A 56,161-nucleotide genomic window follows, 5' to 3' on the forward strand; every position below is an offset into this window, starting at 1 on the left:
CTCCACTACGCCCCGGCCCATCGTCCGGGATTCCAGGAGCTCCAGCGGCGCCGTCGGACCGGCGAGGGGCAGCAGCGGTTTGCCCCGGCCCAGGACCACCGGGATGACGGAGAGAATCAGCTCGCCCAGGAGCCCGGCGTCGGCGAACTGTGCGGCGAGCACTCCCCCGCCCACCACCCAGACGTTCCGGCCCTTTGCGGCGGAGCTGAGGTCGTCGGCGAATTCGGTAACGGGACCCCGCACGAAGGTGATGTCCGCCCCGGGCACGGGCCCGAGTTCGTGGTGGGTGAAGACCCAGCACGGGATGCCGGGGTACGGCCAGCCCTCGGACAGGTGGTCCAGCAGCCACGCGTAGGTCCGGCCGCCCATGACGACGCACCCGACGCCGGCGAAGAACGCATCGTAGCTCTCGGCGCCGCCGTCGAACCCGTCGAACTGCAGCAGCCAGTCGAGACCGTCCGCGTCCGTGGCGATGTAACCGTCCAGGGATGCCGCGACAAAGTACTGGAATTCAGCCATGGGCCCAGCGTAGCCAAGCGCCCGCCGGGTTCCCAGTCCCGCGGGGGCCCGGACCCCGCCGCTACTTGGAGCCGCTACTTGGAGAAGTAGGGAATGATCAGGTACAGCCCGGCCAGGACGGCGAGGCCGCAGAGGCCGAAGCAGGCGTAGGACAGCGGCCGGACCCAGCCGGGCTGCTCGGTCCTGCTGTCGCCGGCGATGGCCGTGAGCCGCACCCCGAGTGAGTACAAAACGGTGATGAGCACCGCGGCGACGAGGGTCGCGCCGGCCACCTGGAAGAGTTCAAGCCACTTCATTTACTTACGGCCACCTTTGGACTTGTTGCCGCGGCTGACCGCTGCTGCCTTCTTCTTCGCGAACCGGATGGCCTGGCCGGCCTCTTCGACCTCGACGGCGTTGTGGCTGCCGACGTGGGACTTCCGGGAGGCGACGAACATGTAGACCACCGCGGCCGTGCCGGCGACGGCGGCGATGATGAACCCGACCGTTCCGGTGTGCACGAGCAGGGCGGTGAGGGCGCCGACGATGCCGGCGGCGGGGAGGGTGAAGAGCCAGCCAATGACGATCTTGCCGGCGGTGCCCCAGCGCACGGTGGTGCCGCGGCGGCCCATGCCGGAGCCGATGACGGAACCGGAGGCCACGTGCGTGGTGGAGAGCGCAAAGCCCAGGTGCGAGGAGGCCAGGATGGCGGCGGCGGTGCTGGTCTCGGCGGCGAAGCCCTGGGCGGGCTTGACCTCGGTCAGGCCAGAGCCCATGGTGCGGATGATCCGCCAGCCGCCGGAGTAGGTGCCGATGGCGATGGCGAGGGCGCAGGCCGCGATCACCCAGAGCTGGGGTCCGGTGCCCGGCGCCTGGCTGCCGGCGGCGATGAGGACCAGGGTGATGATGCCCATGGTCTTCTGGGCGTCGTTTGTGCCGTGGGCCAGGGCCACCAGGCTGGAGGTGAAGATCTGGCCGGTGCGGAAGCCGCCGCGCTTCTGGGTCAGCTTGTTCCCGGTCTCGGGATCGTGCCGGGCGGTCAGGGCGTAGGCCAGCCGGGTGCAGATGTAGGCGACGAGAGCGGCAATCACCGGCGCGAACACGGCGGGCAGGAGCACCTTCTGCAGGACGGAAGTGAAGTTCACCGAGTGCAGCCCGATGCCGGCAATCGCCGCGCCGATGAGGCCGCCGAACAGCGCGTGAGAGGAGCTCGAGGGCAGGCCCTTGAGCCAGGTGATCATGTTCCAGAGGATCGCGCCCATCAAGCCGGCGAAGATGATGTCCGGGGTGATCTGGATGCCGTCCGAGCCCTCACGGATGATGCCGCCGGAGACGGTCTTGGCCACCTCGGTGGACAGGAACGCGCCCACGAGGTTCAGCACCGCGGCGAGTGCGACGGCGGTGCGGGGCTTGATGGCACCGGTGGCGATGGGCGTGGCCATCGCATTGGCGGTGTCATGGAACCCGTTTGTGAAGTCGAAGAACAGCGCCAGTGCTATGACTAGCGCCACCATTACGGTGATTTCCACCTGTTGCCCAATCTGCAGAGTCGACGGTCAGCAGTTTCATTCCCCGTGGCGGCCTTGTCATTCACTGTTCACCCGCCGGTTGGCAGGTGCCACTTGCGCGGTTCACCAAAGCTGTCCTGAAACCCTATAGATCGTACGTGCCAACGGGGGCACGGCAAAACAGCGGGGAAGCCTGCCCCGGCGCCCGGGGGCGGCCGAAGCGGCGGCGCCAGCTCAGGGGCGGGGAAGGTCTTCGCTCGTCCCGGCGTCGAGCGCGACGGCGATCCTGGCCTCCAGGGCCGCCGTCGTCGCGTCCGGAAGCACGATCAGCCCGTCCAGTTCCCGCCGCGCCCGCTTGTACGCCGTCTGCCGTTCGGCCGGGGTGGACCCGGCGTCGGAGGCGATCCGGAGCAGTTTCCGGGCGGTGGCGAGCCGGTCGCGTTCCGGGCCGGTGAACTTGCTGTCGCGGATCCGCCTGGCCTCGCGTTCGGCGACGTCGAAGGCCACCTCGAAGGCGTTGACGGCGTTCCGGTACTCGGCGAGCCGGGCGGCGGCCGGCGGCTCCGTTCCCGCCGGGCGGAGGCCGTCCGCGTCCCGCTTGGCGCGCAGGAACCCCACCGTGAGGGGTTCCCGGACGTCCGTCATGGCGGGGAAGTCGATGAGTTTGCCGACGTCGAGCTCATAGTCCAGCCAGCGGCGGTTGACGGCGTCATGGGCGTCCAGGACCTGCTGCACCTCCGCCCGGCTGCTCTGCTCCGCCTCGGCCTGCCGGTTCTTCAGCTGGTACAGCTCCACCCGGCGCCGGTGCCGCCGTTCGGCGGCCTTCCGCCAGGCGCCGGCCCAGCTGCCGCCCAGGGCGCTGAGCGGGAACACGAGCCACCAGTAATGGCCCACGAAGGTCAGTATCGAATCCACCGCCCCATCCTCGCACCGGCCCGGACACGGGAAAAGCCCCCTCCGTGGAGGGGGCTTCCCGTCGGCAGGACCGCTCAGTCGCCGTGCTTGACCTTGTGGACCCGTGTCACGACGGTGGGACACGGGACATTCAGGAGCACCGCGTGTGCGGTCGAGCCGAGCACCAGCCGGGAGAAGCCGCCGCGTCCGCGGCTTCCGATCACCAGCAGGCGCGCCTCCCCCGCCAGGTCCGAGAGGGCCTTCGCGGGGTCGGTGTCTGTTTCCAGGCGCTGATGGACCACCAGGTCCGGGTACTTGTCGTGCAGCCCGGCGACGGATTCGGCCAGCACCACCCGGTCCTCCTCGACGATCGTCTCGGCCAGTCCGCTCTCGGGCAGTTGCCGTTCCACCCAGCGGGCCGGGTTCCGGAACGCGAGGACCGCGGTCAGTTCGTCGCCGCCGCGGTCCGCCTCGGCGGCGGCGTACGCCACGGCCTGCAGGGATTCCTCGGAGCCGTCGACGCCGACCACCACGCCCCGGTTGCCGGTGCCGCGCTGGGTGGGGATGACCGCCACCGGGCATTCGGAGGCGGACGCCACCTGCAGCGCGCGGTCCGTCATGGGGCCGCCGTCGAGCCAGTGCTTGTCGTGGCCGCCCACCACCACGAGGGCGGCAGACTGGGACGCCTCGCGCAGCGCCGCGCCCGGGCTGCCGTGCCGCAGTTCGGTGTCGACCGTGACGTCCGGGGCCTGCTTGGCGGCGGCGGCCTTGGCCTTCTCCAGCAGCTCCATCCCGGACTGGCGGATCAGCTCGTGGTACTGGAAGTCCGGGGACATCCAGCGGTCGTCCACGGCGTGGACGCAGAGGACCGGGGCGTTGTCCGCGGCGGCCCGTTCCAGCGCCCAGGCCAGCGCGGCTTCGCTGCCCGCGGACCCGTTGACGCCGACGACGATTGGTTTACTCATGCTGATCGCTCTTTTCCGTCGTAGGCCAGGCTGGCCGCCCCGCCGCGGCGGTCCCGGCAGCGCACCCTTCTGTGACCGCTGCGCCCGGACGCCGCACGAGCCGCTGCCGTGGCCGCTGCTGTCTGGCATGACGCGCCGGCCGCCCCTGGGAGCCGCCGACACCTCAGTGTGTCCCGGGTCCGCGGGGCGGGTTAGGGCCTTAAGCCCCGCACCTTTTCGGGGCAGGCACGCCGCTGCGGCAGGGGCTAAAAGCCGCTGGGCTCGGTCTCGAATTCGGGTTCGCGCGGCGGTCCCTCGTGGTGGACCGGCCGGACGGCGGAGGTCTCCTCGAGCCAGATCAGGGCGTCGTAGCGGTCCCCCATCCGTGTGGGCACGTAATTGCCGCGCTCGCGCTCCGGGTTGTAGACGACGCCGATCGCCCGGTGCCCCAGCCAGGTGCCCAGCCACGGGCCGGTGCGGTCCTCGCCGAAGTCCAGCACCGCGGGCACACCCAGCGCCTCGTGCAGGAACGCCTCGTGGCTGTCCGGCCGGGCGACCGGGACTTCCAGGATCCGTTCCGGGGTCCCCCAGGCCCCGGCGGCCAGCACGGTGCCGCGGTGGCCGGCGAAGCCCACTAGCGCCACCCCGTCGGCGGCGTGCCGCTCCCGCAGCAGTTGCCCCACATTGACCAGCCCGTCCACCGCCATGTCCGTGGCCCGCGCGTCGCCCACGTGCGTGTTGTGGGCCCAGACGATGCCGCGGGACTCTGGCCCCAGGTGGTGGCTCAGCCGGTCGATGCTGTCCGCCATGTGATGGTCCCGGACATTCCAGGACTGCCGGTCGCCGCGGACCATGATCCGGTAGTAGTGCTCGGCGTTGGCGGCGACCTCCGCGTTCTGGACGGCGTCGAACGCGTCGTCGTCCTCGTGCTCCGCGGCGTCGAAGGCCCGGGCGCGGATCTCCCGGAGAAGTGCGACAACGTCGGCCTCGCAGGACTGCGGGACCAGGCGTGTGCTCCACGCGAACTGGTGCGGGTCCTCGTGGTGGGGCAGGAAGCACTGCCAGGCGCGCATCGCCGCGGGGACGGCGTCGGGCTGGTGGGCCTGGAGCCAGGCGATGATCTCCCGCAGCGAGTCCCAGAGCGAGTACACGTCCAAGCCGTAGAAGCCCACGCGCCGGGACAACGGCCGGTGCAGGTTCCAGGTCCGCAGCCAGTCCAGGAACGCCGCCACCTCCTCGTTCGCCCACATCCAGGTGGGCCAGCGCTGGAACCCCGCCAGCAGCGAATGCACGCCCTGTTCCGCCCCCGTGATGCCGCGCACCCACTGGTTGATCCGCCAACAGTCCGGCCAGTCCCCCTCCACCCCGATCCAGGTGTAGCCCTGCTCCTCGATCAGCCGGCGGCTCAACGTGGCCCGCCAGGTGTAGAAGTCGTGGGTGCCGTGGGAGGCCTCCCCGATGGCGGTGAACCGGCAGTCCGCCGCGCGCCGGACGACGGCGTCGAGGTCCCGGTCGCTGCGCAAGGGCCGGGCCAGGGCGTGGATCTCACTCAACACCGCCGAGCGGGTGACCTGCGCGATCACCGCGGGTTCCCCAGGTCGACGCGTTCCAGGTACTCCGGAACCCGGGCGCGCCAGCCCAGCTCCCGTTTGATCCGCAGCCGCAGGGCGTCTGCGGCGTCCGGCTCGCCGTGGGTGACGTAGGCGATGCGCGGGGCCCGCGGCGCGGCCTTCATCCAGGCGATCAGCCCGTCGGTGTCCGCGTGGGCGGAGAGGTTCTCCATCTGGATGACCTCGGCCCGGATGGTCAGGTCCTCGCCGTAGACCCGCACGTTGCGCTCGCCGGCGGCGAGCGCCGCTCCCCGGGTCCCGCCGGCCTGGTAGCCGCTGAGGACGACGGCGTTCTTCGGGTCCGTCCCGTACGCCGCGAGGTGGTGCAGCACCCGGCCGCCGGTGAGCATGCCGCTGGCGGAGATGATGATCATCGGTCCGCCGCGCAGGTTCAGCAGCTTTGAGTCGTCCACGCTGCGGGTGAAGGTGGCCACGGTGTACATGCCCCGGTACTCCTCGGGCCGGAGCCGGTGTTCCTCCGGGTGGCGCTGGTACATGTCCGAGGCGTCGATGGCCATGGGGCTGTTGAGGTAGATGGGGATGTCCGGGATGGCGTTTTTCCGCCGCAGCCTGGAGAGGTAGAGCATCAGGGTTTCGGCGCGGCCGACGGCGAACGCGGCGAACAGGACCACGCCCCCGCGTTTGGCCACCCGCCGGACGATCTCCCCCAGCTGCTCTTCCGGGTCCGCCTCCGCGTGTTTCCGGTTCCCGTAGGTGGATTCGGTGACCAGGACGTCCACCTCTCCCAGCGGCCGGGGCGGATACATGAACGGATCATCGCTCCGGCCCAGGTCCCCGGTGAAATGGAGCGACTGCGAGCCGAACCGGACGTGCACCTGGGCGGCGCCGAGGATGTGGCCCGCCGGCACGAACGTCAGCTCCATGCCGCCGCCGAGGTCCAGCGGGTCATCGAACTCCCTGACCTTGAAGCTGTTCAGCGACCTGACCGCGTCTGCCGCCGTATAAAGCGGGAGGGCCGGCGAGTGGCTGGCCGACCCCCGGTGGGTCGCGTACTTGGCCTCCTCCTCCTGGAGGTAGCCGCTGTCGGGCAGGATCAGCTTGCACAGTTCGGTGGTGCCGTCCGTGGCGTAGACGGGCCCCTTGAAGCCGTCCCGGACCAGGGCCGGGACGTAGCCCGTGTGGTCCAGGTGGGCGTGGGTGAGGACGACCGCGTCGATGGAGTGCGGCGGGACGGGAAACGGGGTCCGGTTGCGTTCCCTGCTCCGCTTGTAGCCCTGGAACAGCCCGCAGTCCACCAGGACGCGGCGGCCGCCGGATTCGAGCAGGTACCGGGAACCGGTCACGGTGTCTGTCGCACCGAGGAACCGCAGGGAAGGCCGGTCGTGTGTCATGGTGCGTTCCGTTCCCGAGTCCGTCACCCTCACCTTCCGCGCAATCGCTCACGCTCCCTAGGGCCGAAAGTCACGGCGCCGCGGCGCCCCTCGCCACCGTGCGGACAGCCCGCCGTGACCGCCCACTGGGAGCGCCCATCGGGCACGGCTGTCTCCGGGACCCGGTACCGGGCAGTAGGCTTTTTCGGGGCGGCCGACTTGTCCCGCAGCCTCCGCGAACCACTGCCCCGACCCGTCAGCGGCCGGACCCCCTCCCCACGGCAAGGACCAGGCATGAAGCAGAAGAATCTCCCGGAACCACAGGTGCCGGGCCTCCCGTGGGCGGACCGCCCCTGGACCGCCCACTACAGCGACGGCGTTCCGGCCGACCTGGTGCTGCCCACCGGGTCGCTGGTGGACATGGTGGAGGCGTCCGTTCGGCGCTACGGCAGCCGGACGGCGCTGGAGTTCTTCGGGGCGCGGACCAGCTACCGGGAGCTCGGCGCGCAGATCAACCGTGTGGCCGCCGGGTTGCAGAAGCTGGGGGTGGCCGCCGGGGACCGGGTGGCCCTGGTCCTGCCCAACTGCCCGCAGCACGTCGTTGCTTTCTACGCGGTGCTGCGCCTGGGCGCCGTCGTCGTCGAACACAACCCCCTGTACACGGACCGCGAGCTGCGCCATCAGTTCGAGGACCACGGCGCCACCGTCGCGATCGTCTGGGACAAGGCCGTGGACCGGGTGCTGCGGCTGCCGGCGGACATCGGCGTCCGCACCGTGGTGTCGGTCGAGCTGATCCCGGCCATGCCGCTGGGCAAACGGCTGGCGCTGCGGCTTCCACTGCCCTCCGCACGGAAGGCACGCGCCGCCCTGGCCGCCGGGAAGCCCGCGCGCGGAACCCGGGCCGCCGTCGTTCAACGGCAGGTGCTGCCATGGCGCCGGCTGCTGGACGCCGGGCGGCTCAAGCGGCGCCACCAGCGGCCCGCGCCCGGGGACCTGGCGGTCCTGCAATACACCAGCGGCACTACCGGCGCACCGAAGGGTGCCATGCTCACGCACGCGAACCTGCAGGCCAACGCCGCGCAGGGCCGCGCCTGGGTACCCGGCCTCCAGGACGGCAAGGAAACCGTCTACGCCGTCCTGCCGATGTTCCATGCCTACGGGCTCACGCTCTGCATGACCTTTTCGCTGAGCATCGGGGCGCGGCTGGTGCTCTTCCCGAAGTTCGACGCCGGCCTGGTCCTGAAGGCGCACCGGCGCTCGCCGGCGACGTTCCTGCCCGCCGTCCCGCCGATCTATGACCGGCTCGCCGCGGAGGCCGAGCGCCGGGGCGTGAGTCTGCGCGGCATCCGGTACTCCATCTCCGGGGCCATGAACCTCCCGGTGGCCACGGTGGAGACCTGGGAAAAGGCCACCGGCGGGTACCTGATCGAAGGCTACGGCCTGACCGAGACCTCGCCGATCTCCGTGGGCAACCCCTTCGGCCCGAGCCGCAAACCCGGCACCGTGGGGGTCCCCTTCCCGCTCACCGACGTCCGCGTGGTCGATCCCCGGAACGTCCTCGTCAACCGGGCGCCCGGCGACCAAGGCGAACTGCTGATCCGCGGCCCGCAGGTCTTCGCCGGCTACTGGAACCGCCCGCAGGACACCGAGGAGGCCCTGCTGGAGGGCGGCTGGTTCCGGACCGGTGACATCGTCTCCGTCGACAAGGACCACTTCGTGACCATCAGGGACCGGATCAAGGAGCTGATTATCACCGGCGGCTTCAACGTCTCGCCCACCGAGGTCGAGGACGTCCTGGCCAGGTTCCCCGGCGTCGCGGAGGTCTCCGTGGTGGGCGTCCCCCGGCCCGGCGGCGGCGAGGACGTGGTGGCCGCCGTCGTGCCCGACGCCGGCGGCACCGTGGACCCCGGAGCCCTGCGGGACTTCGCGCGGGAACACCTGGCCGCGTACAAGGTGCCGCGGCAGGTGGTGGTCATGGAGCGGCTCCCGCGCTCGCTGATCGGCAAGGTCCTGCGCCGGGAGATCCAGGCAACGCTCGCCGAACGCGCGGCCGAATAGGCCGCCCCCGCCGATTCCCCGCGGCGCTCCGGTCCGGCTGGGAGTCGTGTCTCACGTAGGCGGGTAGGGTGCGTAGAGGAGTTGTGCCCGCCGCCGGGCTAACGGCGGCGTCTGCAGAAGGGAAGTTGTCGTGGCTCGCAAGACACCTGAGGTACAGGAACCGAACGAAAAGGACCTGGAGGTCGGCGACCGGCCCAAGCACTGGGCGGCCGGAGTTCCCGGCGTCTACCACTCCATGGAGCCGGCGATCAAGCAGATGGGTCCCAACCGGACCCGCAAAACGGTCCTCAAGATGAACCAGAAGGACGGCTTCGACTGCCCCAGTTGCGCCTGGCCGGACCCGCACCACCGCAAGGCGTTCGAGTTCTGCGAGAACGGCGCCAAGGCCGTCACCTGGGAGGCGACGCCGCTGGTGATTCCGTCGTCGTTCTGGTCCGAGCACTCGGTCAGCGAACTGCGCGACCGGTCCGACTACTGGCTCGGCATGCAGGGCCGCCTCACCGAACCGGTGTTCAAGGCCGCCGGCGAAGACCACTACAGCCCCGTCTCCTGGGATGAGGCAATCCGGATCGTCACGGACAAGCTCCACGGCCTGGGTTCCCCGGACGAGGCGTCCTTCTACACCAGCGGTCGCACCTCCAACGAGGCGGCCTTCCTCTACCAGCTGCTGGTGCGCGGCTACGGCACCAACAACCTGCCGGACTGCTCCAACATGTGCCACGAGTCCTCCGGCTGGGCGATGGGCCAGACCATAGGCATCGGCAAGGCGACCGTGAACTTCGACGACTACGCCGACGCCGACCTGATCATCATCATGGGCCAGAACCCGGGTACCAACCACCCGCGCATGCTGACCGAGCTGGAGAACTGCAAGCACAACGGCGGCGAGATCGTGGCCGTGAACCCGCTCCCCGAGGCCGGGCTGCACCGCTACAAGAACCCGCAGAAAGTCCGCGGCGTGATCGGCCACGGGACCTCCATCGCGGACCAGTTCATGCACATCCGGATCGGCGGGGACATGGCCCTGCTGCAGGCCGTCTCCAAGCGCGTCCTCGACGCTGAGACCCGCAACCCCGGGACGGTCCTGGACCACGCGTTCCTGGCCGAGCACTGCGAGGGTCTGGACGAACTGAAGGAACACCTCGCGCAGCTGGACGAGCGGGAGGTCCTGGAGGCCACCGGGCTGCGTTCCGAGGAGATCGACGAGCTGGCCGCCCGGTACCTGAAGGCGGACAAGGTCATCATCACCTGGGCCATGGGCGTCACGCAGCAGAAGAAGGGCGTGGCCACCATCAAGGAGATCATCAACCTCCTGCTGCTGCGCGGCAACATGGGCAAGCCCGGGGCCGGCGCCTCGCCAATCCGCGGCCATAGCAACGTCCAGGGTGACCGGACCATGGGCATCTGGGAGCAGATGCCGCAGTCCTTCATGGAGGCCCTCGGCAAGGAATTCGACTTCGAGCCGCCGCGCGAACACGGCGTGGACGCCGTCGAAACCATCAACAAGATGCGCGAAGGCGGGATCAAGTTCTTCATGGCGATGGGCGGTAACTTCGTGGCCGCCGTCTCGGACACCAACGCCGCGGAGGCCGCCATGGCCGGCACGGAGATGACCGTGCAGGTCTCCACCAAACTCAACCGCTCGCACGTGGTGACCGGCGCCGAGGCGCTGATCCTGCCCACGATGGGCCGGACCGAGATCGACATCCAGGAATCCGGCGAGCAGTTCGTTTCCGTGGAGGACACCGTCTGCGCCGTGCACCCCTCGTGGGGCAGCGTGGAACCGGTCTCCCACCACCTGCTCTCCGAACCCGCGATCCTCAGCCGCCTGGGCAAGGCCCTGGTGGGCGACAGGATCGCGGCGGACTGGGACGGCTTCGAGAAGAACTACGACCTGATCCGGGACCACATCTCCCGGGTGGTGGGCGGCTGCCAAGACTACAACGAGCGGATCCGCCAGGAAGGCGGCTTCATCCTCGAGAACGGTCCCCGCGATTCGCGCACCTTCGCCACGCCCACGGGCAAGGCCGTACTGACGGTGAACTACCTCGAACACGTCGAACGCCCCGAGGGCACGCTGATCCTGCAGACCATGCGCTCCCACGACCAGTTCAACACCACCATCTACGGGCACAACGACCGGTACCGCGGCATCAAGAAGGGCCGCCACGTGGTGTTCGTCAACCCGGACGACATCGCCGAGCTGGGGCTCGCGGACGGTCTGTACGTGGACATTCACGGCGTGCACGACGACGGCGAGGAGCGCGTGCTGCGCAAGTTCCGCGTGGTCTCGTACCCGACGTCGCGCGGCTGCGCCGCAGCGTACTACCCGGAGGCCAACGTCCTGGTGCCGCTGAACCACACCGCGGAGGGCAGCAACACGCCCATCTCGAAGGCCGTCATCGTGCGGCTCGAAGCCAGCGCGGACCAGCAGCCGGACGGCCCGGGACGCCTGCACGCCGCCCCCGGCGCGACGGTGTCCGCCTAACATCTCTCCGGAAAAGCCGGCAGGCCGCGTCCCCTCGGGGATGCGGCCTGCCGGCTGTTGCCTGTGCGTTTTGTGCGGGCTACTGGGCCCGTTTGGTCCAGCCCTTCTCGTCCGGGCCGCCCTCTTCGCCGTGCTCGCACAGCTCGATCACCTTGTCCGCGGCGGCCGTGACGGCCTCGTCGACGCTCTTGCGCCCGTGGGTGGACGCCGTTCCGGCGGCGAAGCCAACGATGAAGGCGCTGACGGCGTCGGCGTGCGGACCCACGGCCTTGACCGATTCGTCGGCGAGCTGCACGAGCTTCTCGTGGTCCACCTCCAGGTCTAGGATCTGCAGGGCCTGGATCAGGCGCGCGCTCCAGTGCCGCAGTGAGCTGTCTTCATCCCGGGGCAAAGTCATGTACTACTCCTCTTCGTCGGTGCTGCATCGGTGCGTCCGTCGCGCGGTGTCCCTCAAGGGGTAGCACCGATCCGGGCGCAAATGAAACGCGACACAGCCCCCGGGCCGGAATGGATGTGCCCCGCGCCGCCGGGCGTAAGCTCATGCCATGGCGAGATTCTTCGATGTCCACCCCGACAACCCGCAGCCGCGTTCCATCACCCAGGTGGTGGAGCTGCTCAAGTCCGGGGGCCTGATCGCCTACCCGACGGACTCCTGCTACGCCCTCGGCGCGCAGCTGGGCAACCGGGAGGCGCTGGACCGGATCCGGGCCATCCGGCACCTGAACGACAAGCACCACTTCACCCTGGTCTGCAAGGACTTCGCGCAGCTGGGACAGTTCGTCCAGATCGACAACGACGTCTTCCGGAGCATCAAGGCGGTGACCCCCGGCAGCTACACCTTCATCCTGCCGGCCACCAAGGAGGTCCCGAAGCGGCTGCTGCACCCGAAGAAGAAGACCGTGGGGGTGCGCATTCCGGCCCACACCGTGGTTCAGGCCATCCTGGCGGAACTGGGCGAACCGCTGCTCTCCAGCACGCTGCTGCTGCCGGACGAGGAGGAGCCGCTGACGCAGGGCTGGGAGATCAAGGAGCGGCTCGACCACGTGGTCGACGCCGTCATCGACTCCGGCGAGTGCGGCGCGGAGCCCACCACCGTGATCGACTTCTCCGGCGGCGCCGCCGAGGTGGTCCGCCGCGGCATGGGTGACCCTTCCCGCTTCGAGTAGCCGCACGGGTCCACAGGGTTACACCCCGGCCCGGCTAGGATCGGGGCATGGCCCGGCTTACCGCACCCGACACCACGTATCACGCCTCCTGGCTGGAGGCCTTTGCCGAGTTCGACGGCGCGCACCAGGATGGCGGCGGGATAGAGCATCGGCCCGACGCGGACCTTACGGGTTCCGCGGCGTTCGCCGACTTTGTGGAGGCTCTGCGCCGGGACGCTCGACCGGAGACTCCGCGGAAGCCCGGCTACGTGCCCTGTACGTATCTCTGGATTGTCGAGGGCGGCGAATTCGTCGGTTCACTCGCGGTCCGCCACCACTTGAACGAATTCCTCCTCAACGAGGTGGGGCACATCGGCTACAGCGTACGCCCGTCGGCGCGGCGGCGCGGTCACGCCGCGGGCGCCCTGGCGGAGGCGCTGCCGATCGCCCGCGGTCTGGGAATCGAGCGGGCACTCCTGACCTGCGACGAAGACAACGCAGGCTCCCGCGCCACGATCGAAAAGAACGGCGGCGCCTACGAGGACACCCGGAACGGCAAGCGCCGCTACTGGATCGAGACGGCCTAGGCCGACGCCTGTTCGGCGGTGAGGTCGCCGTCGGCTCCGTCGGCTCTGAGGGAACGGCGTCGGCCCAGCAACAGCACCAGGGCGGCGACGACGATCACCGCCACTCCGCCGGCACCCGCAACGACGCCGGGCGAACTCCACGGTGAGGGCCCGGCACTGTTACCCACCGCGTTACCGACTCCTGTCCCGTTCCCTAGCCCGGGGCCGGCCGGGCCCGCAGGAGCAGAGGCCGGCGCCGGCGGTGCGTAGCGGGAGACCGACCCGTTGCCCAGGCCGGTGCCCGGCGTCGCCGCGATGATGCTACCGTCCGGGGCCACCGCGAGGTGCCCGGGGCGTCCCTCGGTCGGGATAGTGGAATCGACGGTCCTGGAACCGGGCTTGATCACCGATATCCCTTCGGTGAGGACACTCGACACGTAAAGCGTCCCGTCGGGTCCGAGCGCCGCCTCGGTGGGGCCGCCGGGGACATAGATGGTGTAGCCCACCCGGTCCGCCCCCGTCCCGATGACCGCAACCTTGTTCGTGCTGATGTTCGTGACGTAGACCGTGCCGTCCGGGGCGACGGCGATGCCGTGGGGATTCTCCGTGGTGCCGGCCACCGTCCCGGTGGGAATCGTGTGGGATGCCGCGGTCTGGCCGGCGGGAACGATCGAGACCGTGCCCTCGATTTGGTTGACCACGTAGGCGGTGCCGTCCGCGCCGACGGCGACTTCCACCGGTCCCGCCCCGACCCCGATGACATGGTCCACCGCCGTGCCCCCGGCGGCAAGGACAAGCACCGTTTTGTTCTCCGGGTTCGGCACATACACTGTGCCGTCAGGGCCGGCGGCAATCAGGTGGTTGCCCCTCGACACCGGGATGGTCCGGGCGACGGCCGCGGCACCGGGAGGCACGACGCCGATCTCGGCCCCGCCGACGGAGCCACCCTGCTGCTGGGCCACGTAGAGCGTTCCGTCCGGCGCCAGGGCCAGTCCGGCCACGTTGGGGCCGGTCGTGATCCGGCGCGTAGGGCCCGGCTCGCCCGGCGGAATCACCAGGACCCCGCCGGGGCCGTCGTAGCCGCCGATGTAGGCCGTGCCATCCGGGCCAACGACGACATCGACCGGCGTCCCGCCCGTCGATACCACCTCCGCCGGCGCCAAGGCGGCCGGCGCCGCGACATCCTGGGCCGCGACGGCTTGCCCAGCCCCGCCGCACAGGGCAGCTCCCACAGCCACAACCGTCAGCCAACGTGCTCGTGCCACCACTACCCCCAAACAGCGGGCCGCCCGGCGCGGCCAACCCCCGAAGCCTACTACCGAAGGGTTTCCCCCGGTCCAGTGTCCGCCCCCGGGTTTACACTTAGATTCGAACATATATTCGAACTAAGGTGTGTTGTGGGCGCAATTATCGGACCCCGCGTGATAGACGCGGGCACTTCCCTCCTCTCGGTGCTGATCTCGCCGGTCCCGGTGGCGGCCGGCTATCCCTCGCCCGCGCAGGACTACTTCGACGGCCGCATCGACCTGAACGAACACCTGATCAAGGACATCACCAGCACCTACGTGGTCCGGGTCTCCGGGGACTCCATGGAGGGCGCCGGGATCAGCGACGGAGACGAACTGATCGTCAACCGGGCGCTGACACCCGTGGACGGATCCGTCGTCGTCGCGGTCCTGGACGGCGAGCTGACCATCAAGCGGTTACGGATCACCCGCAACGGAGTGGTGCTGCAGGCCGAGAACCTGGCCTACCCGGACATCAGGGTTCCGTCCCTGTCCGAACTCGTGGTCTGGGGCGTCGCCACGCGCTGCCTCCACGTGGTCTAGGGCGCCGTCATGGCCAGGCCCGCCCCGATGCGCCAGCTGCCCCAGATCGCCCATGTGGACGTCAACTGCTTCTACGCGTCCGCCGAGCGCGCCTTCAACCCCGCCCTGGAGGGCCGTCCCGTCGTCGTGCTGTCCAACAACGATGGCTGTGCCGTCACGCGGTCACCCGAGGCGAAGCGGCTGGGGATTGCCTTGGGCGAGCCGTGGTTCAAACTCGCCCCTCGGGCCAGGGAGTGGGGGCTGGTGGCCCTGTCCAGCAATTACGAACTTTACGGCGACATCAGCGCCCGCGTGATGGAGCTGCTGGGCCGGTTCTCCGCCTGGCTGGAGGTGTACAGCATCGACGAGGCGTTCCTGGGGGTCAAGGGCACGCCCGCGGAACTGCTGGAGCTGGGCGGACAGATGAAGACGGCGGTGCGGCGCAACGTCGGCGTGCCCGTCTGCGTCGGCATCGCCCCCACCAAGACGCTGGCGAAGCTGGCCAACAAGTGGGCCAAGAACAATCCTGCCTTCGACGGCGTCTGCCACTGGGAGTCCGTGCCCGCCGCCGCCCGCGAGCGCCTGATGCGAAGCCTGTCGGTGATCGAAATCTGGGGCGTCGCCACCCGGCTGACCAAGCGGCTCAACGCCCTCGGCATCTACTCGATCCTGGACCTGGCCCGCGCGGACCCGGTGATGATCCGCGACCGGTTCTCCGTGGTCATGATGCGCACCGTCCTGGAACTGCAGGGCACCCCATGCATCCCGTTGGAAGAGGAACGCATCGGACGGGACCAACTGATCTTCTCCCGTTCCTTCTCCGCCCCGCTGACTTCGGCAGCCGGGTTCCGGCAGGTCCTGAGCGTCTACGGGCAACAGGCCTCCGCCCGGCTGTCCCGGCACGGACTGCAGGCGAAGCTCCTCACCGCGTTCGCGGGCACCTCGCACTTCAACGCCCGGGACGTCTCGTTCCCCACGGTCAGTGTGGTCCTGCCGATGCCGACGGCGGATCCGGTGATCCTGACGCGGGCGGCGCATGCGCTGCTGCCGCGCATCGTGGACGGCGTGAAGTACGCGAAGGCCGGCATCATGGTCACCGACCTTCGGCCCACCGGGAACCAGGCACCGCTGTCCCCGTTCGAGAATCCGCACGAGGAACGCCACATCGGGAGCCTGGTGGAGGACATCACACGCCGCTACGGCCGCGGCTCCATCGGACTGGGCTTCGGCGGTATACGGGGCGGACCGGACTGGAGCATGAGGCGGGACATGCTCTCCCCCCGCTACACCACCCACTGGGATGAACTCCCCCTGGTCAAGGCCGCCTGACCGCGCCGGCCTATCAGCTAAGCTCCCGGCATGCCTTCTTCACTGTTTGAAACGGCCGTCCGGGACGGCGTTGTCCTGAAACCCCTGGAGCCGTGGCACGCCCCGGCCTTCGCCGAGCACATGGACCGGGCCCGGGACCACATCCGCCCCTGGGTGGGACCGGCTTTCGTCACCGACACCGTCGAGGGCGCCCGGGCCACCCTGCAGCGCTACGCCACGGCTACCGCCCGCGACGGCGCCCGCATCTACGGCCTCTGGGACGGGGAGCGCATCATTGGCGGCGTCATGTTCGTGGCCTTCGACGCCGGCTGGGGCATCTGCGAGGTCGGCTGCTGGCTGGAACCCGGCGCGGTGGGCCGCGGACTCGTCACCCGCTCGGTCGCCCTGCTGATGGAATGGGCCTTCGAGGAACGCGGCATGTCCCGGGTGGAGTGGCGGTGCCGGACCGACAACCTGCGCAGCGTCGCCATCGCCCGGCGGCTCGGCATGCGTTCGGAGGGCGTGCTCCGCAGCAGCTGGGTGTTTGACGGTTCCCGCTACGACAAGGAAGTCTTCTCGATCCTCCGCGAGGAGTGGGACGCCGCCCGCCCGGGCTCACGCTAGGACGTCGGACCCCTCGGCAGCGGCCCCGGCCGCCCGCACCGCAATACCCGTCAAAATGCCCGGCGCCATCCGCACCGATGAGGAGCAGAATTAAGGCAGGTTGCTCAGGTCAACTGATTCGCCGGAGGTGGGTCATGGTCACCGGAAGAAAATGTGGCGTCGTCGCTGCGCTCGCGGCCCTGGTGCTGGGTGTGGCCGGCTGCGGCTCGGGAGGCGGCACGGCTCCCCCGTCCGGCACCTCCGCGAGCGCCCCCATGCCGATGGACACCGCCGGCACCTCGACGAGCACAGCCGCCTCAACAAGCACGGGCACTTCGACCACCGCGGCCTCTGCCGGCGCGTCGACGACGTCGTCCGCCGGGGCCGCCATCACCATCAAGAACTTCGCCTACGGCCCGACCCTTGAGGTGGCGGCGGGCAGCACCGTCACGGTCACCAACACGGACAGCGCCGCGCACACCGTCACCGCCGATCAGGGCGGCGCCTTCGACGTCACGGTCAAGGGCAGCGGCGGCACGGCCACCTTCACCGCGCCGGGGACGCCCGGCACCTACACCTATCACTGCACCTTCCACCCCAACATGCACGGAACGCTGGTGGTCAAATGAGCGCCACCGCACACCGGGGCGTTGCCGGCCACCGGAGCCGGGGCCTTGCCCTGCGGCTGCTGACGGCCGGCTGCCTGGCCGTCGACGCCGGGGTCCATCTTCACCTGGCGCCCGGCTACCAGGCCGGCTCGCCGCAGGGACTCGGACAGGGCACGCTCTTTGTCGTCGAGGCGGCCGCCGCCGCGCTCGCCGCCGTCGCCGTCCTTTGGCGGGGTTCCCGGGCGGCGTTTGCCTTCGCGTTCCTCGTTTCCCTGAGCGCCTTCGCCGCCGTGGTGCTCTACCGCTACGTCGATATCCCCGCGTTCGGTCCCTTCCCCGCTATGTACGACCCGGTCTGGTTCTGGGAGAAGTCGATCAGCGCCGCCGCGGAAGGCCTGGGCGCGGTTGCGGCGGCCGCGGGGTTCGTCCGGGCCGGTCGAGGACGGACGACGACGGCGGCCTGAGCCCAACGCGGTGAGCGCGACTTTAGGGTGCAGAGACCTCAGGGAGCTCACGGTGCCGGGATGTCGGGGCATTAGGCAGCGGCCCCGCACCGGCCCGCGGCGATACCATGGCCGCATCATGACTGAACTCCGGACCGCCCCGCATCCGGCGGTGGCCGACGTTTCCGTGGCCGCCGTGGCGTACCTCGGTGCCGTCGCCGTGGTCGCCGGCCCGTCGCTTCCCGTCGGCGGGGGCGCACTGCTCGCGGTGGGCGCCGGCGCGGCGGTGCTGACCGGAGCCGGCGCGAACCTGCTGGGCCGGGCCGTCCCGTCCTGTACCCCCGCGGACCGGGTCACCCTTGCCCGGGCGGTGCTGGTGGCTTGCTGCGCCGCGCTCACCGCGTCGGGGCTGCTGACCGGCGGCCCTTCGGGGCTGCCGCTGCTCGCCGTCGGGACGGCGGCCTTCGCCCTGGACGCCGTGGACGGGCCGGTGGCGCGGCGGACCGGGACCGCCTCGGCCGACGGCGCCCGCCTCGACACCGCCACCGACGCGGCACTGACGCTGGTACTGGCCTGCGCCGTGGCGGGCAGCCTTGGCGTCTGGGCGCTCGGATCTGGCCTTCTCTATTACGTGTTCCAAGCCGCGGGCCGGGTCCGGCCGCCGCTTCGCGTGCCATTGCCGCCGTCGGCCGCCCGGAAGGTGATCGGCGCGCTGCAGCCGGCGGCCCTGCTGTTCGCCCTGGTGCCCGGCATCCCGGGGGCTGCGGCGACCGCTGCGGTCGCGGCCGCACTCGGCCTGCTGGTGTTGTCCTTCGGGCGGGACGTCGTGGTCCTGGAGCGGCGGCGGGCGGCCGCCGGTTAGTCCTTGGCTTTGGCGCGGCTGGGCTGTACGCGCGGCGGTTCGCCCGGCATCTTGGGGAAGTCCGGCGGGAACGGCAGCTCGCCGAGGCCGGCCGCGGCATCCCGCTCCCACCAGCCGAGCAGGCCATCGATCGAGCCGGGGTTGGCGTGCATTCCGGCCCAGGGGTCGCCGGTGGCCCGCAGCCGGTCCGGCACCGTCGCCACGGTCAGGGCAGCCGGATCGGCGTCGTCGAGTTCCTCCCACGTCAGCGGGCAGGACACCGTCGCCCCCGGCAGCGCCCGCGGGCTGTAGGCCCCGGCCATGGTGCGGTCCCGGTTGGCCTGGTTGAAGTCGATGAAGACCCGTTCCCCGCGCTCCTCCTTCCACCAGGCGGTGGTTACCTGCTCGGGCATCCGGCGCTCCAGTTCACGGGCCGCGGCGATCACGGCATGCCGGACGTCCAGGAACTCGTGGTCCGGCTCGATCGGCGCGAACACGTGCAGCCCGCGGTTGCCGGAGGTCTTGATGAAGGCCTCCAGGCCGACGTCGGCGAGGACCTTCCGCAGCTCCCGGGCGGCGGGGACGGCGTCCCTGAAGGAGGTTCCCGGCTGCGGGTCTAGGTCGATGCGGAGCTGGTCCGGGTTGTCCGGGTTCCCGGCCCGCGATGCCCAGGGGTGGAAGACCACGGTGTTCATCTGCACCGCCCAGACTGCGGCCGCCGCCTCGTCGATCACCAGCTGCGGGTGGGACCGTCCGCTGGGATAGACCACCGGCACCGACCTGACGAAGTCCGGCGCCCCCTTCGGCGGATTCTTCGAGAAGAACTGTTCGCCGTCGACGTCGCCGGAGAAACGCTGCAGGGTGATGGGCCGGTCCCCATTCGCGGCCAGGAATGCCTCGCCGACGTCGATCATGAACCGCGCCAGGTCCAGCTTGGTCACCCCCGCGGCGGGCCAGACCAGCCGGGACGGGCTGGAAATCCGGACCTCCCGCTCGCCGTGCGGACCCGGAACCGTCACCATCGTCTCTTCCCTTGCCATGAGGGCAGGCTACCCCGCGCTCGGTCCCGGCGACACCCGCCGGGAACGCGTCGCCGCCGGTCCGGTCGCCACGGGAGCCGCGGCCCGGCGTCTGGCTCCGGCTGCCGCCGCTGGCTAGGGTGGCTTCCATGGCTGAGGCATTGGCGTCCCTGGCGGACGCATTCAAGACGGTGGGGGTCTCCCGGGCGTACGGCGAGCCGATCGACCTCGCGGGAGAGCGGGTGGTGCCCGTGGCGCTGGTGTCCTTCGGGTTCGGCGGCGGCAGCGCGCCGGCATCCGGGGAGGAACCCGGCGGGGCCGGCGGAGGCGGGGGCGGGTTTGTCCTGCCGCTGGGAGTGTATGCGGGCGGCCGCGATGGCCGGAGCGTATTCCGACCCAACCCGGTGGTCCTGATGGCCGCCGCGGTGCCCCTGGTGTGCGCCGCGGGCTGGGCGCTGAGGGCCCTGGTCCCCGGAACGCGGGCGGCAGGTGCCCGTGGTTGAGGAGGCGCTGAGCATCGACGTGGACGGCACCGCGGTGTCCGCCGTTTATGCCCGGCCCGACCACCCGGTGGCCACGCTGGTGCTGGCGCACGGGGCCGGCGCCGGGATGGACCACCCCTTCATGACCGGCTTCACCGCCGCCCTGGACGACGACGGCGTCGCCACCCTCCGCTTCAACTTCCCCTACCGGGAGGCCGGGCGGAAGTTCCCGGACCGCCCGCCGGTCGCCATTGCAACGTGGCGGGCCGCGATGGCTGCCGCACGCGAACGCTCCACCGGCGAGCCGGTCTGGGCGGCCGGGAAGTCCTTCGGCGGCCGGATGGCGTCCATGGCGGTGGCCGAGGGGATGCCGGCGGCCGGCCTTGTCTACCTCGGCTACCCGCTGCACCCGCCGGGCAAGCCGGAGAAGCTCCGGGACGAACACCTCTACGGCGTGAGCGTGCCCATGTTGTTCCTGCAGGGCACCCGGGACACCTTCGCCACCGGGAACCTGTTGGACACGGTTGCCGCCCGGATCGGGCCCTCCGCCGAGGTGCAGTGGGTCGAGGGCGGGGACCACTCCTTCGCCGTGGCCGGCAGGAAGCGCCCCGCGGACCAGATCGGCGCGGGACTGGCGGAACCGGTGGCCCGTTTCCTCCGGTCCCATGCCCCGGAAGGAACCGGGAAGTGAGCGGCGGGCACGGTCGTGCAGCGCTCACCGACGCCGACGTGCCGGCGTGGTGGCAGCGGCTGGGCCTGCCCGGCCTGATCGACATCCACACGCATTTCCTCCCGGAACGGATGCTCCGCCGGGTCTGGGCCCATTTCGACGAGGCCGGCCCCCTGGTCGGCCGGCCCTGGCCGATCACCTACCGCACCGCGCAGGACCAGCGGCTCGCCACCCTCCGCGCCCTCGGCGTCCGGCGCTTCACCGCCCTGACCTATGCTCACCGGCCGGACATGGCGACGGACCTCACCGACTTCGCCCTGGACCTCGCCGCCGCCGAGCCGGACTGCGTCCCCAGCGCGACCTTCTACCCGGAGGAGGGCGTGGTCGGACAGGTGGAGCGGGCCCTCTCCCGTGGTGCCAGGGTCTTCAAGATCCATGCCCAGGTGGGCGGCTTCGACCTGCGCGAGCCCATCCTGGACCCGGCCTGGGGACTCCTGGCCGACGCCGGCATTCCCGTCGTCATCCACGTCGGCTCCGGCCCCGTCCCCCGGCACGGATTCACCGGCCCCGACAAGCTCGAGGGGGTGCTGCGCCGCCACCCGGACCTGACCGCCGTCGTCGCCCACCTCGGCGCCCCGGAGTACGCCGAGTTCCTGGACCTGGCCGACCGCTACCCCGGCGTCCACCTGGACACCACCATGGCCTTCACCGACTTCTTCGAGTCCGTGACCCCGTTCCCGGCGGGCCTGCTCCCCCGGCTGGCGGACCTCGGTGACCGGGTGGTGCTGGGCAGCGACTTCCCCAACATCCCCTATCCCTACGCCCACCAGCTGGAGGCGCTGGAACGGCTGCGGGACCGGGAGCCGCGGCTCGACGACGCCTGGCTGCGGGCCGTGTGCTGGGACAACGGCGCCCGGCTGATCGGGGACGGCGCTGGTCCTTCAGCTGTTCCCTTATCCGCGCCGAGCCTGAATGATGGGTCCCATGACGAAACCCTATGAAGCGTCCCGCCCCATCGAGTCCGACAACCCGGAGGCGGTGACGTCCGCCGTCCGCGAGGCCACCAACGAACTCCGTGACACCCTGCAGCGCGACGGCATCGAGGTCAGTTTTCAGGACCTGGCGTTGCTGGGCCACTCGGAATCCTGGGACGACGAGGGACAGCGCTGGGTGCACGTCGCCTGGGACGGCGCCGAGGCCGGCTAGCCCCCGACACCGGACGCTGCACAGGCACCGACCGCTGCGACAGTACAGAAATCGCTGTAGTATTTTCGCATGCAGACACTGACCAGCACGGGCGTCCTGGCCCGGTTCGGCAAGGCGCTCGCGGACCCCACCCGGTCCTCGATCCTGCTGAGGCTCAAGGACGGGCCGGCGTTCCCGGGCGAGCTGGCCGAGTCCCTCGGCGTGAGCCGGCAGATGCTCTCCAATCACCTGGCCTGCCTGCGGGACTGCGGCCTCGTCGTCGCCGAGCCGGCCGGACGCAAGGTCCGCTACGAACTCTCGGACGCCAGGCTCGCCCACGCCCTCGGGGATCTGCTGGAGGTCATTCTCACCGTGGAGCCCATCTGCACCTGCCCGGACGAGGACTGCACGCCGTGAGCGGGCACCACGACCACTCGCAGGCCGTCGACGCCGACGGCAACCGCACCCGGCTGCTGCTGGTCTTCGGCATCACGGTCCTGGTCATGGTTGCGGAGATCATCGGCACGGTGCTCTCGGGCAGCCTGGCCCTGCTGGCCGACGCCGGACACATGTTCACGGACGCGGCCGGCCTGCTGATCGCGCTGATCGCGGCGTCCCTGGCGCTCCGGCCCGCCACCATGAAGCGGACCTGGGGTTTCAAGCGCGCCGAGATCCTGGCCGCGGCCCTGCAGGCGGGGCTGTTGCTGATCGTGGGCGCCTTCGTGATCGTCGAAGGCATCCGGCGCCTCTTCGAGCCGCCCGAGGTGGGCTCCTCGCTGATGCTCTGGTTCGGCGTGATCGGCCTGGCCGGCAACGCCGTGGGCCTGCTGGTCCTGGCCGCCGGCCGGAAGCACAACTTCAACATGCGCGCCGCGTTCCTCGAGGTGCTCAATGACGCTCTGGGCTCCGTGGCGGTGATCGTCGCCGCCCTGGTGATCGCCTGGACCGGCTGGACCCGGGCCGACGCGCTGGTGTCCCTGCTGATCGGTGCGCTGATCATCCCGCGGACGCTCAAACTGCTGATGGAGACCGTGCACGTCCTGCTCGAGAGCACCCCTAAGGGCCTCGACCTGGGCCAGGTGCGGACCCACATCCTGGCACTGCCGCACGTGATCGACGTCCATGACCTGCACGCCTCGCTGGTGGGGTCCGGCACCCCGGTAATTACCGGGCACGTCACGCTCGAGGACGAGTGCCTCACCGACGGCCACGCCGCGACCATCCTGGCCGACCTGCAGCGCTGCGTTGCCGAACACTTCGACATCTCCGTGGAGCACTCCACCTTCCAGCTCGAACCGGCGGCCCACCGGGACCAGGAGCACCTGCCCCACTAGGCGCCTACATCCGGTTCTTGACCTTCGCGGTGGCCGGGGCCGTCCACGGGTCTTCCGGCCACGGGTGCTTAGGGTAGCGTCCGCGCATCTCCGCGCGGACCCGGGCGTACGGCCCGGACCAAAACGAGGCAAGGTCGTCCGTGACCGCCAGCGGCCGCCGCGCCGGGGACAGCAGATGGAAAAGCACCGGCACCCGGCCCTCCACCAGCCGGGGCGTCCGATCCCAGCCGAAGCACTCCTGCAGCTTGACCGCGACGACGGGCCGGCCGCCGTCGTCGTCCGCCGCGGGGTAATCGATGCGGACCATCGAGCCGCTGGGAACCTTCAGGGATTCGGGCGCCAGCTCGGCCAGGCGCGACGCTTCGGGCCAGGGCAGCAGCCGCCGCAGCGGGTCCAGGAGGTCGACACCGGCAGTCCGGCCGCCCGCGGCCAGCGCCTCGAGTTCGGGCGCCAGCCAGTCCTCCAGCCGGGCCAACAGGGCCTCCTCCGAGACATCCGGCCAGGGCGCGCCGAGCTCCCGGTGCAGCAGAGCCAGCCGGCGGCGGAGCGCATCCGAGGCCGGTGACCAGCCGATGGCGCCCAGCCCCGCCCCGGCGAGGGCGCGGCCCACGGCCGCGCGGCCCGTTTCCGGCGTCGGACGCACCGGGGTGGAGGACAGCACGATCGCACCCAGCCGGCGTTCCTGGCGGGCGGTCACCCGGCCGCCGTCGAAAGCCGCGACCACCGTGTCGGTGAGCAGGTGCGCGGCGGCGGTTTCGGCATCTGCCGGGGCGAGGGGCGCCGCGGCGCGGATAACGGCGCCGGTGCCCGCAGCCTCATGCCCGTCGGCGCGGCTGACCTCCGCGACGGCGAGCCAGTCCTGCCCGGCGAGGCGGCTGCTGCCGGGAAGGGCGGCGCGGGTGCCTGAGGCGAGCAGGTAACGGTCGCCGGGGCCGGGCACCCGGCGCGCCACCCGGTCGGGGAAGGCGAGGGCGACGACGTGGCCGGCCTCCTCACCGGGCACCCCCGGGCCGGCCGGTTTCTTCCCGGTCTCCGCGGCGGCGGAGGGCGCCGGTTTGGGCGCAATTCGGCCACCCGCGCCCGCGGTACGGGCGATCGACTCCAGCCGCCGCACCTCGTCGGCCCAACTGCGCGCGCCGGGATCCCTGCCCGAGCGCAGTGCCGCCAGCAGCCCGGGCAGGTCCGCCCCGGGGGCGCGCTGGCCGCCGGACACGGCGGCGACGGCCTCGGCGGCCGCTCGGGGGCCCACCGCGGTACCGCCCTCCAGGAGCGCGCGGCCCAGCCGCGGGTCGGCGGGGATGCGTGCCAGGGTGCGGCCGAGGCCGGTGGCGTGGCCGTCGGCTCCGACGGCGCCCAGTTCCCGCAGGACCTCGACGGCGTCGGCCATCGCCGCGGCCGGCGGGGCATCCGGCAACGCCATGCCGCGGCCCTCGGGGGAACCCCAGCAGGCGAGCACCAGGGCGGCCCCGGTGAGATCCGCGACGGTGATTTCCGGGGTGACATGCGCGGGGGCGGCACCGAAACTGCGCTCGTCGTAGCAGCGCACCACCCGGCCCGGGCCCAGGCGCGCTGCACGGCCGGCCCGCTGGCCCGCGGACGCCCGGGAACAGGACACGGTGACCAGGCCGGTCATGCCGCGGGCGGCGTCGCGGCGCGGTTCGCGGGCCAGGCCCGAGTCGATCACCAGGCGGACGCCCGGGACGGTGAGGGATGATTCGGCGAGCGCGGTGCTGACGATGATCCGCGGCTGCCCGCCGGGGACGCGCCCGGACACCGCCCGGTCCTGGGTCGCGGGGTCGGCCTGGCCGTGCAGCTCCAGCACCTCCGCCGTCGTCCGTCCCCGCAGCCGTGACGCCACGTGCGTGACTTCCCGGGCGCCCGGCATGAAGACGAGCGCGTCGAGATCGTCCCCGGCGGCGACGGCGGCGGCGTGCGTGGCGGCCGCCGTGTCCGCGACGTGGTCCAGGAAGGAGCGCGTCACACCGCGGGCGTCCAGCCGCGGTCCCGGCGCGGGCGCCCACTGCACCTCCAGCGGATGGAGCGCGCTGGGGCAGCCGACGACGGGCGCCGGCACGGCCGGGGAGGCATCGGAGTCCCCAAGCAGTTCGGCGAAGCGGCGCGCGTCCAGGGTGGCGGACATTGCTACCAGGGCCAGGTCGCCGCGGAGCTGGCGCACCTCGGCCAGCATGCCCAGCAGCAAATCCGTCTCCAGCCCTCGTTCGTGCACCTCATCCAGCACGACGGCGGCGGTCCCCTCCAGTCCCGGGTCGGCGAGCAGGCGACGCAGCAGGATCCCCGGGGTGACGAATTCCACGAGCGTGTCCGGGCCGGTCCGCCGCTCGCCGCGTACCGCGTAGCCCACCCGCTCCCCCAGCGGGCTGCCGTCCAGGGCGGCGAGGCGGCGGGCTGCGGCGCGGGCGGCGACCCGGCGGGGCTGGGTGACCACGATCCGGGCGGGCGCCCCGTTCGGGGCGGCGGCCGCGTCGCCGGCCAGTGCCAGGTTCGCCAGCAACGGGGGCACCAGCGTGGTCTTTCCGGTCCCCGGCGGCGCCTCCACCACCGCGGCAGCACCGGGGCCACCGGCCGCCAGCGCCCCGGCCAGCTCTCCCAGGGACCCGGCGAATACCAGGCCCGCGCCGATGGCACCCATGTCAAAGGGACGGCGATGGAAGCGGGGATTCCTGGCGGGGGCAGTCACACTTCCATTCTCCCCGCCCCGGCGCACCGGGCCGCACGCCGCCGTTCCCCACCCGCAGAACGGGCTGTGCGGACGGAATAGGAACCCCCGGTGGCGCGTTGGGGCTGATGTGAAAAACATTGGCTTCCTGTCCTTTGGCCACTGGACCGACCACCCGGAGTCCGGCACCCGCAGCGCCTCGGATGCGCTCCTGCAGGCGATCGACCTCGCCGTCGCGGCCGAGGAACTGGGCGCGGACGGCGCCTACTTCCGCGTCCACCACTTCGCCCAGCAGTACGCCTCTCCCTTCCCGCTGCTGGCGGCGGTCGGCGCCAGGACCAGCCGCATCGAGATCGGCACCGGCGTCATCGATATGCGCTACGAGAACCCGCTCTACATGGCCGAGGACGCCGGGGCAGCTGACCTGATCAGTGGCGGACGGCTGCAGCTCGGCATCAGCCGCGGGTCACCCGAGCAGGTCGTCGACGGGTGGCGGCACTTCGGCTACACCCCGGCGGACGGCGAATCCGACGCCGACATGGGCCGCCGCCACACCGAACGGCTGCTCGAGGTACTGAAGGGCGAGGGCTTCGCCGCGCCGAGCCCGCGGCCGATGTTCCCGAACCCGCCGGGGCTGCTGCGGATTGAGCCGCACTCGGCGGGGCTCCGTGAGCGGATCTGGTGGGGCTCCGGCTCCAACGCCACCGCGGTCTGGGCCGCGAAACTCGGCATGAACCTGCAGAGTTCCACACTCAAGGACGACGAGAGCGGCAAGCCCTTCCACATCCAGCAGGCCGAACAGATCGAGCTTTACCGGCAGGCCTGGAAGGACGCCGGCCACCAGCGCGAACCCCGTGTGTCGGTCAGCCGCAGCATCGTCGCCCTGACGGACGAGCGGGACTGGCACTACTTCGGCCGTGACCGGCGCAGCTCGGACCAGATCGGCAACATCGACGAAAAAACCCGGGCGATCTTCGGCCGCTCCTACGCCGGAGCCCCGGACGAACTTGCCGCCAAACTGGCCGAGGACGAGGCGATCGCCGCGGCCGACACCCTGCTGCTGACCGTCCCCAACCAGCTGGGCGTCGACTACAACGCCCACGTCATCGAGTCCGTGCTCAAGCACGTCGCCCCGCAACTGGGCTGGCGCTGAGCCCGTCCCCACAGAGAGCAGACCCCCTGATGCACTTCCAGCAGGACGCCGAGGGCTTCATCCGGATGCCTCGGCACCTTCCGGCCGGCACCCCCGTCACCATCACCTTCAGCGACGGCTCCACCGCGGAGTTCACCGGACGGGACCTCAACGCCGCCTACGACCGGTCGCTGGCCGAGTTCCGGGCCGGAAACAACCTGGACGCGAAGGGCTTCTCCCGGACACCGAAGGCACGGACCAACTCCGGCAACCGGATCGAGTTCGTCCGCGTCCACCCGGACATGGCCCGCGGACGCGCCTGACCCGCCTTCCACGCGGCACCGGCGTCGGACGTCAAAAAAAATTAATCAGCACACTGCGGAACAATCCCGCCGGGTGCGCTGTTGTCTCCCACTGTGGCTCCGATCGGTTCGCCGGCCGGGGGCACATTCCGGCGCAGCCTTGGGCTGATCCCCCGCCGGCAGCTGTTGTTGATTCTCCCCAGACCGCTAACGAATCACAGATACACACTGGAGATACATGCTTACCGTTAACGCTTATGCCGCACCGTCCGCCACCGGCGATCTGGTCCCCACCACGATCGAACGCCGCGACGTCGGACCCCATGACGTCCTGATCGAGATCAAGTTCGCCGGCATCTGCCACTCGGATATCCACACCGTCCGCGGCGACTGGGGCCCCCAGTCCTACCCGCTCGCTCCCGGCCACGAGATCGCCGGCATTGTCACCGAGGTCGGCTCCGCCGTCACCAAGCACGCCGTCGGTGACCGCGTCGGCGTCGGCTGCATGGTCAACTCCTGCGGCGAGTGCGTGAACTGCCAGGCCGGCGAAGAGCAGTACTGCCTCAAGGGCAACACCGGCACCTACGGCGCCGTCGACCGTGACGGCACCATCACCCAGGGCGGCTACTCTACCCACGTCGTCGTCACCGAAGACTTCGTGGTGCGGATCCCGGAGGGCATCGAGCTCGACGTCGCCGCTCCCCTGCTGTGCGCCGGCATCACCACCTACTCCCCGCTGAAGCACTGGAACGCCGGCCCCGGCAAGAAGGTCGCCGTCGTTGGCCTGGGCGGCCTGGGCCACATGGCCGTCAAGCTCGCCCACGCCATGGGCGCCGAGGTGACCGTCCTCTCGCAGTCGCTGAAGAAGCAGGAAGACGGCCTGAAGCTGGGCGCCGACCACTACTACGCCACGAGCGACGAGAACACCTTCAGTGAGCTCGCCGGCAGCTTCGACCTGATCATCAACACGGTCAGCGCTTCGATCGACATCAGCTCCTACCTGCAGCTGCTGCGCCTCGACGGCACCATGGTCAACGTTGGCGCCCCCGCCGAGCCGCTGCCGGTCAACGCGTTCGCCCTGATCGGCGGCCGGCGCTCCTTCGCCGGTTCCATGATCGGCGGCATCCGCCAGACCCAGGAGATGCTGGACTTCTGCGCCGAGCACCACCTGGGCGCCGAGATCGAGGTCATCCCGGCCGAGAAGATCAACGAGGCTTACGAGCGCGTTCTGGCTTCCGACGTGCGCTACCGCTTCGTGATCGACACGGCCACGCTCAGCTAGGCACCCCGTCACCGGGGACGGTCCGCCAGGTGCGGCCCGTCCGCGGTGCCGGCAGACGGCCCGGCGGCGCAGGAATTCCCTGTGCCGCCGGGCCGTTCCTGTGTCCGGGCCGTGGGCCAACCGAAAGATCTCCACAAATATCACCGGCCCGAAACCTGGGCGCAATATTGGCGGTACAGTCTGGATGGAAGGCCGGAGCGCCCCGCCCGGCCCGGGCATCCCCGGACTCCGCCCAGGAGAGAGTGCAGGTCGCCGTGAATCCCCTGTTCGTCCTCACCGCTGAAACGGCCGCCGGCGGCTCCACCCGCCGCGGCGTGCCCCTCCGCCCCATCAAGCCCGACGACGTCGACGAACTCTCACGGATGTATCACGAGTCGTACGCGGAGAGCCTTCCCCAGCCGCCCGAGCGGGCCACGGGCTGGATCGACGCGCTGCTCTCCGGAGCGGAGGGCGCCCACCTCCCCGAGGCCTCCGCCGTCCTGACCGGACCAGAGGGCCAGCTGACCGCGGCCATCATCGTCACCGAACCGGCCCCCGGCAGCGACGGGGAATGGGACGCCGTGATCGCCGAACTCTTCACCCACCCCGACTTCCGCCGCCAGGGCCTGGCTGACGAACTGCTTAGCCACTGCCTCGACACCCTCCAGATACAGGGCCGCAACACGGTGGCGGTTACGGTGGACAGCGGCAACTTCGCCGCGCTGGCGTTTTATCTATCCCGCGACTTCCGCCGCCACACCGACGACGACGCCTAGGAGCCACCCCCGCCCCCGGGTTTTGTAACGTCACTGGAGTTATTGCTACCGTGGCGGGTACGTTTCAACATTTCTTGGGGGAAATATGAATAAGGCACAGCGACGCGCCCACGTGGAGCCGCCCTGTCCGGCCTGCGGATCCCGGGTGGTTCCGAACTGGACCGACCAGCGGCATGCGTCCGCCCGGCAACCCGACTGGCAGGTCAGCGACCGGCAGTGCAGCTCGCAGCTGTGCCGGCTCAACGACCCGCAGAACTGGTAGCGGCCCGGGCCCGGCCTCCCGGGTCAGGCGCCCCCCGGGCCGGATGGTAGGACTGCGTGAGCCGCCGGGATGATCCGGTGCCGCCCGCGTGTTGAAGCCCTCGGAAGAACACACCACCCGAGAGGAACCATCATGAGCATCGTTGTCACCGGCGCCACCGGCCACCTGGGCCGCCTCGTCCTGGAATCCCTGCTCCGCCGAGGCGCCCCCGCGGGCGAGCTCGTCGCCGTCGGCCGCGCCGTCGACAAGCTGGATGAGTTCGCCGGCCGCGGCGTCCAAGTCCGGGCCATGGACTACGACGACGCCGGGTCGGTCGCGGCGGCCCTCAAGGGTGCGTCCAAGGTGCTGCTGATTTCCGGCAGCGCCGTCGGCCAGCGCCTCGAACAGCACCGGACCGTCATCGACGCCGCCCGGGCCGAGGGCGTGGAACTCTTCGCCTACACCAGCATCGCCAACGCGGACAGCACGGGGATGAAGCTCGCCGCCGAACACCAGGCCACCGAGAAGCTCCTCGCCGAGTCCGGACTGCCCCACGTCCTCCTCCGCAACGGCTGGTACCTGGAGAACTACACCGAACAGCTGCCGGGCACCCTGGCCCAGGGCGGCTTCGCCGGCAGCGCCGGTGACGGCAAGGTCAGCGCCGCCGCCCGCGCCGACTACGCGGACGCGGCCGCAGCCGTGCTCCTGGCCGACGACCAGGCCGGCAAGGTCTATGAACTCGGCGGCGACCAGGCCTTCACCATGGCGGAACTGGCGGCCGAGATCAGCGCGGCGGCCGGACAACCTGTGGCCTACCAGGACCTCCCTGCCGCGGACTACGCCGCGATGCTCGCCGGATTCGGGGTCCCCGCGGACTTCGCCGGCATCCTCGCCGACTCCGACGTCGGCATTGCCCGCGGCGACCTTCTGGTCACCTCCGGCCAGCTCGCATCCCTGATCGGGCGGCCGGCCACCACCATGCCCGACGCGGTGCGTTCGGCCGTGGCCGCGCTCAAGGACGCCGCGCCGGAACACGGGACCGGCAACGAAGCGGACCCGGCAGCCAAGTGACCGTCCACAGCGCGGGCCTGCTGCTCTACCGCCGGACCGGCGCCGGGCTGGAGGTCTGGATCGCCCACATGGGCGGTCCGTTCTGGGCGCGCAAGAAAACCGCGTCCTGGTCCATCCCGAAGGGCATCCACACGGACCAGGAGGACCCGCTCGCCGCGGCCCGGCGTGAGTTCACCGAAGAGATCGGCACCCCGCCGCCCGAGGCCGATTACGTTCCGTTGGGCAGCTTCCGGCAGTCATCCGGGAAGGTAGTCACCGTCTTCGCCGCGGAGACGGACTTCGCCCCGGAGCGGATCGTCAGCAACACCTTCCCGCTGGAGTGGCCCAGGGGCTCGGGCACCATCCGGGAATTCCCCGAGATCGACGCAGCCGAATGGGTTGGCGAGGACGAGGCCAGGCTCCGGCTGGTCCGCGGCCAGCTCCCCATACTCGACGCCCTGGTCCGGCGCCTCGACGGGAGGCCGGAACCGACCTGACGCCCCCGACGCAGAACGTCTTGTCATTGAATGTCACAAAATCGACACGTAGTGTGACATCAATCGACAGACCTCTTCACCGGGAGCATTCATGAAAACACCAGGACGCAGGCTCTCCGCCCTGACGGCGGCGCTGGCACTCACCGTGGCCGGCGGCGCCGTCGCGGGCCCCGCCGTCGCCGATCCCCGCGGGACGGAGAAGACCCCCACCGCCACCGGGTACGGCGGCGCCGTGAGCACCGTCGATCCGGAGGCGTCCGCCGCGGCGATCGAGGTCCTCCGCAAAGGCGGCAACGCGGCCGACGCAGCGGTCGCGGCCGCCGCCACCCTGGGTGTCACCGAACCGTACAGCGCCGGCGTCGGCGGCGGCGGGTACTTCGTGTACTACGACGCCAAGAGCAAGTCGGTGGGCACCATCGACGGCCGGGAAACCGCGCCGGCCGGCATCACCCCCGACGCCTTCATCGACAAATCCAGCGGGAGGCCCTACCGCTTCACCCCGGAACTGGTGACCAGCGGCGTCGCCGTCGGTGTCCCGGGCACCCCGGCCACCTGGCAGCGCGCCCTGGAACGGTGGGGCAGCCTGGGATTGGGCGAGGCCCTGAAACCGGCCATCAAGGTGGCCGACCGCGGCTTCGTCGTCGACCCCACCTTCCGCCAGCAGACCCTGGACAACAAGGCCCGGTTCGCCGCCTTCCCGGCCACCAGCGAACTGTTCCTTCCCGGCGGCGACGCCCCCGCCGTCGGCAGCATCTTCCAGAACCACGACCTCGCCGCGACCTACCGGCTCCTGGCCAAGCAGGGCACCGCGGGCTTCTACACCGGGCCACTGGCCGCCGACATCGCGGCCACCGTCCAGAACCCCGCCAAGGCGCCCGGCACCACGCTGCCCGTGCCCGCGGGATCGATGACGACGGCGGACCTGGCCGGTTACCGGGCCGCGGACCAGGCCCCCACGCGGGTGGGCTACCGCGGACTGGACGTCTACGGCATGGCTCCCTCCAGCAGCGGCGGCACCACCGTGGGCGAGGCCCTGAACATCCTGGCCCCCACCAACCTCTCCGGCCTGTCCACCGCCGGCGCGCTGCACCACTACCTGGAGGCCAGCGCCCTGTCCTTCGCCGACCGCGGCAAGTATGTCGGCGACCCGGCCAAGGTCACGGTCCCGACGGCGGCCCTGACCGATCCGCTCTTCGGCAAGGAGCGCGCCTGCCTGATCGATCCCCTGCACGCGGCCACCAAGCCGGTGGCGCCGGGCGATGTCGCCAACTACGACGGCGTGTGCCCCGCCTCCACGGCGCCGGCGGCCAGCGAAAAGGACACCGAGAACATCTCCACCACCAACCTCACGGTGGCGGACAAGTGGGGCAACGTGGCCGAGTACACGCTCACGATCGAACAGACCGGCGGTTCCGGCATGGTGGTTCCCGGCCGCGGCTTCCTGCTCAACAACGAGCTGACCGATTTCTCCACGGTCTATGACGCGCAGGACCCGAACCGGATCGAACCCGGGAAGCGTCCCCGTTCCTCGATGTCCCCGACCATCATCCTCAAGGACGCCGCCCCGTTCGTCGCCCTGGGCTCGCCGGGCGGGTCCACGATCATCACCACCGTGCTGCAGACCATCCTGAACCGGGTGGACCTGGGCATGACCATCTCGGAGGCCATCGCCGCGCCCCGCGCCTCGCAGCGGAACACGGCGAAGGTCACCGCCGAGCCGGCGTTCATCGCGGCCTACGGCGATCAGCTCACCCCGTTCGGGCACCAGTTCACGCCCTCGGGTGACGCCTTCACGTCCGCGGCGGAGATCGGCGCCGCGACGGCGATCGAGTTCGGACCGGGCGGACGGCTGACCGCCGCCGCCGAACCCGTCCGCCGCGGCGGCGGCTCGGCCATGGTGCTCAGTGCCGGCAGGTAACCGCCGGCGGTTTCACACGCAGCAACCAGCCTGACCAGGGGCCTGGGCGGAACAGCCGCCCAGGCCCTTGGCGTACGCAGCCTGGCCCACGTGCTGGAGGCAGTCCGCCACGGCGCTGACCAGGCGCACGCCCAGGGTGACCGGCGGATCCCACCGCTCGTCCACCACCCGGTCCAGCGCGCCGTCGTCCAGTCCTTCGATAAAACCGGCAGTCTGCCGGTGCACGGCGTCGTAGTACTCCAGCAGCAGGTCCGGCCCGGCGGTCACGGAGTCCACCTGGGCGGACGAGTGCCCGTAGCCGGTGTCCCGCTCGGGCAGCGGGAGCCCGAACCTGCCGGCGAAGGCCTGGGCTGTCCAGACCTGCGGGAGGCCGGCCGCGGAGGAGACCTGGGCGTCCTCCACCCGGGCCAGGTGCCAGAGAAGCCAGGCGATGGAGTTCCCGGTCCCTCCCGGGCGCCGGGTCAGGCCGCTTTCGTCCGTTCCGTCCAGCACGGCCTCCACCGTTTCGCGGATCCGGCCAAAAGCATCGAGCAGCAGTTCGTTGGACTTCATTCCATTCCCTCCCTGGCGTCGTTCGTCCGCCCATGCTGGCACACGAACGGCCCGTTGCCCTATCACTTGCGGGTGCCAAAAAGTGTTCATAGGCACCACAGGTGATAGGGCAACGGGCCGCCGCTGCCGTGCGCGGACTGTAGGCCGGCGGGGACTAGCCGCCCAGGAGCGTGACGTCGCGGACGGCACCCTTGTCGGCGGAGGTGGCCATGGCGGCGTACGCCCGCAGCGCGGCCGAGACCTCGCGTTCCCGGTCCCTGGGCTTGTAGCCGCCGTTGATCAGCAGCTTCTCCCGCCGCTCGGCCAGCAGTTCGTCACTGACTTCCAGCTGCAGGGACCGCTGGCTGATGTTGATGCTGATGATGTCCCCGTCCTCGACCAGGGCGATAGTTCCGCCGGAGGCAGCCTCCGGGGAGATGTGCCCGATGGACAGGCCGGAGGTGCCGCCGGAGAAGCGGCCGTCGGTGATCAGGGCGCACTTCTTGCCCAGGCCGCGGCCCTTGAGGAACGACGTCGGGTACAGCATTTCCTGCATGCCCGGACCGCCCTTGGGCCCCTCGTAGCGGATGACCACCACGTCGCCTTCCTTGATCGTCTTGTTCAGGATCTTCTCCACGGCCTCATCCTGGGATTCGCACACCACGGCCGGGCCGGAGAAGGTCCAGATGGATTCATCCACACCGGCGGTCTTCACCACGGCGCCGTCCACGGCCACGTTGCCGCGGAGCACGGCCAGCCCGCCGTCCTTGGAGTAGGCGTGCTCCACGGAGCGGATGCAGCCTTCGGCGGAGTCGGTGTCCAGCGAGGTCCACTCGTTCGACTGGGAAAACGCGGTGGAGGACCGGACGCCGCCGGGGGCCGCGTGCCACAGGGCGCCGGCTTCCTCCGTGGCCTTGCCGCCGCGGATGTCCCAGTCGTCCAGCCAGCCGTCCAGGTCGGACGAGTGCACCGAGTGGACGTCCTTGTGCAGGAGGCCGCCGCGGTTCAGTTCGCCCAGCAGTGCGGGGATGCCGCCGGCACGGTGTACATCCTCCATGTAGTAGGTCCGGTCCTTGGCCACGTTCGGGGCAACCTTGGCCAGGCACGGTACCTGGCGGGACTTGGCGTCCATCTCGGCCAGGCCATAGTCAACGCCCGCCTCCTGGGCTGCGGCCAGCAGGTGCAGGATGGTGTTGGTGGATCCGCCCATGGAGATGTCCAGCGCCATGGCGTTGTCGAAGGCCTTGGCGGTGGCGATCGAGCGGGGCAGCACCGACTCGTCGTCGCCGTCGTAGTAGCGCTTCACGAGCTCGACGACGGTGGCCCCGGCCTTCTCGTACAGCGCCTTGCGCGCGGTGTGGGTGGCGAGCACGGAGCCGTTGCCGGGCAGGGACAGGCCGATGGCCTCGGTGAGGCAGTTCATCGAGTTGGCGGTGAACATGCCGGAGCAGGATCCGCAGGTGGGGCAGGCGTTTTCTTCGATGAGGTTGATGTCGGCGTCGGAGATCGACTCGTCCACGGCGTCGGAGATGGCGTTCACCAGGTCCAGGGAGCGGACGGAGCCGTCGGTCAGGGTGACGCGGCCGGCCTCCATGGGGCCGCCGGAGACGAACACCACGGGGATGTTCAGGCGCAGCGCGGCCATCAGCATGCCGGGGGTGATCTTGTCGCAGTTGGAGATGCAGACCAGGGCGTCGGCGCAGTGGGCGTTGACCATGTACTCCACGGAGTCGGCGATCAGGTCGCGGGAGGGCAGCGAGTACAGCATGCCGCCGTGGCCCATGGCGATGCCGTCATCCACGGCGATGGTGTTGAACTCGCGGGGAACCGCTCCGGCGGCCAGGATCGCGTCGGAGACGATCCGCCCCACGGGGGCGAGGTGGGTGTGGCCGGGGACGAACTCCGTAAAGGAGTTGGCCACGGCAATGATCGGTTTTCCGATGTCCGAGTTGGCGACGCCGGAGGCGCGCAGCAGGGCGCGGGCTCCGGCCATGTTCCGGCCGTGGGTGACTGTTTTAGAGCGAAGTGCAGGCATGTGTATCATCCTGCACCGCGCCGCAGCCGGGGTGAAGACGGCCTTGATACTAGTAGTAAAACTAACAGAGTAATAGTATTTCTAGGTGCAGCACGCCGATCGTCGCAAGGAACTGGGGCTCTTCCTGCGGGCCCGTCGGAACCAGGCCGTTCGGGTGGATTACGGCCTCCCACCCCTGTCCCGCACCCGCGAGCGGGGCCTGCGCCGCGAGGAGGTAGCGTTCCTCTCCGGCGTCAGCGTGACCTGGTACACCTGGCTGGAGCAGGGACGGGACATCAACCCGTCCCGCCAGGTCCTCGAAGCGGTCGGCCGGGCCCTGCATCTCTCGGACGCCGGACTGGACTACGTCCTCTCCCTCGGGGGCTACGCCGCCGTCGGGCCGGGGCCCGCCGCGGCGGCCACCGCCCCCGCCCATCTCCAGCGCCTGCTCGACGCCTTGGACCCGAACCCATCATTCGCCCTGTTTCCTGACTGGGGCATTGCGGGCTGGAACAGCGCCTACGCGGCCCTGTTCCCCAACATCGCCACCGTGCCCGCCGCCGACCGCAACCTGCTGTGGCTCGTCTTCACCGACCCCTACGTCCGGGACCTCCTGCCGGACTGGGAGGTGACCAGCCAGCGGTTCCTGGCCGAGTTCCGTGCCGAAACCGGGCAGCGCCTGGGCGACGTGGACGTCAGGAACCTGGTGGAACGGCTCAAGTCCGCCAGCCCGGAGTTCAAAGAGGGCTGGGACCGGTACGACATTCTTGGCTTTGAGTCGCGGGAGAGGGTCTTCCACCACCCAGGCGTCGGCATCCTGACGTTGGAACACCATCAGCTCTCCCCCTCGGACCGGCCGGACCTTCACCTGGTGGTCTACACGCCGGCTCCGGGCAGCGGTGCCGGGTCCCTGATGGGACGGCTCATCCCGCCGGCCAGCCAGGAATCCGGCGCCCCCGCGGAGCGCGGCTGACGTACTGCCGGGCCTGGTCGAGGCGCGGCGGTGTGCTACTTTCGGGCCATGACCAGCCAGCCCGTGACCCACGACGCCGACAGCCCGGCGGCCGCCGCTATCGGGCTGCTGGCCCGGCAGGGCTTCGACGCCACTTCCGTGGAGGAACTCGCCGAGGCCGCCGGGATGAGCCGCAGCACCTTCTTCCGCAAGTTCGGGTCGAAGGAAGACGTGGTCTTCGCCGACCACGAACGGATCCTGACGCAGGTCACCGGGCGGCTGGCCCAATCCCGGCAGGATCCGCTCGCCGGCGTCGAGGACGCCGCCCTGCTGGTGTTCGAGCACCACCTGCGCCACCGCGAAACCTCCCGGGCACGCTACGAACTGATGCAGGCCGTGCCCTCGCTCCGGGACCGGGAACTGGTCACCTCGCACCGGTACGAGCGCGCCTTCCTCGTGCACCTGCTGGACCGTCTGCCCGCCGCCGCCGCCGCCGGAACGGGTGACCAACTGGCCGGGGCGGATCACCGTGAGCACACCGCCGTCGCCTACGCGGCCGCCGTCGTCGCCGTCCACAACGCCTTCCTCCGCCAATGGCTGCGCTCCCCCGCCACCGAAGAAACCCGACAGCAGGAGAACGCCGACACCGGGCGGATGCGCGATCTCGCCACGGAACTCCGCGGCCTGTCCGCCTTGTTCCGCCCGGTCCTGCTCGGCACCGCCCCGGCTGCGGCAGCCAGCACCGTGGTGGTGACCGTGCTGGCCGGAGCCGCGGACAAGGACGCCGTGGCCCGCGCGGTCCGCGACGCGCTCCCCTGACGAGTTCCCCCCCAACGCGCCGCAGCCACCTTGGAACGGAGTTTCTTGACGTGGAACTGCGTTTCATTGCATCCTTGATCGACGTGGTGTGAGCCACGCCACGCGCGGCACGCAGCCGCCGACGCTATCGACGAGGACCAGCACGCACATGACGACGACGTCGCCCGCCTCCGCGGCCACCGACCATTCCGGCACCGTCCCGGCCGGCTTCCCCGCCGGCACCGTGGAGCCGGACTACCTCCTGACCGAGGCACTGGGAACCGACCCGGCAGCCCTCTTCACCGGCATCAGCGACGAGGACCGCGCCTACTGGGACCGCGCCCGCGGCTTCGTCCAGGACGAGGTCCTGCCGGTGATCGACGGCTACTGGGAACGCGCCGAATACCCCGTGCACCTGCTCCGCCGCCTCGGCGAACTGGACCTCCTGCGCGACGGCATCGACGTCGAGGGCCACGCCCCGATGAGCAGCATGGCCGCCGGCCTGGTGACCATGGAAATCAGCCGCGGCGACGGCTCTGTGGCCACGATGATCGCCGTGCAGGGCGGCCTGGCCCTCCGCTCGGTCGCAGAATGCGGATCCGAAGAGCAGAAGCGGCGCTGGCTGGCCCCGATCGCCGACGGCACCGAGTACGCCGCCTTCGCCCTCACCGAGCCCACCCACGGCTCCGATTCCGTGGGCCTGGAATCCACCGCCACCCCCACCGACGGCGGTGTGCTGCTCAACGGCGAGAAGAAGTGGATCGGCAACGGCTCCATCGGCGGCCTCAGCGTGGTGTGGGCCCGCGGCGAGGACGGGCAGGTCCACGGCTACCTCGTCCCGCAGGACTCCCCCGGCTACACGGGCACCACCATCGAGGGCAAGCTTGCCCTGCGCGCCATTTGGCAGGCCCACATCCGGCTGGAGAACGTCTTCGTTCCGGAGGAGAACATCCTGCCGGGCGCCCGGACCTTCAAGGACACCGCCCGCGTGCTCCTGGCCACCCGGCTCAGCGTCGCCTGGTCCGCCGTCGGCCACGCGACCGCTTGCTACGAAACCGCCGTCCAGTACGCCAAGCAGCGCAAGCAGTTCGGCCGCCCGCTGGCCTCCTCCCAGATCGTGCAGGAACGGCTGGCCCGCATGCTCAGCGAGCTCTCGACCATGCAGCTGATGGTCGTACAGATGACCCGGCTGGACGAGGCCGGCGCCCTGACCGCCGAGCAGGCCGCGCTGGCCAAGTACACCTGCACCCGGCTGGCCCGCGGCATCGCCTCCAACGCCCGCGACCTGCTCGGCGGCAACGGCATCCTGCTGGCCAACCGCGTCGCCCGGCACCTGGCCGACATCGAGGCCATCCACACCTACGAAGGCACCGAGACCATGCAGGCGCTCATCATCGGGCGCGGCATCACCGGCACCTCCGCCTTCGCCTGACCCGTCCATTTCTTCGCTTGTCGCCGTCCCCTGACAGACGCCACCCACCAAAGGACCCACCCATGAACCAGAACGCCATCACCCCGGTCATCCTCGGAGGCGCCCGCACCCCCTTCGGCCGCTTCCGCGGCGGCCTGTCCGCCTTCTCCTCCAGCGAGCTGGGTGCCCACGCCATCCGCGCCGCACTGGAGCGCACCGGCGTCGCCCCCGAACAGGTCGGCGCCGTGATCGTCGGCCAGGTCATCCAGGCCGGCGCGGGCCAGGGCCCCGCCCGGCAGGCCAGCCTCGCCGCCGGCATCGGCTGGGACGTCCCCACCGTCACCATCAACAAACTCTGCCTCTCCGGCCTCACCGCCGTGATCGACGCCGCCCGGATGATCCGCGCCGGGGAGGCCGACTTCATCGTCGCCGCCGGCCAGGAATCCATGACCAATGCCCCGCACCTGGTCCCCGGACTGCGCGCCGGCGTCGTTATCGGCGACGCGCCCATGCTCGATTCCCTCAACCACGACGGCCTGCAGGACCCGGTCAGCGGCAAGCTGATGGGCGAGGCCACGGACGCCGGCAACGTCGAACGACAGATCAGCCGCGAGGAGCAGGACGCCGTCGCGGCCCGCTCGCACCAGCGCGCCGAGGCCGCCCGCGCCGCCGGGATCCTCGCCGAGGAAATCGCCCCGATCGAGGTGCCCCAGCGGAAGGGCCCGGCCCTGACCCTGGAACACGACGAGGGAATCCGCGCCGACACCACCGCCGAGTCCCTCGCGCAGCTGCGCCCGGCGTTCTCCAAGGACGCCGCCGCCACCATCACCGCCGGCTCCGCCTCACCGCTCTCCGACGGCGCCGCGGCCCTCGTCATCGCCAGCAAGGAAGCCGCGATCGCCGCCGGCCTGGAGTGGATCGCCGAGATCGGCGCCCACGGCCAGACCGCCGGTCCGGACGGCTCCCTGCACTCCCAGCCGGCGCGGGCCATCGACCGTGCCCTCGCCCAGGAGGGACTGCACGCCAAGGACCTGGACCTGGTGGAAATCAACGAGGCCTTCGCCTCCGTGCTGATCCAGTCCGCCAACGACCTGGGCATCGACACCGACGTCGTCAACGCCGAAGGCGGCGCGATCGCCCTTGGCCACCCCGTCGGCGCCTCCGGGGCCCGCCTGGTCCTGCACCAGGCACTCGCCCTGAAGCGCCGCGGCGGCGGCACCGGCGTCGTCGCCCTCTGCGGCGGCGGCGGCCAGGGCGACGCCCTGGTCCTCAAAGCCTAACCACCCCCTCCGACGAAGAAGCAGGCCATGACCAACACCACCAGCGGCGACGGTTTCGCCACCATTTCCGTCGCGGCAATCCTGGCGGAGTCCGCCCGCCGCTCCCCGGACCGGACGGCTCTGATCGTCGGGGAGGACCGGACCAGCTACGGCGATCTCTGGCGGCAGACCCGGGAGTACGCCGGCGCGCTGCGGGCCCGCGGCATCGGCCGGGGCGACGCGGTCGCCGTGCTGATCCCGAACGTGCCGGACTTCGCCCGCGTGTACTACGCGGTGCTGGCCCTCGGCGCGATCGTGGTGCCGGTGCACGCCCTGCTCAAGGCCCGCGAAATCGAGTACGTCCTGCAGGACAGCGGCGCGCGGCTGATGATCTGCGCGGACGCCCTCCTGGGCGAGGGCGCCGCCGGGGCCGCGGCTAGCGGCGTCGACGTCCTGACGGTCATGTCGCCCGAGGGCGGGGACCTGCCCCGGCTCGAGGCGGAGGCCGCCGCGGCGGAACCGATCCGCAGCTACGAACCCTGCCGGCCCTCGGACACGGCCACGATCCTCTACACCTCCGGCACCACGGGTAAGCCCAAGGGTGCGCTGGGGACGCACTTCGCGCTGGTGGAGCAGACCTCCGTGATCCTGACCAGCGTGATGGACTTCAAGCCCGGGGACGTGCTGTTCGGCGGCCTGCCGCTCTTCCACACCTTCGGCCAGACGGTGGTCCTGAACGCCGGGCTACGCGCGGGCGCCACCGTGGTGCTGCTGCCGCGGTTCACCGGCCAGGGCGCCTTGGAGCTGGTGGCCAAGCATAAGGTCAACGTCTTCGTCGGGGTGCCCACCATGTACGTGGCGCTGCTGGAGGCCGCGAAGTCGACGTCGGTGCGGCCGGCGGATCTGCGCTACGGCATCTCCGGCGGGGCGTCGCTGCCGCTGGCGGTGATGGACCGGTTCCGCGACGTGTTCGGCATCGAAATCCACGAGGGCTACGGGCTGACCGAGACCTCGCCGGTGGCGGCGTTCAACCACGTCGGTATGACGCCGCGGCCGGGCACCATCGGCATCCCTATCTGGGGCGTGGACATCGAGATCGCCCGGGCCGAGACCGTGGAGAGCATCGAACTGCTGCCCAACGGCGAACTCGGCGAACTGGTTGTCCGCGGCCACCTGCTGATGAAGGGCTACCTGAACCGGCCCGAGGCCACCGCGGAGGCCGTGGTCGACGGCTGGTTCCGCACCGGCGACCTGGGCACCAAGGATGACGAGGGCTACCTCACCATCGTGGACCGCAAGAAGGACATGATCATCCGCAACGGCTACAACGTCTACCCGCGGGAGGTCGAGGAGCTGCTGCTGACCCACCCGCAGGTGGTCAGCGCCGCCGTCTACGGCGTCCCGCACGAGGTCCACGGCCAGGAGGTTGCCGCGGCGATCGTGCTCGACGCCGGGGCCACGGTCACGGAAGCGGAACTGGTTGAGTTCGCCAGCTCGCAGCTGGCCGCCTACAAGTACCCGCGCATCATTCGACTGCTGAGCGAACTGCCGCTGGGTCCCAGCGGCAAGATCCTCAAGCGCGAACTCGCCGCCGACCCGGCGGTATAGGCGCCTACGCCGACGCGGCGGGCCGCCCCGCGCCGGAACGCAGCAGCGGGATAAAGACCAGCAGGGCGGCCACCTGGGTGGCGATCGTGAAGACCGCCAGCCCCGCCGGGGACGAGGCGTACAGGGCGCCGATGATGGTCGAGCCCGCGAGCCAGGCAAGGCCATAGACGGCGGTGAAAATCCCGTACCACGTGCCGCGCCGGGCGGCCGGGACCAGGTCCGCGACGGCGGCGCGCAGGGTGGATTCGTGGATGCCCAGGGCCGCGCCCCAGACCGCCGCGCCGGCCCACACCAGGGCGGGCGAATCCGAAAAAGACAGGAACGGCACGGCGGCGGTGAGCGGCAAAGCCACCAGCAGCCCGCGCAATCCGATCCGGTCGTACAGCGCACCCGAGGCCAGCGCCGCCAAGGCCGCAGCGCCCATCGACACGGCGTAGGTCACGGGGATCAGCCCAGGCGCCAGCACCTTCTCCACCTCCAGATGGTAGGAGACCACGCCGAAGGTGGAGAACCCGAACATGGACACGGCGGTGAAGCCGCTGTACCACCAGAACCGGGCCGGCAACGGCGTGCGGACGGCCGGTGCGGCGGGCACCGCCACGGGAACGGTTGCGTTGGCGAGTTCGCCGTCGCCGGCGAGCCCGGCGTCGAACCGCTCGGGGGCCGGGACGAAACGCCGGAGCAGGACGACCGCGGCGATCGCCAGCGCGCCGGGGATGGCGAGGACGCCGAATCCCAGCTGGTAGCCGGAGACCGCGATCATCAGGCTGACCAGGAGCGGGCCCACCAGGGCGCCGGACTGGTCCAGCGCCTCGTGGATCGCGAACGCGCGGCCGCGGCCCAGCGTCGCCCCGGCGTGGGAGAGCATGGTGTCGCGCGCGGGGGTGCGGACGGCCTTGCCGAAGCGTTCGGTGATCACCAGGGCGGAGGCCTGCCAGAGGGACCCGGCGAGGGCCAGCAGCGGGACGGCGACGGCGGTCAGGGCGTACCCTGCGATGGTCAGCGGCCAGTACTTGCGCGTGCGGTCAGCCAGCGGCCCGGTTCCGAGCCGGAGGACCAGCGCCACTGCCTCGCCGACGCCGGTGATGAAGCCGACCATCACGGCGCTGGCGCCGAGGGTGGCCAGGTATGGGCCGGTGATGGCGCGGGCGCCCTCGTAGACGACGTCGGCCAGCATGCTGACCACGCCGAAGGACAGGACGAAGCCCATCGGGCCGAACCGGTTTCCGCGGCGCTCGGCCGTTACCGGCTGGGCCTGTGCCGGCTGGCCGGACGCGCTCACAGCAGCCCGCCAAGGACCAGGCCGCCGGCGGCCGCACCGACCGCGGCGAGGGCCGTGCCAAGGCCGTTGACCAGCGCCAGCCCGGACCGGCCGGACTGGACCAGGCGCACGGTCTCGAAGCTGGCGGTGCTGAAGGTGGTGTAGCCGCCCAGGAACCCGGTCCCGGCAATGAGCTGGAGTTCCGGCGGTGCGGCGTGGGCTCCGACGGCCCCGGCAATCAGGCCGAGGAGGAAGGAGCCGGTGACGTTAATGACGATCGTGGCCACGGGAAGGGCGGCGCGGACCCGGCTGCGGATCAGTCCGTCCAGCAGGAACCGGGAGGCGGCGCCGAGGCCCCCGGCCAGGCCCAGCAGGGCGACGGTGACCAGGCTCATGCGGACGCCCCCTTCCGCGCGGAGGCCAGGCGGATGCCGGCGAAGGTGGCGAGGAAACCGCCCACCAGGGAGGCTCCCACGTACGCCAGCGCGTCAAGGGAACGGCCGGCGGCGAGCAGTCCGTTGCTTTCCAGGGCCAGGGTGCTGTACGTGGTGAAGGCGCCCATGAACCCGGTGCCAAGGAGCAGCCGCATGACGCGGAGCCGTCCGGCGTCGGGGCCGCGGCGGATCAGGGCCTCCAGCAGCAGGCCCAGCAGGAACGCCCCCGCCAGATTGATCACGAGGGTGGGCAGCGGCCAGCCGCCGGGGGCGGGCAGGATGGAGCCGAGGCCGTAGCGGGCCAGCGTTCCGGCGATCCCGCCGGCCACCACCAGCAGCAGGAAGCCCGGGTGCAGGTGCAGCGGTCGCCGGCTGTGTGCCGGCTCCTGCGCGGGGTGCCCGGGGCCGGACGCCGCGGCGTCGGTGCCGTCCGGCCGGGCGGCGGGGACGGTGTCCGGGGTGCGGGGTTCCATTACCGGCCCTCCCGTGCGTGGTGCCGGGGCTGCGGGGCGAGCGGGACCACCAGGACAGGGCGGTGCTGGCGGTGGGTCAGGTGCACAGCCACCGAGCCGACCAGCAGCTCCTCGAAGCGGGCGCCGAGGCCACGCTCCCGCGTCCCGACGACGATGATCGAGGCGCCGCTGGCCTCGGCGAGCCGGGCGAGTGCCCGCGCGGGGTCCCCGGCCAGGGCGACGAAGGACCAAGGCACGCCGCCGGCGTCCAGGGTCTCCCCCAGGCTGGTCTTCAGCGCCGCGGCGATCCCCTCGACGTCGTCGTCGATGCCGTCGGGATCGATCGGCCGGGCGCCGCTGGGATCACCAGGACGGCGGCCGGCGGGGTCATCGGCGAGGTAGCTGGTGACGTCCACGTAGGCACAGATCAGGGGAACACCCAGGCTGAGCGCAAGCTCGGCGGCCCGGTGGGCGACGGCCGGTGGCTGGCCCGGGACCGCGCCCATGACCACGGGCCCGGCGATGCGATCGATGGAGCCGGAAGTGTGTCCGGACGCGGCGTGCTGCCCTCCGGCGGCGGGGTCCGCCGGACCGGGGACGGGTCCTGTTGGTGTCATGATGCTCCTGTCCTGTGGCGTCTGTGTGAGGCGTCGCGGCGACGCGGCTGTCAGCACGGGTCACCCACCTTCGTTGGTGCAAAGGCAGGAACCATCAGCCAGGAGGCGGTTCGAACGGGGTGCGGAGTGCAGGCCGTTCCGGCGGGATCCATCGCCGTGTTCAGAGATTACACGCCGTACCCGGAACCGCGCCACGCCGCAGCGCAGGGCGGAGCGCCGGGTGAGGGGCCCGACGGCGGCGGGCGCGGCGCCGGGTCGTCCCGCCAATCGTTCCGCCGACGGCCGCGAGTTCTGTGACACGCTGGTGGCATGGACCTGGAGGTGAACAATTCCCTGACGATCCCGGCGTCGGAACTGCGCTGGCGGTTCTCGCGTTCCTCCGGCCCCGGCGGCCAGCACGTGAACACCTCGGACAGCCGGGTGGAATTGTCCTGGGACGTCACCGGATCGCCCTCGCTGCGGGAGGACCAGCGGGAGTTGTTGGGCCGCCGGTTGGAAGGCCGGCTGACCGGCGGTGTCCTGACCGTCGCCGCGTCCGAGCGCCGGTCCCAGCTCCGCAACCGGGAGGCCGCCGCAGCCCGCCTTGTCCACCTGGTGGCGGAGGCACTGGCGCCCGGACCCGCCGCCCGGCGCAAAACCTCGCCCACCCGCGGCTCCACCCGGCGGCGGCTGGCCGGGAAGAAACTGCGCTCCGCGACGAAGCAGCAGCGCCGCCGGCCCAGCGCCGAGTAGCCGGCGAGACGCCCATAAGTTTCGGGCCACCGAAATTCAAGGGGAACTCACAGCCTTCACGCGGGAGCGGAGCCTCCGCGGCATGGCACAGTTTTTGAACCGGGTATCCCGTTGCTCCCCCACCCGGAGGCGCGGAAACGGGTTCCCCGGCGGTCCCGAGAGGAGCTGACCGTGACCCTGCTTTCCCACCGGAGCGCGCACCGGAGTCGGCGCCGCAGTGCCGCACGGATCGCCTTCCTGCTCGCCCTGCTTCTCACCGCGGTCACGGCCTGCCAGCCTCCCGCCGCCGCGCCCCAACGGACCGGCACTCCCGGGCACATCTTCGTGATCAACCTCGAAAACAAAGGCTTCGACCGGGTCTGGGGCAACGGCTCCCCCGCCCCGTACCTCTCCGGCACCCTGCGCGCCCAGGGCGTCCTGCTGGACAGCTACTACGGCGTCTCCCACAACTCGCTGCCGAATTACCTGGCCCAGATCTCCGGCCAGCCGCCGAACAGCAGCACCGAACATGACTGCCACACGTACACGCCCTTCAGCGGCACGGGGCTGGACTCCCAGGGCCAACTGCTGGGCGACGGGTGCCTTTTCCCGGCCGAGGTTCCCACCCTCGCCGGGCAACTGGACGCGGCGCACAAGACCTGGCGCGGCTACATGGAGGACATGGCCACCCCGTGCGAGCACCCGCAACCGGACGCCGTCGACACCCACGTCGCCGCCACCGCCGGGGACCAGTACGCCACCCGGCACAACCCGTTCGTCTACTTCCGCTCCATCACGGACGGCTCCGGCTGCGGCCGGAACGTCGTCAACTACTCGGCGCTGGCGCACGACCTCTCCTCCGCCGCCACCACCCCCAACCTGTCCTACATCACGCCAAACCTCTGCCACGACGGCCACGACAGCCCCTGCGTGGACGGAACCGCCGGCGGCCTGGGCACGGCGGATGAGTGGCTGAAGAGCCAGGTCCCGGCGATCCTCGCCTCCCCCGCCTACCAGCAGGACGGGATGCTGGTGATCACCTTCGACGAGGCCGACGGCGGCGCCGTCGGACCGTCGTCGGGCGTCACCGGCGGCACGGCGGGAGGCAAGGTCGGGGCCCTGGTGCTCTCGCCGTTCACGGTCCCGGGCGGCAGCTCGGACCGGGCGTACAACCACTACAGCCTGCTGGCCAGCATGGAGGACATCTTCGGCCTGCCCCGCCTGGCCGGCGCGGCCCAACCCGGCGTCAACGCCTTCGGCGGCGACGTCTACCGCTCCGGATCCCAGGGGCAGCCATGAGTCAGCGCACCCTCCGTGGCCGCCTCGGCCGGTTCGGGCGGCGCCGCCTGGTGATCGCCGCCGGCTCCACCGTGGCCCTGCTGGTGCTGGTGGCGGTGCTGGCCGGCGCCGGAGCGGGCGGCACCGGGCTGATCGGCAACGTCCTGGGCGGCCTCCAACTGCTGCAGGCGCCGCCCCAGGGCATCGCCAAGATCAAGCACGTGGTGATCATCACCCAGGAGAACCGGTCCTTCGACAGCTACTTCGGCACCTACCCCGGGGCGGACGGCATCCCCATGCAGGATGGGACGCCGTCGGTCTGCCTGCCCGATCCGGGCCGCGGCGGCTGCATCCGGCCGTACCACAACCCGGAGGTCAACAACGCGGGGGCACCGCACAGCCACTCCGACGAGGTCGCCGACGTCAACGGCGGGGCCATGGACGGCTTCGTGGCCCAGGCGGAGAAGGGGCTCTCCGGCTGCGCCGCCACGGCTGCGGCCTGCCAGTACAACACCAAGGCCACCGACGTGATGGGCTATCACGACGGCACCGACCTGCCGAACTATTGGGCCTACGCCCAGAACTTCACCCTGCAGGACCACCTCTTCGCCGCGGCATCGGCCTGGAGCCTGCCCGCCCACCTCTACCTGGTCTCGGAGTGGTCCGCCAAGTGCAGCAGGGCCGGGGACCCGTCGTCGTGCGTCAACGAACTCCAGAACCCGGACAGCGGACCCGACCCGGAGATCATCCGCAACACCCTGATCGGCAAGTGCCAGACCGGCCTGGACCTGCAGCCCTGCCAGGATGCCCTCAGGGCGGCGGGCATCAGCCCGGACCTGGCCACCGAGATCGATCAACTGATCAGCGCCAGCTGCAAGCCCACCGACTCCTACCCCAGCTGCCAGGCCGCGGTGGACGCCGCCCAGGTCCCGGCCGCGCTGAAGAAAAAGCTCAGCGACGCCGCCAAGAAGCTCGAGCTCCCCGACTACGCCTGGACGGACCTGACCTACCTGCTCCACCAGCAGCACGTCCCGTGGGCCTACTACGTCTTCAACGGCACCGAACCGGACTGCCGGGACGACGCCGCGACCTGCGCCCCGGTGAAGCAGGACGCCAAGACGCCGGGCCTCTGGAACCCGCTGCTGTACTTCGACACGGTCAAGGAGGACGGCGAGCTGGGGAACATCCAGGCGCTGGGAAACTTTTACGACGCCGCCAAGCAAGGCACCCTGCCGGCCGTCAGCTGGGTGGCGCCCACCGACAAGGTCAGCGAGCACGCCCCGGCCAGCATCAAGACCGGCCAGGCCTACGTGGCCGGCCTGGTCAACGCCGTCATGTCCGGACCGGACTGGGACAGCACCGCGATCTTCCTGACCTGGGACGACTGGGGCGGGTTCTACGACCACGTTGCCCCGCCCGTGGCGGACGAAAACGGCTACGGCCTCCGGGTGCCCGGACTGATCATCAGCCCCTACGCCCGGAAGGGCTACATCGACCACCAGACCGCCAGCCACGACGCCTACATCAAGTTCATCGAGGACGACTTCCTGCACGGCCAGCGGATCGACCCCGGCACCGACGGGCGCCCTGACGGCCGGCCCAGCGTGCGGGAGACCAACCCCCTCCTGGGCGACCTGACCACGGCGTTCGACTTCAACCAGGCCCCGCAGCCGCCGCTTATCCTCTCGAACGCCGCGACCTACTGACGCGGGCGACAGGCCCGGGCTAGTGATTCGTGGCTCTGGACGGGCCTACCCCGCGACTGCCGGCTCGTGGGGTGGGGACTGCCCGGGTGCCGGCTGGTCGGCGGCGTCGCGGCCGGTCCAGACCTTGATGATGGTCCAGCTGACGGCGGCCAGCGGCACCGCCAGCAGCGCCCCGATGACACCGGCGAGCATGGTCCCGGCGGCCAGGGACAGCAGGATCACCAGCCCGTGGATGTTTAGCACCTTGCCCATCAGCAGCGGCTGCAGGACATGGTGTTCGAGCTGGTTGGCGCCGATCAGGACGGCGAGGACCACCAGGGCAGGTACCGGGCCGTTGGAGACGAGGGCCACCAGGACGGCGAGGCTGCCGGCGGCGGTGGCGCCGATGATCGGAATGAACCCGCCGATGAACACGAAGACCGCCAGCGGCACCGCCAGCGGGACGCCGAGGATCAGCAGTGCGACGGCGACAATGGCGGCGTCGATCGCGGCGATCAGCGCCGTGCCCCGCACGTAGCCGCCGAGGACGCGGGTGCTGGCCGCGGCGGCGCGGTGCGCCCGGTCACGGTGCCGGGCCGGGAGGAACCCGAAGAGGAAGGCCCGGATCACGGCCCCGTCCTTGAGGAAGAAGAACAGGATGACGGCCATCAGGACTATGCCGGCGAGGATCTCCCCTCCGGTGCGCAGGCCGGTGAGGGCGTCGGAGCCCAGGTTGCCGCTGCTGAAGAACTTCTGCACCGATTCCTTGGCGTTGGCGAGCTCCTGGTCCGAGACCGGGACCGGCCCGTTATTCAGGAAGGCGTGCAGCTGGTCGATCCCGGCCAGTGCGCGGGTCACCAGCTCCTTGAACTGCATCCGTACCAGGGCGACGACGGCGGTGACCACGCCGCCGAACACGGCCAGGACCGCGACGAAGGAGGTCAGCACGGCCAGGGCCCGCGGCCAGCCGTGGCCGGCCAGCCAGCGCACCAGCGGGGAGATGGCGGCGGCCAGAATGACCGCCAGGAGCACCGGAATGACCACGAGCGGCACCAGGGTCAGGACCCGAATCACCACCCACGCCAGGCCCACCAGCAGCAGCACCTGCGCGGCCCGGGTCCCGGCGCGGCCCAGCCCGTCGGACCAGAGCGCCGCCGGACCCTTCGCCGCCGGGCCCTTCGCCGGCGCGGCGGGCTCCGGCGCCGGATTCTGGTATTCCTGCTCGGACATGGGGATCCTCCTTCGTCACCGCCGAGCAGCCCGCGGACCGGGCGCACGCGGTGTGTACCGTTGCTGACTGCGGATTATCCCGGCAGAACCTGATGGCTGGCTGGCAGCGGGCCGCGGTGGCCTCTGGTTGGGGCGCGGGAACGTTGCTAGCGTGGCCGCATGAGCCCGTCGAAGACTCCGCCTGAGATCATCACCGCGGCCGGGCACGAGGTGAGCATTTCCAGCCCGGACAAGGTGGTCTTCCCCGGGCCGGGGCTGACCAAGCTGGACCTGGTGCACTATTACCTCGCCGTCGCCGACGGCGCCCTCCGCGGCGCGGGCGGCCGGCCGATGGTCCTCAAACGGTTCCCCAAGGGCATCGACGCGGAGCCGTTCTTCCAGAAGCGGGTCCCGGAGAACCACCCGGACTTCGTCGACACCGCCACCCTGCACTACGCCTCCGGGACCTCCGCGGAGGAGGCCGTGATCCGGGACGCCGCCGGGCTGGCCTGGCTGGTCAACCTCGGCTGCCTCGATCTGAACCCGCACCCCGTCCGGGCCACGGACCTTGAGCACCCTGACGAGCTGCGGATCGACCTGGACCCCATGCCGGGCGTGGGCTGGGAGCAGATCGTGGACACCGCGCTGATCGCCCGGGGCGTGCTCGACGACGTCGGGCTGGTCGGCTGGCCGAAGACCAGCGGGTCCCGCGGCCTGCACATCCTGGTCCGCATCACGCCGGACTGGTCCTACCCGCAGGTGCGCCTCGCCGCCGAGACCCTGGCCCGGGAGGTGGAGAACCGGGCCCCGGGCCTAGCGACCGCCCGGTGGTGGAAGGAGGAACGCGGCGAGAGCGTCTTCGTCGATTTCAACCAGAACGCCAAGGACCGCACCGTGGCCTCCGCCTACTCGGTGCGTCCGCTCCCCGACGCCCGGGTGTCCGCGCCGCTGACCTGGCAGGAGGTGCCGTCCGCCCGGCCGGAGCAGTTCACCGTGCTGACCTTGCCGGACCGGTACGCAAAGGACGGCGACCCGCATGCGGGCATCGATGAGGCCGCCGGCAGCCTGGCGGCCCTGCTGGAGCTGGCCGGGACGCTGGGCCCGGCGGAAAAGGCGCCGAGGGGCGCCGGAAAGGACGGCTCCGGGCGGCGCCAGTCCGTGATGCCGCTGATCGAGGTGGCGCGGACCAGGACCAAGGCGGAGGCGCTCGCGGCCCTTGAGGCGTGGAAGGCGGGCCATGCCGGGACGGCGGCAGGCCTGCACCCCGCCGACGTCCTGGTCGACGGGATGCGCGGCTCCAGCTCGCTCTGGTACCGGGTCCGGATCAACCTCCAGCACATCCCGGAGGACCAGCGGCCGCCGCAGGAAGAACTGCTGGCCGACTACGATCCCTGGGCCGGCCGGTCCTGACGGTTACCGTTAGTCCCCGGCCCCGCCGTCCGCCGGCGTGCTGGCGTAGTACGCGGCCGCCATGTCCTGCTTGGACCGGCCCTGGGCGGCCACCCGCTCCAGCCGGGCCGCCGCGGCCTCGGTCCCGTCGAGGCGGATGCCTTGTTCCGCTGCCGCCGCCAGGATCAGCCGGGCGTCCTTGAGCGAGGTGTCCACGGCAAACGACGCCGGGTCCAGCTTGTCGCCGAGGATGAGTCCGGCCTTGCCCCGCAGGAAGGGCAGATCCAGTCCGCCGCCCTCGATCAGGTCGAGGAACTGCTGCGGCTCCACCCCCAGCGCCCCGGCTAGGGCCAGGATCTCGCCGGTGGCGTTGGAGGCCGCGATGACCCAGCTGTTGACCACGAGCTTCAGGCGGGCGGCGGTACCGGCGGCGGCATCCTCACCGGTCCAGGTGGTGCGCGCCCCGATCGCGTCCAGGACCGGTGCCACCGCGTCCCGCACCGCGGGCGCACCGGCGGCGATCACCAGCAGCTGGCCGGCCTCGGCGGGTTCGCGGGTGCCGGACACCGGAGCCTCCACCAGCTCCAGTCCCACCTCGCGGGCAAGCTCCGCCAGGGCCCCGGCGTCGTGGACGCCTACCGTGGTGGACTGCACCCAGGCGGTGCCGGGCGTGATGCCGGGGGCTGCCTGCCGGATCACCTCCGTCACCGCGGCGGCGTCGTAGAGCATCGTCAGGACCACGCCGGCGCCCTCGACCGCCTCGGCAGGGGTCGCGGCCGCGTGCGCGCCGGCATCGGCCAGGGGGCCGGTCTTGGCCGGGTCGCGGTTCCAGACCCGGACGTCGAGGCCGGCGCGGAGAAGGTTGCGGGCCATCGCGGCGCCCATGATGCCCAGGCCGAGCACGGCCACGGTGCGGGCGGTGTTCTTCGTCGTCTCGTTCATGCGGCCATGCTAGCCGCACAGCCTGACAGCCGTTGACGGACTCCGGGACCCGGCGTAGACCCATATCCAGGGGCGGGCACCGGCTGGAACAACGGCGGGCAGGAGAGAAGGAGGACACATGGACACTTTTCGGGAGCTTCACGGCGGCGCGGCACCCTTGCTGCTGCCCAACGCGTGGGACGTGGGCTCCGCCGTCGCCTTATTGGCGGATGGCTACCCGGCGATCGGCACCACCAGCTTCGGCGTGGCGGCAAGCGCCGGCTATCCCGACGGCGGGCGGGCCAGCAAGGCGGCGACGGCGGCCCTGGTGCCGCTGCTGTGCCGGCTGCCGGTGTTCGTGACGGCCGACGTCGAGGACGGCTACTCCCCGGATCCCGGCGAGGCGGCCGATTTCGTCGCGGGCCTGGTGGAGGCAGGCGTGGCCGGGATCAACCTGGAGGACAGCCTCGACGGGCACCTGGTGGCTCCGGAGGCCGCCGCCGCGAAGATCGCCGCCGTCCGGCGCCGCTGCCCCGGCGTTTTCATCAACGCCCGGGTGGACAACCTGTGGTTCATGGAGGACCCGACCGTGGACTCCGTGCTGGCGCGGGCCCGGCACTATGCCGACGCCGGGGCCGACGGCATCTTCGTCCCGGGGCTGGCGAACCCGGCCGAGATCGAGGCCATCACCGGGGCCCTGGAGCTGCCGGTGAACGTCCTGCCGCATCCCACCCTGACCGTGGCGGAACTTGGTGGGCTCGGGGTGCGGCGCGTCAGTTCCGGGTCGATGCCCTACCGCGCGGCGGTCGATGCCGCCGTCGCGTCCGTCGCGGCCCTGCGGGACGGACGCACCGCCCCGTCCGCCACCCCGTACTGGGACATGCAGCACCGGCTCGAATCCTACGCCGCGGCGCTCCGGCCACAGGTAGAAAGTCGGGCGGAAGGACCGGAGTAGACCCGGAAGCAGGCCCGCGAGGGGCCTAGGCGAGGCTCAGTTCCGCCGAGATCGCGGCGGCGGCCTCCTGCAGCAGGGGGACGGCGCGGTCGGCGAACGCCTGGTCCACGCGGGAGACCGGGCCGGAGACGGAGATCGCCATCGGCGTCGGGGCGTCGGCCACCGCGGCGGCGAAGCACCGCACCCCGAGTTCCTGCTCCTCCTCGTCGATCGAGTAGCCGCGGCGCCGGATGGTGTCCAGGTCCTGCAGCAGGGTCTCGACGTCGCCGATGCTCTTGGGCGTCGCGGCGGGCATGCCGGTCCGGGACACGATCGCCCGCACCCGCTCGTCGTCGAGCTGGGCGAGGATCGCCTTGCCGACGCCGGTGGAGTGCAGGTGCGCGCGCCGGCCCACCTCGGTAAACATCCGCATGGAGTGCCGGGAGGGGACCTGGCCGACATAGACCACCATGTCCCCGTCGAGCATGGCCACGTTGGCGGTCTCGCCCAGCCGGTCCACCAGGGGCTTCAGCTGCGGCCGGGCGAGCACGCCCAGTTGCTTGGACGCCCCCTCGCCAAGCCGGATCAGCCGCGGGCCCAGGGAGTACCGGCGGTTGGGCAGCTGGCGGACATAGCCCAGCGTCACCAGCGTCCGCAGCAGCCGGTGGATGGTGGGCAGCGGCAGCTCGGTGGCCGAGGAGAGCTCGCTGAGCATCACCTCTCCCCCGGCGTCGGCGATCAGCTCCAGCAGCTCGAAGACGCGCTCCACCGACTGCACGCCGCCCGCGGCCCGTTCCGCCATGCCACCCCTCCTCCATGGTCCCGCCCGTCGCCGGCCGGCACCTTTTCCTTACCCACGAAGCATGGACACCCTTCGCGCCGGGTGAGCGCACCGCGGAGCGAAATATCCGCATCGTGAAAGTTTCCGAGGCCCACGATACCGCAGGGCCTCGCGGCCACCACCGGATCCCCCGGAAGGATGCCCCTAGATGCCCTTGCCCGGGTTGAGGATGCCCAGCGGATCGAAGACGCCCTTGATGGCGTGCTGCAGGCCGAGGGAATCGTTGCCCAGCTCGTCCACCAGCCAGTCGCGCTTGAGCAGTCCCACCCCGTGTTCGCCGGTCAGGGTTCCGCCGAGGCTCCGGGCCAGCTCGAACATCTGCGCCAGCGCGGCCTTCGCCGGGCCCTCGGTGGAAGGCTGTCCCTCGTCCAGGACGATCATCGGGTGCAGGTTCCCGTCGGCGGCGTGAGCCACGGTGAAGATCCTCACGCCGGTGCGGCGGGAGATCTCCTCGATGCCGGTGACCATCTCGGCCAGGCGGCCGCGCGGAACGCCGACGTCGCCGATGCAGACGGTGCCCAGCAGTTCCAGGGACGGGATGGCCTCGCGGCGGGCCCGGAGCAGCTCCGCGGTGTGGTCCGGGTCCGTGGCCTTCTCGTACGAGGTGGCGAACGGTTCGATCGCCTTGATCAGCACGTCCTGCTCCAGGAACGCGCCGTAGCCGTCGGTCTGGGCGAGCAGGAAGGCCCCGCCCCGGCTGCGGTAGTCGGTGCCGAGGGCGGCGTCGACGGCGGCGAGGGTGGGCCCGTCCATCAGTTCCAGCACCGAGGGCGTGATGCGGGAGGCGATGATCGCCGACGCCGCCTCGGCCGCGGCGACGATGTCCGGGAAGTAGGCGGCTACCGTGGCGGTGGAGACCGGCATGGGCCGCAGCCGCAGCGTCGCTTCCACCACCACGCCCAGGGTGCCCTCGGAGCCGATGAACAGCGCATTCAGGTCGTAGCCGGTGACGCCCTTGATGGTCTCGCGGCCGGTGACCAGGATCCGGCCGTCCGGCAGCACCACCTTGAGCGCCAGCACGGATTCGCGGGTGACTCCGTACTTGGCGCAGCGCATGCCCCCGGCGTTGGTGGCGATGTTGCCGCCGATCGAGCAGATGGCCGTGCTCGCCGGGTCCGGCGCGTAGAAGAGTCCGTGCTCGGCCGCGGCGGCGTTGACCTCGGCGTTGAGCACCCCCGGTTCGACCACGATCAGCTGCTCCAGCGGATCGATGCGCAGGATCCGGTTCATCCGCGAGAGGTCCAGGACGATCTCCCCCGCCTGGGCGGAGGAGCCGGCGGCGAGGCCGGTCCCCGCTCCCCGGGCGACGACGGGGATCCGGTCGGCCGTCGCCCGGACCATGGTGTCCACCACGTCCTCGACGGCGGTGGCGTACACGACGCCGTCCGGCAGGGACGAAGGCGTGTAGCCGGAGCGGTCCGTGTTGACGCTCCGGCGGTCGGCTTCCTCGGTGGAGCCGTTCCGTGCCGCGGCGATCAGGCCGGCGGCGGAGCGGGTGGCGGTGGTGTCATTGGCGGTGGTGCTCACGGGGACTGCTTTCTATCGGGTGCAGGAGGTGATCGGCGCGGGCGGGGTCCCTAGGGGACCATCCAGCCCAGGACCGGGGTGGACTGCAGCAGGACAAGGATGGTGATGAAGGCCAGCAGGCCAAGGCTCCAGCCGAGGAGCTTGCGGAACAGGACGCTCTCGGCCCCGTCCAGGCCGACGGCGGCGGAGGCCACCGCGAGGTTCTGGAGCGAGAGCATCTTGCCGAGGACGCCGGCGGAGGAGTTGGATGCGGCCATCAGGACCGGCGAGAGGCCGGTCTGCTGCGCGGCGGTGACCTGGAGCTGACCGAAGAGCGAGTTGGACGAGGTGTCGGACCCGGTGAGGGCCACGCCGATCCAGCCCAGCAGCGGGGAGAGGAAGGCGAAGAAGCCGCCGGCGGAGGCGAGGGCGAACCCGAGTGAGTTGGTCTGGCCGGAGACGTTCATGACGAACGCCAGGGCCAGGACGGAGGTGACCGAGACGATCGTCCAGCGCAGCTGGAAGAGGGTGTCGCGGTAGATCCGCAGTCCCTGCAGGGGCTTGAGCCGGTACAGCGCCATGGTGATGATGCCGGAGATCAGCAGCAGGGTGCCGGTGGCCTTGAGGTGGTCCAGCTTGAACTTGTGGGCGGAGACCTGGTGGCCGGAGGGGTCGACGGCGTCGATGCCGGGCCAGTCGAAGGTGACGGAGCCGACGGCGGTGAGCCAGTTCTTGACGCCGGGAAGCTGGGCGATGGAGAAGACGGCCATGATGATCAGGTAGGGGGCCACCGCCATCCACACATCGCGGGCCGGCGGCCGGGCGACGGTGTCCGTGCCGGTCCCGGCCGCGTCCGATCCGGCAGCGCCTGCAGCGTGAGCCGGAAGGGGCTGGCCGTTGCGGCTGACGCCGCCCAGGCCGGAGGAGGTGCCGTAGCCGGTGCGCCCGGTGGCCGTGGCGCCCACCAGGTCGGCTTCGGCGGCGTCGGTGTCGCTGCCCTTGACATTGTGCATGCCGACGATCTCCGCAGGCTGCCAGAACCGGAGCATCACCAGGACGACGGCCACGGTGGCGATCGCGGCGATCACGTCGGTCAGTTCCACCACCAGGAAGTTCGAGGCCAGGAACTGGGCCACGCCGAAGACGACGCCCG

General features: G+C 71.1%; 55 protein-coding genes and 1 riboswitch (2 of these 56 only partly in view). Of the genes, 33 read left to right on the forward strand and 22 right to left on the reverse strand.

The genetic code is table 11. From position 1 onward, the window contains the following. The 7 genes from QWJ39_RS11440 to QWJ39_RS11470 form a co-directional block, all read right to left on the reverse strand. A protein-coding gene (locus QWJ39_RS11440; protein WP_290257947.1) for a dihydrofolate reductase family protein crosses the window boundary here: on the reverse strand, positions 1-519 show its 5' portion. Its footprint begins 30 nt before the window's first position; only the first 519 of its 549 coding nucleotides appear in the window; its start codon is at positions 517-519; its stop codon lies beyond the left edge, outside the window. 74 nt (positions 520-593) lie between these two features. Continuing rightward, positions 594-815 carry a hypothetical protein gene (locus QWJ39_RS11445; protein ID WP_290257948.1) on the reverse strand — a complete coding sequence of 74 codons (222 nt, stop codon included), beginning with the start codon at positions 813-815 and terminating at the stop codon, positions 594-596. Beyond that, positions 816-2,027 (reverse strand): inorganic phosphate transporter, encoded by a 1,212-nt coding sequence (locus QWJ39_RS11450; RefSeq protein ID WP_290257949.1) that lies wholly within the window; start codon positions 2,025-2,027, stop codon positions 816-818. Between the two features lie 213 nt (positions 2,028-2,240). Continuing rightward, positions 2,241-2,921, reverse strand: a complete 681-nt coding sequence (locus QWJ39_RS11455) for a hypothetical protein (RefSeq protein ID WP_290257950.1) — start codon at positions 2,919-2,921, stop codon at positions 2,241-2,243. Between the two features lie 74 nt (positions 2,922-2,995). Further along, positions 2,996-3,865, reverse strand: a complete 870-nt coding sequence (locus QWJ39_RS11460; protein WP_290257951.1) for a universal stress protein — start codon at positions 3,863-3,865, stop codon at positions 2,996-2,998. Positions 3,866-4,110: 245 nt separating this feature from the next. Beyond that, a complete protein-coding gene (locus tag QWJ39_RS11465; protein WP_290257952.1) occupies positions 4,111-5,427 on the reverse strand; it encodes an erythromycin esterase family protein in 1,317 nt (438 codons plus the stop codon). Continuing rightward, on the reverse strand, positions 5,424-6,806 hold the full coding sequence (locus tag QWJ39_RS11470) for an MBL fold metallo-hydrolase (RefSeq protein WP_290257953.1): 1,383 nt from the start codon (positions 6,804-6,806) through the stop codon (positions 5,424-5,426). Before QWJ39_RS11470 ends, QWJ39_RS11465 begins: the two co-directional genes overlap by 4 nt. A gap of 273 nt (positions 6,807-7,079) precedes the next feature. Here QWJ39_RS11470 and QWJ39_RS11475 point away from each other — a divergent pair, with 273 nt between their 5' ends. Beyond that, positions 7,080-8,843 (forward strand): long-chain-fatty-acid--CoA ligase, encoded by a 1,764-nt coding sequence (locus QWJ39_RS11475; RefSeq protein ID WP_290257955.1) that lies wholly within the window; start codon positions 7,080-7,082, stop codon positions 8,841-8,843. 130 nt (positions 8,844-8,973) lie between these two features. After that, the gene (locus tag QWJ39_RS11480) at positions 8,974-11,331 is read left to right on the forward strand and encodes an FdhF/YdeP family oxidoreductase (protein WP_290257956.1); all 2,358 of its coding nucleotides are present in this window, start codon (positions 8,974-8,976) and stop codon (positions 11,329-11,331) included. A 79-nt stretch (positions 11,332-11,410) separates the two neighbouring features. Here QWJ39_RS11480 and QWJ39_RS11485 read toward each other — a convergent pair whose 3' ends face one another. Then, the gene (locus tag QWJ39_RS11485; RefSeq protein ID WP_290257957.1) at positions 11,411-11,728 is read right to left on the reverse strand and encodes a DUF6457 domain-containing protein; all 318 of its coding nucleotides are present in this window, start codon (positions 11,726-11,728) and stop codon (positions 11,411-11,413) included. Between the two features lie 148 nt (positions 11,729-11,876). On the opposite strand from QWJ39_RS11485, the gene QWJ39_RS11490 reads away from it, so the two are divergent. Together QWJ39_RS11490 and QWJ39_RS11495 are read left to right on the forward strand one after the other, a co-directional pair. Continuing rightward, a complete protein-coding gene (locus QWJ39_RS11490; protein WP_290257958.1) occupies positions 11,877-12,497 on the forward strand; it encodes an L-threonylcarbamoyladenylate synthase in 621 nt (206 codons plus the stop codon). 47 nt (positions 12,498-12,544) lie between these two features. Next, positions 12,545-13,063, forward strand: a complete 519-nt coding sequence (locus tag QWJ39_RS11495) for a GNAT family N-acetyltransferase (protein WP_290257959.1) — start codon at positions 12,545-12,547, stop codon at positions 13,061-13,063. Here the strand turns inward: QWJ39_RS11495 and QWJ39_RS11500 are convergent. Then, positions 13,060-14,274 (reverse strand): hypothetical protein, encoded by a 1,215-nt coding sequence (locus QWJ39_RS11500; protein ID WP_290257960.1) that lies wholly within the window; start codon positions 14,272-14,274, stop codon positions 13,060-13,062. The two genes, QWJ39_RS11495 and QWJ39_RS11500, sit on opposite strands and share 4 nt — an antisense overlap. A 165-nt stretch (positions 14,275-14,439) precedes the next feature. Between QWJ39_RS11500 and umuD the strand changes: the two genes are divergently transcribed. From umuD to QWJ39_RS11530, 6 genes are all read left to right on the forward strand, one after another. After that, positions 14,440-14,871 carry a translesion error-prone DNA polymerase V autoproteolytic subunit gene (umuD, locus tag QWJ39_RS11505; RefSeq protein ID WP_290257961.1) on the forward strand — a complete coding sequence of 144 codons (432 nt, stop codon included), beginning with the start codon at positions 14,440-14,442 and terminating at the stop codon, positions 14,869-14,871. A gap of 9 nt (positions 14,872-14,880) precedes the next feature. Then, the gene (locus QWJ39_RS11510) at positions 14,881-16,179 is read left to right on the forward strand and encodes a Y-family DNA polymerase (protein WP_290257962.1); all 1,299 of its coding nucleotides are present in this window, start codon (positions 14,881-14,883) and stop codon (positions 16,177-16,179) included. A 30-nt stretch (positions 16,180-16,209) separates the two neighbouring features. Further along, entirely contained in the window at positions 16,210-16,782 is a 573-nt protein-coding gene (locus QWJ39_RS11515; RefSeq protein WP_290257963.1) for a GNAT family protein, read from the forward strand. Positions 16,783-16,916: 134 nt separating this feature from the next. Further along, positions 16,917-17,390, forward strand: a complete 474-nt coding sequence (locus tag QWJ39_RS11520) for a cupredoxin domain-containing protein (protein WP_290257964.1) — start codon at positions 16,917-16,919, stop codon at positions 17,388-17,390. Then, the gene (locus tag QWJ39_RS11525; protein WP_290257965.1) at positions 17,387-17,833 is read left to right on the forward strand and encodes a hypothetical protein; all 447 of its coding nucleotides are present in this window, start codon (positions 17,387-17,389) and stop codon (positions 17,831-17,833) included. Before QWJ39_RS11520 ends, QWJ39_RS11525 begins: the two co-directional genes overlap by 4 nt. A 118-nt stretch (positions 17,834-17,951) precedes the next feature. Then, a complete protein-coding gene (locus QWJ39_RS11530) occupies positions 17,952-18,674 on the forward strand; it encodes a CDP-alcohol phosphatidyltransferase family protein (protein ID WP_290257966.1) in 723 nt (240 codons plus the stop codon). Here the strand turns inward: QWJ39_RS11530 and ligD (QWJ39_RS11535) are convergent. Beyond that, a complete protein-coding gene (gene ligD, locus QWJ39_RS11535) occupies positions 18,671-19,693 on the reverse strand; it encodes a non-homologous end-joining DNA ligase (protein WP_290257967.1) in 1,023 nt (340 codons plus the stop codon). The two genes, QWJ39_RS11530 and ligD (QWJ39_RS11535), sit on opposite strands and share 4 nt — an antisense overlap. Before the next feature lie 128 nt (positions 19,694-19,821). Here ligD (QWJ39_RS11535) and QWJ39_RS11540 point away from each other — a divergent pair, with 128 nt between their 5' ends. The 6 genes from QWJ39_RS11540 (at position 19,822) to QWJ39_RS11565 (ending at position 23,343) form a co-directional block, all read left to right on the forward strand. Continuing rightward, the gene (locus QWJ39_RS11540; RefSeq protein ID WP_290257968.1) at positions 19,822-20,175 is read left to right on the forward strand and encodes a hypothetical protein; all 354 of its coding nucleotides are present in this window, start codon (positions 19,822-19,824) and stop codon (positions 20,173-20,175) included. Continuing rightward, entirely contained in the window at positions 20,162-20,845 is a 684-nt protein-coding gene (locus QWJ39_RS11545) for an alpha/beta family hydrolase (RefSeq protein WP_290257969.1), read from the forward strand. The genes QWJ39_RS11540 and QWJ39_RS11545 overlap by 14 nt, the downstream gene beginning before the upstream one ends. Then, a complete protein-coding gene (locus tag QWJ39_RS11550) occupies positions 20,842-21,825 on the forward strand; it encodes an amidohydrolase family protein (protein WP_290257970.1) in 984 nt (327 codons plus the stop codon). Before QWJ39_RS11545 ends, QWJ39_RS11550 begins: the two co-directional genes overlap by 4 nt. Then, the gene (locus QWJ39_RS11555; RefSeq protein WP_290257971.1) at positions 21,809-22,030 is read left to right on the forward strand and encodes a hypothetical protein; all 222 of its coding nucleotides are present in this window, start codon (positions 21,809-21,811) and stop codon (positions 22,028-22,030) included. The genes QWJ39_RS11550 and QWJ39_RS11555 overlap by 17 nt, the downstream gene beginning before the upstream one ends. A gap of 69 nt (positions 22,031-22,099) precedes the next feature. Continuing rightward, entirely contained in the window at positions 22,100-22,426 is a 327-nt protein-coding gene (locus QWJ39_RS11560; RefSeq protein WP_290257972.1) for a metalloregulator ArsR/SmtB family transcription factor, read from the forward strand. Then, positions 22,423-23,343: a cation diffusion facilitator family transporter gene (locus QWJ39_RS11565; RefSeq protein WP_290257973.1), complete on the forward strand. Its 921-nt coding sequence runs from the start codon at positions 22,423-22,425 to the stop codon at positions 23,341-23,343. The genes QWJ39_RS11560 and QWJ39_RS11565 overlap by 4 nt, the downstream gene beginning before the upstream one ends. A 4-nt stretch (positions 23,344-23,347) precedes the next feature. Here the strand turns inward: QWJ39_RS11565 and hrpB are convergent, their stop codons facing one another. After that, positions 23,348-25,993: an ATP-dependent helicase HrpB gene (gene hrpB, locus QWJ39_RS11570; protein ID WP_290258252.1), complete on the reverse strand. Its 2,646-nt coding sequence runs from the start codon at positions 25,991-25,993 to the stop codon at positions 23,348-23,350. A gap of 157 nt (positions 25,994-26,150) precedes the next feature. On the opposite strand from hrpB, the gene QWJ39_RS11575 reads away from it, so the two are divergent. The 7 genes from QWJ39_RS11575 (at position 26,151) to ggt (ending at position 33,197) form a co-directional block, all read left to right on the forward strand. Next, positions 26,151-27,173: an LLM class flavin-dependent oxidoreductase gene (locus QWJ39_RS11575; protein WP_290257974.1), complete on the forward strand. Its 1,023-nt coding sequence runs from the start codon at positions 26,151-26,153 to the stop codon at positions 27,171-27,173. Positions 27,174-27,202: 29 nt separating this feature from the next. Beyond that, positions 27,203-27,475, forward strand: a complete 273-nt coding sequence (locus QWJ39_RS11580) for a hypothetical protein (RefSeq protein WP_356903343.1) — start codon at positions 27,203-27,205, stop codon at positions 27,473-27,475. A gap of 217 nt (positions 27,476-27,692) precedes the next feature. Continuing rightward, positions 27,693-28,736, forward strand: a complete 1,044-nt coding sequence (locus QWJ39_RS11585) for an NAD(P)-dependent alcohol dehydrogenase (RefSeq protein ID WP_290257975.1) — start codon at positions 27,693-27,695, stop codon at positions 28,734-28,736. Between the two features lie 254 nt (positions 28,737-28,990). Next, entirely contained in the window at positions 28,991-29,491 is a 501-nt protein-coding gene (locus QWJ39_RS11590) for an N-acetyltransferase (protein ID WP_290257976.1), read from the forward strand. Between the two features lie 394 nt (positions 29,492-29,885). After that, complete coding sequence (locus QWJ39_RS11595) at positions 29,886-30,803, forward strand: SDR family oxidoreductase (protein WP_290257977.1); 918 nt, start codon at positions 29,886-29,888, stop codon at positions 30,801-30,803. Further along, positions 30,800-31,279 (forward strand): NUDIX domain-containing protein, encoded by a 480-nt coding sequence (locus QWJ39_RS11600; protein WP_290257978.1) that lies wholly within the window; start codon positions 30,800-30,802, stop codon positions 31,277-31,279. The genes QWJ39_RS11595 and QWJ39_RS11600 overlap by 4 nt, the downstream gene beginning before the upstream one ends. Positions 31,280-31,370: 91 nt before the next feature. Then, complete coding sequence (gene ggt, locus QWJ39_RS11605) at positions 31,371-33,197, forward strand: gamma-glutamyltransferase (RefSeq protein ID WP_290257979.1); 1,827 nt, start codon at positions 31,371-31,373, stop codon at positions 33,195-33,197. Positions 33,198-33,209: 12 nt separating this feature from the next. Here the strand turns inward: ggt and QWJ39_RS11610 are convergent, their stop codons facing one another. Further along, positions 33,210-33,749: a DUF664 domain-containing protein gene (locus QWJ39_RS11610; protein WP_290257980.1), complete on the reverse strand. Its 540-nt coding sequence runs from the start codon at positions 33,747-33,749 to the stop codon at positions 33,210-33,212. 154 nt (positions 33,750-33,903) lie between these two features. Then, positions 33,904-35,763 carry a dihydroxy-acid dehydratase gene (ilvD, locus tag QWJ39_RS11615; RefSeq protein WP_290257981.1) on the reverse strand — a complete coding sequence of 620 codons (1,860 nt, stop codon included), beginning with the start codon at positions 35,761-35,763 and terminating at the stop codon, positions 33,904-33,906. A gap of 85 nt (positions 35,764-35,848) precedes the next feature. Between ilvD and QWJ39_RS11620 the strand changes: the two genes are divergently transcribed. The 5 genes from QWJ39_RS11620 to QWJ39_RS11640 all read left to right on the forward strand — a co-directional run bounded on the left by QWJ39_RS11620 (position 35,849) and on the right by QWJ39_RS11640 (position 41,770). After that, the gene (locus QWJ39_RS11620) at positions 35,849-36,715 is read left to right on the forward strand and encodes a helix-turn-helix transcriptional regulator (protein WP_290257982.1); all 867 of its coding nucleotides are present in this window, start codon (positions 35,849-35,851) and stop codon (positions 36,713-36,715) included. A gap of 48 nt (positions 36,716-36,763) precedes the next feature. Then, positions 36,764-37,513, forward strand: coding sequence for a TetR family transcriptional regulator (locus QWJ39_RS11625; protein ID WP_290257983.1), 750 nt, complete (start codon positions 36,764-36,766; stop codon positions 37,511-37,513). A 148-nt stretch (positions 37,514-37,661) separates the two neighbouring features. Then, the gene (locus tag QWJ39_RS11630) at positions 37,662-38,924 is read left to right on the forward strand and encodes an acyl-CoA dehydrogenase family protein (protein ID WP_290257984.1); all 1,263 of its coding nucleotides are present in this window, start codon (positions 37,662-37,664) and stop codon (positions 38,922-38,924) included. A 62-nt stretch (positions 38,925-38,986) separates the two neighbouring features. Next, a complete protein-coding gene (locus QWJ39_RS11635) occupies positions 38,987-40,183 on the forward strand; it encodes an acetyl-CoA C-acetyltransferase (protein WP_290257985.1) in 1,197 nt (398 codons plus the stop codon). 27 nt (positions 40,184-40,210) lie between these two features. Further along, positions 40,211-41,770, forward strand: coding sequence for a long-chain fatty acid--CoA ligase (locus QWJ39_RS11640; RefSeq protein ID WP_290257986.1), 1,560 nt, complete (start codon positions 40,211-40,213; stop codon positions 41,768-41,770). A gap of 4 nt (positions 41,771-41,774) precedes the next feature. Here the strand turns inward: QWJ39_RS11640 and QWJ39_RS11645 are convergent, their stop codons facing one another. From QWJ39_RS11645 to QWJ39_RS11660, 4 genes are read right to left on the reverse strand one after another with little or no spacing between them, the layout of a single operon-like run. After that, complete coding sequence (locus tag QWJ39_RS11645) at positions 41,775-43,052, reverse strand: MFS transporter (RefSeq protein ID WP_290257987.1); 1,278 nt, start codon at positions 43,050-43,052, stop codon at positions 41,775-41,777. Beyond that, complete coding sequence (gene crcB / locus QWJ39_RS11650) at positions 43,049-43,426, reverse strand: fluoride efflux transporter CrcB (RefSeq protein ID WP_290257988.1); 378 nt, start codon at positions 43,424-43,426, stop codon at positions 43,049-43,051. Before crcB ends, QWJ39_RS11645 begins: the two co-directional genes overlap by 4 nt. Beyond that, positions 43,423-43,938 carry a CrcB family protein gene (locus tag QWJ39_RS11655; protein ID WP_356903350.1) on the reverse strand — a complete coding sequence of 172 codons (516 nt, stop codon included), beginning with the start codon at positions 43,936-43,938 and terminating at the stop codon, positions 43,423-43,425. The genes crcB and QWJ39_RS11655 overlap by 4 nt, the downstream gene beginning before the upstream one ends. Next, a complete protein-coding gene (locus QWJ39_RS11660; RefSeq protein ID WP_290257989.1) occupies positions 43,938-44,534 on the reverse strand; it encodes a universal stress protein in 597 nt (198 codons plus the stop codon). The genes QWJ39_RS11655 and QWJ39_RS11660 overlap by 1 nt, the downstream gene beginning before the upstream one ends. Before the next feature lie 78 nt (positions 44,535-44,612). Further along, a riboswitch (Fluoride riboswitch) is annotated at positions 44,613-44,699 on the reverse strand. A gap of 144 nt (positions 44,700-44,843) precedes the next feature. Here QWJ39_RS11660 and arfB point away from each other — a divergent pair. The 3 genes from arfB (at position 44,844) to QWJ39_RS11675 (ending at position 48,229) form a co-directional block, all read left to right on the forward strand. Further along, a complete protein-coding gene (gene arfB / locus QWJ39_RS11665; RefSeq protein WP_290257990.1) occupies positions 44,844-45,266 on the forward strand; it encodes an alternative ribosome rescue aminoacyl-tRNA hydrolase ArfB in 423 nt (140 codons plus the stop codon). Between the two features lie 171 nt (positions 45,267-45,437). Then, on the forward strand, positions 45,438-46,544 hold the full coding sequence (locus QWJ39_RS11670) for an alkaline phosphatase family protein (RefSeq protein WP_290257991.1): 1,107 nt from the start codon (positions 45,438-45,440) through the stop codon (positions 46,542-46,544). Beyond that, entirely contained in the window at positions 46,541-48,229 is a 1,689-nt protein-coding gene (locus QWJ39_RS11675) for an alkaline phosphatase family protein (protein ID WP_290257992.1), read from the forward strand. The genes QWJ39_RS11670 and QWJ39_RS11675 overlap by 4 nt, the downstream gene beginning before the upstream one ends. Positions 48,230-48,274: 45 nt before the next feature. Here the strand turns inward: QWJ39_RS11675 and QWJ39_RS11680 are convergent, their stop codons facing one another. Further along, positions 48,275-49,438, reverse strand: coding sequence for an AI-2E family transporter (locus QWJ39_RS11680; RefSeq protein ID WP_290257993.1), 1,164 nt, complete (start codon positions 49,436-49,438; stop codon positions 48,275-48,277). 159 nt (positions 49,439-49,597) lie between these two features. Between QWJ39_RS11680 and ligD (QWJ39_RS11685) the strand changes: the two genes are divergently transcribed. Continuing rightward, entirely contained in the window at positions 49,598-50,827 is a 1,230-nt protein-coding gene (gene ligD / locus QWJ39_RS11685) for a non-homologous end-joining DNA ligase (RefSeq protein ID WP_290257995.1), read from the forward strand. A gap of 9 nt (positions 50,828-50,836) precedes the next feature. Here ligD (QWJ39_RS11685) and QWJ39_RS11690 read toward each other — a convergent pair whose 3' ends face one another. After that, a complete protein-coding gene (locus QWJ39_RS11690) occupies positions 50,837-51,748 on the reverse strand; it encodes an NAD(P)-dependent oxidoreductase (RefSeq protein ID WP_290257996.1) in 912 nt (303 codons plus the stop codon). A 118-nt stretch (positions 51,749-51,866) separates the two neighbouring features. Between QWJ39_RS11690 and QWJ39_RS11695 the strand changes: the two genes are divergently transcribed. After that, entirely contained in the window at positions 51,867-52,682 is an 816-nt protein-coding gene (locus tag QWJ39_RS11695) for an isocitrate lyase/phosphoenolpyruvate mutase family protein (RefSeq protein WP_290257997.1), read from the forward strand. Positions 52,683-52,707: 25 nt separating this feature from the next. On the opposite strand, the gene QWJ39_RS11700 is transcribed toward QWJ39_RS11695, so the two are convergent. From QWJ39_RS11700 to QWJ39_RS11710, 3 genes are all read right to left on the reverse strand, one after another. Next, on the reverse strand, positions 52,708-53,463 hold the full coding sequence (locus tag QWJ39_RS11700; RefSeq protein ID WP_290257998.1) for an IclR family transcriptional regulator: 756 nt from the start codon (positions 53,461-53,463) through the stop codon (positions 52,708-52,710). A gap of 183 nt (positions 53,464-53,646) precedes the next feature. Beyond that, on the reverse strand, positions 53,647-55,029 hold the full coding sequence (locus QWJ39_RS11705; protein ID WP_290257999.1) for an FAD-linked oxidase C-terminal domain-containing protein: 1,383 nt from the start codon (positions 55,027-55,029) through the stop codon (positions 53,647-53,649). 50 nt (positions 55,030-55,079) lie between these two features. Continuing rightward, positions 55,080-56,161, reverse strand: partial view of an L-lactate permease gene (locus tag QWJ39_RS11710; protein WP_290258000.1) — the 3' portion only. 703 nt of this gene lie beyond the right edge of the window; only the last 1,082 of its 1,785 coding nucleotides appear in the window; its start codon lies off the right edge, out of view; the stop codon is at positions 55,080-55,082.

Source organism: Arthrobacter sp. YD4, assembly GCF_030410515.1.
Lineage (GTDB): Bacteria > Actinomycetota > Actinomycetes > Actinomycetales > Micrococcaceae > Arthrobacter.

Bases quoted from the DNA above. Each gene is read 5' to 3' on its own strand.
- QWJ39_RS11445 (WP_290257948.1), bottom strand. From the start codon at position 815: ATGAAGTGGCTTGAACTCTTCCAGGTGGCCGGCGCGACCCTCGTCGCC.
- QWJ39_RS11460 (WP_290257951.1), bottom strand. From the start codon at position 3,865: ATGAGTAAACCAATCGTCGTCGGCGTCAACGGGTCCGCGGGCAGCGAA.
- QWJ39_RS11470 (WP_290257953.1), bottom strand. From the start codon at position 6,806: ATGACACACGACCGGCCTTCCCTGCGGTTCCTCGGTGCGACAGACACC.
- QWJ39_RS11475 (WP_290257955.1), top strand. From the start codon at position 7,080: ATGAAGCAGAAGAATCTCCCGGAACCACAGGTGCCGGGCCTCCCGTGG.
- QWJ39_RS11485 (WP_290257957.1), bottom strand. From the start codon at position 11,728: ATGACTTTGCCCCGGGATGAAGACAGCTCACTGCGGCACTGGAGCGCG.
- QWJ39_RS11490 (WP_290257958.1), top strand. From the start codon at position 11,877: ATGGCGAGATTCTTCGATGTCCACCCCGACAACCCGCAGCCGCGTTCC.
- QWJ39_RS11495 (WP_290257959.1), top strand. From the start codon at position 12,545: ATGGCCCGGCTTACCGCACCCGACACCACGTATCACGCCTCCTGGCTG.
- QWJ39_RS11510 (WP_290257962.1), top strand. From the start codon at position 14,881: ATGGCCAGGCCCGCCCCGATGCGCCAGCTGCCCCAGATCGCCCATGTG.
- QWJ39_RS11515 (WP_290257963.1), top strand. From the start codon at position 16,210: ATGCCTTCTTCACTGTTTGAAACGGCCGTCCGGGACGGCGTTGTCCTG.
- QWJ39_RS11520 (WP_290257964.1), top strand. From the start codon at position 16,917: ATGGTCACCGGAAGAAAATGTGGCGTCGTCGCTGCGCTCGCGGCCCTG.
- QWJ39_RS11525 (WP_290257965.1), top strand. From the start codon at position 17,387: ATGAGCGCCACCGCACACCGGGGCGTTGCCGGCCACCGGAGCCGGGGC.
- QWJ39_RS11530 (WP_290257966.1), top strand. From the start codon at position 17,952: ATGACTGAACTCCGGACCGCCCCGCATCCGGCGGTGGCCGACGTTTCC.
- ligD (WP_290257967.1), bottom strand. From the start codon at position 19,693: ATGGCAAGGGAAGAGACGATGGTGACGGTTCCGGGTCCGCACGGCGAG.
- QWJ39_RS11540 (WP_290257968.1), top strand. From the start codon at position 19,822: ATGGCTGAGGCATTGGCGTCCCTGGCGGACGCATTCAAGACGGTGGGG.
- QWJ39_RS11555 (WP_290257971.1), top strand. From the start codon at position 21,809: ATGACGAAACCCTATGAAGCGTCCCGCCCCATCGAGTCCGACAACCCG.
- QWJ39_RS11560 (WP_290257972.1), top strand. From the start codon at position 22,100: ATGCAGACACTGACCAGCACGGGCGTCCTGGCCCGGTTCGGCAAGGCG.
- hrpB (WP_290258252.1), bottom strand. From the start codon at position 25,993: ATGGGTGCCATCGGCGCGGGCCTGGTATTCGCCGGGTCCCTGGGAGAG.
- QWJ39_RS11580 (WP_356903343.1), top strand. From the start codon at position 27,203: ATGCACTTCCAGCAGGACGCCGAGGGCTTCATCCGGATGCCTCGGCAC.
- QWJ39_RS11585 (WP_290257975.1), top strand. From the start codon at position 27,693: ATGCTTACCGTTAACGCTTATGCCGCACCGTCCGCCACCGGCGATCTG.
- QWJ39_RS11595 (WP_290257977.1), top strand. From the start codon at position 29,886: ATGAGCATCGTTGTCACCGGCGCCACCGGCCACCTGGGCCGCCTCGTC.
- ggt (WP_290257979.1), top strand. From the start codon at position 31,371: ATGAAAACACCAGGACGCAGGCTCTCCGCCCTGACGGCGGCGCTGGCA.
- QWJ39_RS11610 (WP_290257980.1), bottom strand. From the start codon at position 33,749: ATGAAGTCCAACGAACTGCTGCTCGATGCTTTTGGCCGGATCCGCGAA.
- ilvD (WP_290257981.1), bottom strand. From the start codon at position 35,763: ATGCCTGCACTTCGCTCTAAAACAGTCACCCACGGCCGGAACATGGCC.
- QWJ39_RS11625 (WP_290257983.1), top strand. From the start codon at position 36,764: ATGACCAGCCAGCCCGTGACCCACGACGCCGACAGCCCGGCGGCCGCC.
- QWJ39_RS11630 (WP_290257984.1), top strand. From the start codon at position 37,662: ATGACGACGACGTCGCCCGCCTCCGCGGCCACCGACCATTCCGGCACC.
- QWJ39_RS11635 (WP_290257985.1), top strand. From the start codon at position 38,987: ATGAACCAGAACGCCATCACCCCGGTCATCCTCGGAGGCGCCCGCACC.
- QWJ39_RS11640 (WP_290257986.1), top strand. From the start codon at position 40,211: ATGACCAACACCACCAGCGGCGACGGTTTCGCCACCATTTCCGTCGCG.
- crcB (WP_290257988.1), bottom strand. From the start codon at position 43,426: ATGAGCCTGGTCACCGTCGCCCTGCTGGGCCTGGCCGGGGGCCTCGGC.
- QWJ39_RS11655 (WP_356903350.1), bottom strand. From the start codon at position 43,938: ATGGAACCCCGCACCCCGGACACCGTCCCCGCCGCCCGGCCGGACGGC.
- QWJ39_RS11660 (WP_290257989.1), bottom strand. From the start codon at position 44,534: ATGACACCAACAGGACCCGTCCCCGGTCCGGCGGACCCCGCCGCCGGA.
- arfB (WP_290257990.1), top strand. From the start codon at position 44,844: ATGGACCTGGAGGTGAACAATTCCCTGACGATCCCGGCGTCGGAACTG.
- QWJ39_RS11675 (WP_290257992.1), top strand. From the start codon at position 46,541: ATGAGTCAGCGCACCCTCCGTGGCCGCCTCGGCCGGTTCGGGCGGCGC.
- QWJ39_RS11680 (WP_290257993.1), bottom strand. From the start codon at position 49,438: ATGTCCGAGCAGGAATACCAGAATCCGGCGCCGGAGCCCGCCGCGCCG.
- ligD (WP_290257995.1), top strand. From the start codon at position 49,598: ATGAGCCCGTCGAAGACTCCGCCTGAGATCATCACCGCGGCCGGGCAC.
- QWJ39_RS11690 (WP_290257996.1), bottom strand. From the start codon at position 51,748: ATGAACGAGACGACGAAGAACACCGCCCGCACCGTGGCCGTGCTCGGC.
- QWJ39_RS11695 (WP_290257997.1), top strand. From the start codon at position 51,867: ATGGACACTTTTCGGGAGCTTCACGGCGGCGCGGCACCCTTGCTGCTG.
- QWJ39_RS11700 (WP_290257998.1), bottom strand. From the start codon at position 53,463: ATGGCGGAACGGGCCGCGGGCGGCGTGCAGTCGGTGGAGCGCGTCTTC.